Genomic DNA, 54,691 nt, shown 5'->3' with positions numbered 1-54,691 from the left:
AGCGGAGAGCCAAACCGCCGCGGCCCCTTCCGTCGGGACGGGGAAGGATGGGATCGACGAGGGGAAGACTGCTGCCATTGAGCCTACGCCCGAAGCCCCCAAGCCAGTCGAGGAGGCTCCAGTCAAGAAGAAGCCCAAAAAGCTCGATCTCTAAGACCGACATTCCGCGGATGGCAAGGCGGCTTTCGGGCCGCCTTTTCCATGGTCGCAGCCTTACTCTGTTCTCCCTATTTTGGAACAGTTGTGCCCGCTTTTGGAAACATGTTTCTGGCGTTTCACCATCTGGACCTCTTGTGTTCACGGTCAGACAGGCGCTCGCCATAGGCGCGCCCGGTGAATTGGGACTAGGGCCAGAAGATCGATAAAATTGCCCGGAATAGAAGCCTCGATAATTCACGAAAAGCCTTGAGATTCAATAGCAATTCATTGACATGGTGACCCAGTGGGTCCTATATTATAGGGAGCCAACAAGGAGTTCCTGCGTATGTCCGGCGGTAAGAAATTTAGTCACCTTTCATGGCTCCAGCGCCGCTGCCTGACGGACGCTTGTCAGCGCATGTTTTTCGCCGTGTCCGACTATCGGGTCGGGGAAGACACCACAATCGCAGCCGACCTTTTCAAGATGGGAGCAGACAGCGTGATCGAGCATGGCGGTGAGCGCTACGTTTATGTCGAGCAGACCGTGAAGACTATTCCGATCCTTTTTCCGACCCTCGTCATGCAGGGCCTCAAGCGTGAGAGCGATGGCCTGTGGGCTAGCGCCGAGATGATCCATAAAATGGTACTCTCAGATCGCAACCTGCCCCTGCCGCTATATCCGAAGTTCCATAAGCCGAGTTGGTTGTGGGGACCATGGTTTGTCGTCTTGGCGGTGCTGTCTCTGATCGGGGGGGTGGTTTTCTTTGCGCTCCTGGTGGCCGCGACGATCCTCGTGATCCTCTTTTCTGTGTTCATGGATCTGGTGTGGGATCGGGTGCGAGGAAGGGCTGATGAGTTCCGCATCCCTCGCAAGCCGCCCGTGGGTAGCCTGACGGACGAAGAGGCAATGCGTCTTGCCCGTAAGCGCGATTTCTAAGGAGGTGTTCATGCTGCTACGCAATTGGCTTGAAGCCCTCGCTTTCGGCAAGTTGGATTACGAGGGTGCGATCTGCCTGATTCCGCGATTGTTCGCCCTCCATCTCGAAGAGGTGGAAGAAAAGAACCACCTCGAAGAGCTGCGGATTGCTCGGCAGGAGGGAACCGCCTGATGACCAAAGGCTTTGCATTCGTCGAATACGATCCCCTCGCTCACTTCGCCACCGAGGATCGCCTTGAGCCAAAGGAGCCGTCATGAGCCAGCACGACAAGGCCCGTAAAGAGGCGATCCGCCAGCGCTTCATCGCCAAGCATCAGACCCGCAAGGCTGCCATGGTGGCAGAGTGGGAGGCCAATATCGCGGACGCAATCAAGGGTGGCCCAATCGAAACCCGGATGACGATCGAGCACGGCTTGGCCTTCCTCAGAGCTGGTGGCGAGCGCAAGTCCACCACCCATTGATCCCATTTCGTCCATGGAGAGTATCATGTCGAACATCCTGCAGTTTCCGATCTTCCAGCAGCCCACCTCGGATGTGGTCGATGTTGCCGAGCTCGTTCGAGAGATCAAAGCGGTAGTATATCCGCGCGCCGAAGATCAGTTGGCGGCAATGATCACCGGGCTGGGCGAGATCGAGTGCGGCAGCCTCATCGAGAAGCACTCCGACCTTCTTTTTGAGGCCATGCCCGGACGCGACGATCTGCCGAACGACGTGGAGCGTCCGTTTTGGGCCGAGCAGTACAATGCCGCGTACGAAGAGATCAGGCAGGCAGAGACGCTGATCCAGAGGGCAAGAAGCCGCCTGTCCTTAACGCTGTTGCATGCCTTCCCCGAGCAGAAGGCGGTCAATCCCGATTGGATGGATGCCTATGTCGGCGCAGCCCACAAGGCGGTCGACTTCCAGACCTTCGACAACCGGGACGGCACCACCGTCATTTCGGTAAGCTCTGCCGGGATTTGCCGCCACATCGAGTATAGCGACGCCGACATGGCGCTCCTCGCCTTGATCCTGCGCAGCCACGGCTTCCAACGCCACCGCTTGGACGGCGAGAACGGGCCGCAGTGGTTTATGCGCGGGCCGATCACCGACGACATCAAACTCAACATCGGGGCCGAGCTGGAGAAATTCGATTTCCTTGCCGTCGCTTGGGAAGACATCACACGCTAGGAGAGATCAATGCGTTATTGGGAAGCAATCGAAGCCACGGTAACGGCAGACGATGCGATTGCTGAATGCCAAAGACACGAGATCGCCGCCCATGTGAGGGAAGGGGATCGAGCACTCATCGAGACCGATACGGGCGACGCGTTTGCCCCCCTCGATGACGACGGCGAATACTCTGGCGACGATGTGATCGGTTTTTTGGGATACTGACATGGACACCTTGAAAGCAGCCGTCTTTTCCGACCTCCATCTACGATATAATCGGGCGCTCGACTTCGAATTCGAGCTGCCTGATGACGTCGGTGTGGTCATTGTCGCGGGCGATGTTTCCGCCCCTGTATCCGAGAGCCTACGTTGGCTTGACGAGAACCTTTCGGCCGAGGGTCGGGAGATTGTTTTCGTAGCCGGAAACCACGAACACTATAGTGAGGTCTACGAAGAGAGCATGGCGGGAGGCATGGCGGCAAGAGCCAAGTATCCGCACATCCACTTCCTCGAGAATGAGGCCGTGGTCATCCAGGGCGTCAGGTTCCTCGGCGCAAGCCTCTGGACGGACTTCGAGCTGTTCGGAGATCCGTCGGCTGCGATGATCCAGGCGTTCGAGCTGATGAACGACTACAAGGTCATCCAGACGACCAAGGACGGCAAGTTTTACCGCTTCCGTCCGACGCAGACCAAAGCGCTTCATGCCCAGAGCCGTGAGTGGCTGCACGGCGCACTAGCAATCCCTCATGATGGTCCGACGGTCGTGGTGACGCATACAGCACCGCATCGCATGTCAATCGCCGCGGAGTATGCCACAGACGGCCTCACGCCTGCCTTCGTATCGGACCTTTCGGCCGTGATCGAGGAGCTCCAGCCCGAGCTTTGGGTTCACGGTCATACACATACGGGGTTCGACTATGTGGTACCAGGCACCCGCACTCGTGTAGTCTGCAACCCACTCGGCTATGTCGAAGGCGGCTATATGGGTAGCCGTCGCTATGAGAACTTCAACTTCGACCGCGCGAAGATTGTCGAAATCCCGGTCACAAAGAGGGAAACATGATTACTTTTGCCGAGGTCAAAGCCTCCCATTCGTCCCTATTCCCCGAAACAGCCCGCGTTGATTGCGGGGAAGGGTGGGCCGGGATCGTCGAGAAGTTATTGGACCCGATCACTGCGGAACCCGGCCTTGCGGAGATGAGCCAGTTTCGTATCCTCTCTGTTCGGCAGGATATGGGAGCGCTGCGGATCGAGACTGGATATGTCGGTATTTACGCGGACACGTTCCGGCCGATGCTGATGCTTGCCGAGTTCCGCTCACGGGTAACCTGTGAAGAGTGCGGGCTGCCTGGCCACATGCGGTCGACGAACGGCTGGAAGCGTTGTCGTTGCGATGAGCATTCGACGCCTGAAGAACGCGAACAGCCACCCCGGCCAGCATGGACGCTCGGCCGAGAGACGACCAAGGGTTTCCTTTGGTATAATCAGGCGGCCGATGAGATGCAGATCGTTGACGACCTTGCATCGATCGGGACGCCCGCCTATGTCATCGAGCAGATCGCGAAGCACTCATAACCCAAAGACGTGGGAGCCTTCGCAGGAGGGTCGAAGCCAAGTTGGGCAAAAGGGTCTAGTCGCCCTTAGCTAGACGCAACGCCTCGGCTCTGTTTCTAATCTCCGCTTCCGTCAAGGGCAGGCCTCTTGCGGCTATCGCGTAAGCGTCGCCCGATAGTTCTCCCGTTGGCGATGGGATCACCACGACCGACGGCGGCTGTGGTAGATCTTCTTTGTTGCTACGGCGGGCTTCGCTCGGCCCTCTCCGATTCCGACTTTTGCGGCTCATTGGTTTGCACCCATTTGTACGGCGGCCCCTTTGCGCGGCGGTCCGATTCGGCGTGTGGGCTTCATGCGTCCCTCAGCCTGCAATGCCTTTTTGACCTTGGGTCCGAGCGATCGGGAGAACCCAGAACGATTTCCGATGACCTCGCCCTGGTCGCTTGGCCGAATGCGGTAGACCTCAGCATAGAACGGGTCGATTCCCTTGATCATGTATTTAATCGCACCACGAGGCGTGGGGGCCTTTCGAACGTGGATTGCGCCTTTTGGATCGATGATCTCGCCAGCCACGTTTGACAACCAAACGGGGAGCCGGGCTTTAAAATCTCCGACACGTCTGGCAGGAAGGAAAACGAGCCAGTGTGCGTTTAGACATCCGTTCGCATTCTCGAGCGTCCAAACGAATGTCGGGGGTCCTTCTTTCTTGCGGTCCTGCGAGCAACGTCGAAGCCACGGATTGAAATAGTTATCGCGCAGCTTCTCAAACCGTGCGCTCACCTCGTTGGGTGGACAGGCGGTGTGAAGAAAGTTCAGCGTCACAAAGTAGTTCAGGCTGCGCCCTTCGATTTCTGCAACGTTGACTGCGTGTAAGAGATTGGCTGCGGGCTTGCGGTTAATGAAGTGGGATCTTCTTGTTATTTTCTACGCCTTTCGAATTGTCCCCTCTGTTTCTAACTCGGCCATATATACTATAGATGTTTGGTCGCGTGCGAGCCGGGTAGTAGTGCTCTCCACTGGAAATGTTCTTGCATTGTTCGATTTTGAAGGGTTTTGGCGTTGAGCTTGGCTTGGAGTTGATGAAGTCCCAAGAAGTGATGCCCGCCGCATCGTGCAATCCACGAGGCATCGAACCATCATCGAATTTCGTTCGCACTCGTTCAGAAACGTTCGCAGACCTGCCGAGTCGTCAAAAGGCGCTCGCGATTAGCTTCCTGCGTTCGTCAGTTCCTTGGCGAAATCCTGCCAACGCTGGCAAAAGCCTTCGACCTTCATGGCTGTCTCGCCATCACAGAAGCTTCTGCTATCGCGGATCGCATCGAGTTCCTTGTGCGCCAAGTCCATGATTTCATCCATCGACCAACGAGGAGCGATATATGCCCACGTCTGGCCTTCCGTCCTTTGATTGAAGCCTTTGAGCGCTTGCATCAGGTGGAGCGCCTGCATGGCATTCCACTTCTGGCGCGCGACGCGCGGGGTGGCATATGCCTTCCAGACCTTGCCGTCACGACGGAAGCTGACATCGACCCAGGTCAGGCGACGATCTGCGGGTCTGAGATGGTTGAGTTCATCCATTGCCACGAAGAGATCGCGAACAAGCGGCGCGAGGTCATCGGGAAGGGCGGCGAATTCGTCGCGCCATATGTTTTCGAATTCGGCGGCCAGCGCGTTTGCGTCTTCCGCCTTCATCTGTCCAACCCACACACTCCCTATCGGCCGTCGTTGTAGATAGGCCCGTCCGACGGAGGCAGATCGATGATTTCTCCGTCATCATCGCGGAAAGGGGCCGCAAGATGGGCATGCCGATCACAAGTCGTCTTGCAGATAGAAACGCCCATTCGCAGGCGGCCGGGTTGCCCGCATTCCTCGCAGATCGTGACCGACTTCTTGCGCGCAGCTTCTTTCAGCACCTCGACGGCCTTCATCTGGGTTCGCTGGTAGGCAATACGAACGATGAGCGAGCCGAACTTCTCCTTGCCGCCAGTGATGCGAGGCGGCCCATCCAGCGCGCCAAGAGCCGTTGCCAGTTCGCGGACAATGCGTTCCCATCCCTTTCCGAAGGCAAAGCTTGCATCCTTGTCCAAGACGTAGCCATGTTGCACAAAGACGTGCTCGAAACGTCGCTCCCGGATTTCGGCCGCAAACACTTCGAGATCGGAATCCGAAAACAGAATTTCCGTTTCCTCCCGCCATAGCTCGCCGTCGTGTCGATTCACGGTCGTGGGCACCACATCGCCGACCTCGATGATTTTCATGAGGTACAGAATCGATACCCCGAGACGTTCGGCTGCTTCTTTGATTCCGATCATGATCACCAACCCTCCGGCGGATCGCACGGAACGAAAGCGTCCATGTCGAAGTCATAGCGCTGAAAGCCAGTGGAATTGGTTCTGATAATACTCGTGCGGCCAGTCTCCGGGATCGCCACACGACCGTTGACTTCCGCGTGTTCCTCGCAGACGGTCAGGATGTAGGTGCCCAATCTATGGGTGCTTCCGCGCTTTCCGCAGACCTCGCAGGTATGCTCGCTGCGAGCATCGGCTCGCACTAAAGCATCCCTGATTTCGTTCGAGACCGCGTCAGGAACAACGCCGTCGATGTGATAGTAGATCCGAAGGCCGCCGAACTTCTCCTTGACTTGTAGAAGCTGGAACGGGGCATCGGTCGGAAGCACGCGATCTACGACTGCAAAGAAGTCATCGAGCAGCCCCAGCCAGCCCCCATCCTCATGGAATTCAAAGCCGAACCGCTCAGGGATCAGGCGAGGATATTTCGCTCTCAGTACGCTCGCATCCATCATTGCTCCAATCCCTTAATCAGTTGCTTGAAGTGCGGATCGGCCATGTACGACTTCGCTGTGAAATCCATCCACTGACTCCTGGACACTTGGTGCTAGGGACAAGAAGTGCCGGGCTCGATTCCCCCCGTCAATAGCCAATTAGCCTAGCAACCCATGCGTTAACTACCCTGTTAACCACGCGATCGAAGATAGTCTCATGCGCATCCAAAACCGTTGATGAGGGAACCCAATGGGTCCTAAATTGGGGAGCGACGGGAAAGGTAAGGAGCTGAAGATGACCACACTTTACACGAAACTCGGTTGTGTGCAGTGCGATGCCCTCAAGCGTGCGCTGGACCGAGGCCGAGATCGCCGAATGGGAAGCCCAGCAGGCGGTGGAAATTCGAAAGACTTCCGAATGAACTTCGTCGAGCTTTCGTGGGTTGAGCAGGGCGGCGAGAAATACCTACTTTCTGTCACCTTCCCCGACGGAGTCTCGCGGGGCTACAGCGAGGAGATCGAGCGGCTCATTCATGAAAGCGGCTTCACCTCGGTAGGCCAAGGCAAATGGTTGACCCCGGACGATTTGTCCGCGCCCGTCATCATGTGGCAGCTATTGCAGGAGGCAGGCTTTCCACTGGAGGTGGACATGGCAGTGCTGCCACCGTCCCTGCTTCTCGCGCTCGCCACCACCCCGGAGTGGGTAACCGAGAGATCTCAAGAATTCACTTGCGGCCGACAAAGCCGATGAGCACAGTTTGATTGTGAGCAGGTTTTCTCGGACCATGTATCACATCCAGCTTGAGTGCATTGTACTCGCTGAAACCCGCCCTGTATTGATCTCCGGGGCGGGTTTTCTGTTTTGGGTAGCCGAGAATTCTTGGTAGGGATAAGGGGCGATTTGAGCGCTGGAGGACGTCAGGAACGCCTCAATTTTCACAAAAACCCTCGCTCATGGACTATATTGGACTGTTATAACGACTGTAGCAACTGGCATATATCCATTTGATTTAACTGTAGAATATCGGGTTTCTGGAAGGCTATATCCGAGTACGCATATCTAGATTATATCTTGTGGGCTGCGTAAAAAAATTCATCGGAAAAAAATCGATGGAGTTTTAAAAATGGCCAATCTTCTTACTACCGCTTTCAATCTTGTATTTGCCGCACCGCCCGATCGCATGCAGGGCGTCATTGCGCTTGCTGCAATTGGCCTTGCCGCCTTCGCGATTTATGTCGTCTACATTGCGACAAAGAGGGATCGGTGATGGTTCAACATAGATACTGGCCGTGGATCAAACTGCCGAGCGCATGGATCGAGAACAAAGGGCTTTCTCGATTCAGCTGGACGGCTGGGAAGTCGAACCACACCGCCGCGCTCCTGGCGTTCCTCGCTATCGCTCATAGGATCAATGAGGAGGGCGTCGCCAAAATCACTTACGACGAGCTGCAACGAGCAACATCGCTCAGTCGAACAAAGATTGCAGCTGGTATCGATGTTCTGGTGTCGTTCAAGCTGATCGAGCGAGATGCCACAAAACAAAGTGTCTACACTTTGGCTGATTTCGACCCGGAACGTGGCTGGGCTAAACTCCCAGCGAGGGGGTTATATGTCGACGGCGTGATGACAGCCTTCCGCGATTTCCATCTTCGACGGCCGACGGAGCTTCATGCACTAAAAATCTATCTATTGATCGTCTCACGCCGAGAAAAACGCGGCCGGACGTTTCTCAATTATGAGCAGATCGTGAACTACGCCAGAGTTCCCCGAACGCAAATCAAGAGCGCTATTCATATTCTTGTTTTGCATGGTCTCGTGCACACCGCGCCTACGCCTAGCACAAAGAGCGAGGGCTATATGGCGACCGCGTATTCGCTGGGACACCTTATGGACTTTCAAGGTTCGAACTCGCCCGATGCGATCGCTGAAGCCTTCGCTAAAGAATATAGATCATCATAAATGGAAAGGACTTACAGGCTGAACAAAGGCACTGCAATCATCAAGAGTATCAGCCAGAACATAAGACCAAAAAGCAATCCGAGGAATGCGGAAGCCGCGCTGGAGAGAACACCATCGCCTGCCGTTCGGGCTTTCCGCCATCCGTAGCTCGACAAAAAGAAGGGCGCTAGAGGCGACCGGATCAGCAGCGAAAGACCATATCGGAGCGTGGGGATTATGTTCGCCCGACGAGTGTGGAGAAAGGAAGCCGCAGCTGATAAGCCGCCCACAACCAGGATTCCGAGCCAGGTTCTTCCAACCCACGACTCCGTTACTACGCCGAGCGGATCGGGGACGCCATCGTACCACACTAGCAAGGCATAGCCGCAGACGATCGGAAGGAAACCCAACAGCACCAAGCCGAAAATCGTCATCACCAGTGTGTCGCGGCCTTGCCCCTTGGCCTCCTGAATTGCTTTCACGCTTTCCTTGAACAAATAGATCGCGAACGCGAGGGGAGCGAAGAGGAGCAGGAGAGACCCGCAGACGATGGCGACCCATTTCAGCGCGCCTGTAACCGCTGCGCTTCCAAACAGCAGGACCGCCGCGATGATTGCCAGCAGAATATTCGTAACTTGCCTGCCGCCCATTGCCGCCCCCGAAGCACTGCGCCCAGACTACCTCATGCGTGTCGGCGATCAAGCTACTACACTTACGGGGATAGCCTTGCGTAGCGTGCTTCTCTTGCGCCAACGCTACCGAGTGCGATCCGAAGCGGCCATGCCGAAAAGCAGGATGCCGTAGACCAGAGGGCAGACAAGGAGAATGCCCGCGGCGATGAGGCAGGAAAGCGACATATCGATTTCCACCATCAGGTAAGCCACAATCCTGTCCAACCCGATCCAATCCGTTGTTATCGAACACGTTGGGTGAGGAATGAAGATCTGAAGAGCGCTACACAAATTTTGCGGCCAGAGGCCCGTCTTCAAGAAATAGATGGACCTCGCAACAAAGGCGACGATGGCCACGAAGGTCAAAAGAACGCTACCCACCAGGCAGGCGATTAGGCCGCTACCCACGACGGTCCAAACGTCTTCCTTCATGGAATTCCAGCGCTGCCCCATGCGTTCCCCCCGTCGCTTGCGCCCGAGCATATGCGCAAATACCCTTGCGACTGTAAACTGGCATGACAGCCTATCGTGGCGTGTCCTTGGAGCTACCTCTGATCAAGTCCCTCTCGAAAATCTCACTTGCCGGAAGGTCGGATCTATGGCGATTGTGTCCGCAAACAACTTTGCCGCGTCATTCGCTACGCACACTACCGGGAACTTGAAGGCCAATGAAAACCGTTTATCTCGAATGGTCGGACAATGAAGGCATCGGTTTCCTATTGCCCACGATCGGCTTCCGGACCTCCGAAATCGGAGAAATCGGCAGAGCGTTCGCGAAAGCCGGATACACCGCTCGCACGTCGGACCATTTCGTCAGCGCCTTGCAGCCTCGTCCGGACGGTCGAGAGCGAATTGCGAAGGAGCTTGAAACGATCGGTTATGGTGTTCAACACGGCGGCCTTGCGCTGACGCCGCGAGGGAAGACTGAAATCACGGCCGAGCAGGTACTCGCTGCGGAAAACGCTGAACGCAAAAAGCGACGGCCACTGTCCGAAGTGGTTGATCGAACCCAGTCGTCCAAGGGTTTGCTCACTACGCCAGAGATTGCTGACATTCGCGTCCGTTGGATCATAGGCGAGATTTCGGCGGACGAGGCAATCGCCCTCATCAATGCCGAGATCAAGAAGACCATCGGACAATGAACCGTCGAATGCCTAAAGAAAAACCCGCCGTCGTCGGGCGGGTTCTTTCATTCTGCCTGTTCAGACGCTTAGATGCGGTTGAGGTAGTCCTTGCACCAGCTCTTGTTGCGGATCCGACTATCAAACCAGCGATCCCATGAAGAGGCGTCCCGATAGATCGGGCAGACCTCGGCATAGTTCGCCTCGTAGAAGTCCCTCAGCGTAGAACGCTGGAAGTCCTGATTCCATGCAATGCCACCCGCTACGGAGAGCGTGAGCGGGTTCAGGAGCAGGATGCCGAGGGCGGCGACGCTGGCGATGGTTCTCATGTCGATATCCTTACATCCGGTCCAGATAGTCGTCGCACCAGCCATCCTGCCAGCCGAGCGGCGTGGTCCAGCGCTGCCACGTCGTCATCCCCTTGTAGTAGGCGCAGGCGGTCGGATAGATCTGTTCTCGAACTTCCGCGACGGCGCGGTTCTGGAGATTACGATTTGCGATGTAGCCACCGCCGATAACCGGGCCGAGGACAACTACAAAGAAGCCAAGAACGAAAGTATTGCGAAATCCGGCCATGCATCGTCTCCTTCCAGTATGCTCCGCCAACCACCGGGATCAGGCGAGGGCAAGAGCCTATAAATGGGCTTCACCATGCCGGGCTCGATTCAACCTAGCAAGCGAATTTTACGTTCGGGATTCAATTTTGTGGGGTATCTGCAACTGGAGTTAATGAAGCCCTGATTTGTGATCTTTACCAGCCAGTTAGCCAGTATTCTCCGCCTTGACGGAGTAACCCTTTGGGTCCTATCTTGTTCGCGTTGACATAACGGAGTTTGTGATCCATGCAGAGCAACGTCATCGACTTAGCAGAGCGCAGGCTGGCTCGAATGGAAAGCGCACCGGATCGCAGTATCCCGCCTATCGATACCGAGATCGAATGCTTTCTTGCGGATGTTCGCAGAGGATCTCACGATTTTTATCTGTCAGCTGATGACATCAACATGTTCACCATCTTGCGGTGTGGCCACATGAAGCCCGATACGCTCCGACATATGACGAACGCGGTCGATAAGCTGCGCCAGGTCGCGACCTTGCTGTCTGAGGCTACCTGCGCCCTCGACCATGCCTCCTTCAACGAGGATCGCAGCTTCGACAACCTCGTGGTGCTCGGGCGTCCAGACTTACCCGCGTAGGAGCCCTGATGCCATGACAGAGAACATCATCGACATGGAGATTTGGAAGCACGGCGACAAGGGGCTTGCCCGATTGGATGGAGGCGAGCTTTCTTTGTTGCTTACTCAGCAGGCCGACGAAATCGCGCAACTGCTGGACAAGGCCAAGGAAGCGCAGGGACGTATGGATGCGATTAGAGCCGCCCTTGATGCCAAACACGCACTGACGGCCGAGCAGGGGCATGTCTACAGCTTGTTTGCAGATCCCCTCCAATCCCATCTGGTCGGCGCTCACGACTTCGCTTGGAATCTCGTTGTGCTCGGTCGTGAACTTTCCAAGTCGCAGGCGTAGGTGTTGGACCTCAAGGCCGCTTAACGCGCTTGCAAGTGAGCCTTATCTCTACGGTTTGACGCATTGAGCTTGAAAGAGTAGGCTTCTTTTGCTGAGATCGCGTCGATCTTTTATCCGCGAAGTTCACAATCTTTCATTGACAAATCAAATATTCGGTTGGATCAAAAATCTATCTGAAAGTAGAATCCATTGATTCGCATGGATTTAGACTTTTTGAGCAACCCTGCGCAGATTATATTTTGGCTTATCAACAAACGTCGTTGAGAGGCCCACATGGACATAACATCTGTAACAATTCTCACAACCGCGCTTGCCGCGCTCGCCGCCGTTATCGGCGCAGTGACGGCGTTACTCAGGGAGTTGCGTTCATGGAAAGAGCAACGTGATCGCGACGTGACTGATCGGAATTCCAAATGAGAATACCGATGGCCCGTGAGCTGGTTCACTGTCCCGATTGTGGCAGCGGCGATTGCGTGAAAAACGGGAAACCTCGCGGTGATCAGCGGTTCCGTTGCCATTGGTGTAAGGCGAACTTCACGCCCGTGCCAAAAAACCGCGCACACCGCGCTCACAAGTTTGAACAGGTCAGACGACGAATTTATGGAGACGTATTGTTACCGGGATCGTCTATTGCGTCAGTTGATCGGTGGGTGTCCGAAGCTCAGGAACATTTTGATTGGTTCTTGAAACATCTCGCGGCCGAGGGCGTTCGAGCCTACCATTATACCATCTATACTGCACGGGCGGACATAATGTCTGGAAAAATGAACCCGGGTAGAGCTATCATCGAGGGTGCTTACTCGGCTTACAAGCAGGCGCTGGGAAGAGACCCGACCTTCTATCTCAGCCTAGACGAATTTCTGAACCTGCACGAACATATAAGTAAAGCTGGGTGGCCGGAATTGCGTATCCATCTGCGCGACTATCTGCAGACAGACGACAACGAAAGCGGTTGGCATTTTGCTAAACCTGGCGACCAAGCGCCGACAAAGATTAGGCGTATCGTCGCTCGTTCGGCGTTGTTTTAGTGGGGTAGTAGGGCAAGGCCTCGGGGATTGGTGGAGGTTCTGCCCCTACGCATGCGCACGGGTTGCCGCCTTTCTTCCCTAATCTCAGCCGATCCGGCCGCGCCGGAGCCACAGGCCCAAGATCGGGGCCGCTTCCTTCGTTCGGCTAAAGCCTCACAATTTCGAAGCTAGGACGCGGGACCCCGCTCGCCGAGGGCTTCTCCCGTTCGGTATCATCTGCGTTCAATTTCTGAAGCCGAGCCCGGAGGTGGTCGAGACGTGCCCCCCCAGGACCGCTTGAATGAAAGTTTGTTTACAGACCTCAACAGGACCTCACCAAATCCTTCAAGTCTTTGATTACACAACATTGTTGACCACATTCATGTTGTGGCCGATTGGGCGGCGTGGGATACTAAAAATGTAAGGAAAACAAAGACCTGACTATCGAGGAGGCCGCAGTGAATACTATTCTTTTCCAGATGGAAATGATCCAGAGGGTCGCCGCTAATAGTGCATCGATCGCCGCCTACGAAGCGACCAAGAAGCCCAAGAGACTTCACACGCCACGTTCGGTTACCGTCGTTCCCAACGGTGAGAACCAGTGGTCCTTCAGCTCGAAGCTGGAAAACCAGAAGGCGCTTTACAATGCCGCCATGTCCGCCGAACCCGGAGCGGCGGACGTCCAAATCCGCCAGGCCGGAATCCTCATCTATCGCGTAACCCGCGTCGAGCATGAAGCCTTGAGGAACCCGGAAACGCAGAGAGCCGCCGCGCTCCAGATAAGGGCCAAGCTGGAACGCCAGTAGCCGCCGACACCCGGGGAGGACACCAACCCATCTCCGCCCCTGCCGAGAACAAAAATCCCAGAGAGGAAATCCACATGCCAATCAAAGCCCGCATCATCATTCGCAACCCAAAATTCATCGATCGTATGTTCGATCTGTCCGCCGAGAACCTTTGTGCGGCCGCCCTGAGCGCAACGACGACATCATTCGATTCCGTGATCATCATCACCGTTCACGCCCAGACGATTCGTACATTGACCGCCGAAGAGATAGCCACTCTTTCCAAGGGTGACATGACGACCGCCGCCAAAATCCGAAAGCGGACGGCTGCGATCGTTGACAACATTGCCAGCACGATAGGCTCTATGGAAGGCCGCCTGGACCGCAAGGGGAGGAAACCAGAGGACCGGGTCGGCGTGAGCGCAAGCTGGCCACTTGCGATCGAGGGCGACATGACCTTGTGGCTCGGCCTCAAAAGGGTTGACGGCGACTGGTGGCTGGACTGCGCGACGATCCATCGCCAAAATCCGGATACTGTGTTCGGTCAGATACTTTTCGCGTACCCACCGACCGCGTGGCTCGGCCTGAAAAAGACCGCGTGAGGGACTAGGGACCAAGGATTTCGAATATGAAAAACCCGCCGCCGAGCGGGTTTTTCTTTGTCCGCCGATCACTCTGACAACCGAGAAAAAAGTTTGTTTACAATGCTCAATTTGGTGGGGCTAACTCTTCTAAGTCTTTGATTATCAAAGATTGTTGACCAATTTTTTGTTGAGGCCGATCGAACGGCATGAGACACTAAGAACAGTTAAGGAGATCAACGACTTAACGCTGAGAAGAACAAAACACCGGGGAAAGAAATCACCATGGAAAATCTGATCAACGCCACCGTCCTAAGTGCCCTCGCCGCCGAAGTAGATGGCAAGTTTGCCACCTTCCTCGCGGACCTCGCCGAGATCGAGACGCGCACGGGAGCTGCCTATGAGGCGGCCGACAAGAATTGGAAGGCCGACTACAATTCATCTGCGATGTACGCCAACAGAGACCTTGCCTACGACGTTAACGACAGCATCGAATCTGTCCGCCGTCAGGTTGCGAGTTATCAGGAGCGCGTTGCACGGAGCATAAAGGGATACGACCAGGCATATGCAGACATCGAAGCGAAGCGCCTCACTAAGTTAAACATTGAGGCCGCGAAGACCACCGAAGCTATCGATTGCGGCGTTATCATCTTGGCCGCGCACATCACCCTTACTAAGGGCAAGGCAAGCAACACCGCCGCCGTCGTCTACATGCTGGACGGCACGGCTTACGAAGCCATGGTTTCGGCGAACGAAAAGACCCGCGAACTCCAGATCACTAGCGGATGGGCCGATTTCGAAAGCGCCCAGGTGCTTGGCGAGGGCAAAGAAAATCATCGAAAATGGTTCTTCTGGGCCGAGATGACCGTCGAGGAAATAGGCAAGGCCGTTGACCTCAAAGCGAAGATCATCAGGGCAGCGGAGGCACAGTTCGACGCTCTGCCGCGTAAGCGCCGCTGAGTGCTTACTCCGGGGAGGGCATTGCCCCCTCCCCCTAATCCATAAGAGAACCACCAGAAGGGATAGGAAAACGAACATGAAAGTCAGCCTCACCGACAAGAACCGGAAAAAGGTCGAAACGGAATTCTCTCAAGCGAACGGGAAAGCCCAGGCGAACACGCTTCGAGCTTTCGCCGCATACGAGGTGGCCAAGGAGGCCGAACAGATGCTTGAGGCCCGCGGCATTCCCAAGAACAAGAGAAAAGGAGCCGTAGCAGTCTACACACCCAGCGGTCCTGCCCGTGCCTACAAGTACGCGATGACGACCACATGGCTTCGTATTGAGCGTGGAGCGGGGGGATGGCACCTAGTAGCCGTCAGCCGTGTCAGTATTCGCGCCGGACACAGCGGCGGAACCCGTCTAATCGTCACAAAGCCGCAGGCCGAGATCATCACCAAGCGAGCTTTGCATGGCTTGATTGTCGCCGCCTAGTTGCCAGCAGTCGGACGAAGATCGGGAATTCCGCCAACCACGCGGGGTTCCTACCTTGATCGGCGACGAATTTGGGTCAGCGATCGGATTCGGCGGCGATCTTCCACGCACCGTCGTCGGCCATCTGTTCCGACAATCGCTGCATGACACACATCATCTCGACCAGGCGCACTCCGTCGATCGGGCGGCCGTGCATCGTCGGACGCCGTACCGCGACGAGCTTTTGCATGTCGTGATCGAACGCTGTGCGGTTGACAAATACGTCGCCGAAAACCTCTTCCCAGTTCGCCTTGCTGAGTATGACGTTGTTGAGATCTCCCAGATCGGTGAACTCGATCAAGGGGGCCAATTTCTCACCTCGCTGCATCGCGGCCTTCCGAGTTTCCTTCGCCTTACCCATCAGATGCGATGCTCGCTCTTTGAACCATTCGTCTCCCGATCGTTCTTCAAGCTTGCGGGTGATGTAGGCACGCATTTCCTGTTCGAATCGCTTGAGCGCTGCGTAAGCGTCCTTCTGCGTATCGCTCGAATGGATCGTCATGGACACTTCGCCGAGGATGAAGACCGCCACCGCGTTCGTGTCATCTCGCAATCCGGGCGTAAGACCGCTCTCGATCATGATTTCGAGCGCTACACTCGGTGTCGCTGTAATCAGCCCATCATCGACCTCGGCCTCACGATACATGCGCTCACGCACACGGTTGTCGCGGAAGAAGTTCTCGGGGAGGCCAGGGCGGCTACGCCACGCACCGAACAAAGAGCGATAGGCGTCCGCATTGAGCCTGCTGCGTGAATCGGACATCTCTCCGATCGCGGCCATCATCGACATCCTGAGCCGGGTGGTCTCAAGCTCGGGACCAAATCGGCTTTCGAGACCAAGTAACGCGGTCATCCTCACTTGATCGGCGACAATCGGTCCAGTGAGCGTACGCATGAGTGCCGAGCGAGCGTCGTCCACCGCAGGCGCGAGGCTTCGGCCAAACAACCCGGCAACATTGGTGCTGCTAATACCGTTTATTGCGCTGGCCCACTGTCCGACCTTCACAAGGTCGCCCATCGGGCCAACCAGTGACGCCAGTAACGACTTCCTCTCTGTGCTTTGTTGTGCCTCGATTTTTCCGATGGCCGACTGAATGCCGCTGAGCGGCTGAAGGGCGTCCTCCCACGACTTCCTTACCTCGAACCCCACATCGTACTTGAACGGTTGGATGCCCAGCATCGCCTTCGCCGCCAAGGACTCGATCGGAGACACGCTCGCGCCGAACGAGGGAACCTTGGTCAGCTCACTCGCCATGGGGTAGGTCGCTGTGAGATTAGGGGTCAGGCTCGCGAGTGGATGCAATGCGTTACGCATCATCTCGGAGTATGCGTTGTCGGCGGCAATCTGCTTGGTGATGACCTGGGGAAGGAATGACGATGTGACTGCGCCGAGCGGCGAAAGGTTAGCCGGATCAATTGCCGTCACACGGGTAGCGGCGAGGTTGGCTTTGAGGTCAGCGAGCGGCTTCAAGGCTAACCGCAGCGACTCCGAGTAAGCGATATCTGCGGTACCTTGTTTGATAGCCTGCAGTGTCGAAAAGTGGGCAGAGTCGCGGGCGAGCTTAGCTGCATCGAATTGACGCTGGACGTTTTCGAGGTCTGCAGCGGCAGGCAGGTCCTCATCACGCGCGGTCTTCGCGTGCTTATCGACCGGGAGCTCCCCGCTGTCCTTGTCGTCTTCGTCGTTCATTTTGTCACTGCCCAGGTGTAGAGGAGAATCGCTGATCGCAACTTCTCGTATTCTATATGATCAAATGGCTATCCATGCCGTGACGTCAAGACGACAAAGCTCGCGGTCGACCGTCCATCAACGAGAAAGTTCGTTTACAAAGCCTGATGGGGCGGTCAACAGTAGTTCAACTATATGATTATAAAAGGTTTTCGTCGCTTTTCCGTTTGCGGCCGATCATTCCTCATGGGACTATTAAAACAGGCAAGGAGATCAACGAGTTGCCTTCCAGAGAGGAACAAAATGACCAATACGACCAAAGCATTCACGCCGGAGAACATGGCAATAATTGCCGACCTTCGAAACCGAAAAATTCCTAACGCCGAGATCGCAAAAATCCTCGGTGTCAGCCCGTCAGCGCTGGCTCGCAATGTGCGAAAGAACGGCTTCCCCCGCCAGCAAAAGAAGACGAAAGGTTGCGCAGCGAAGTCCGCCCTGGTATCGGCAACTCTGCCTGCCGACAAGGTTATGGCAGCCAACGCCGAGACGCTTCGCACCGACCCAATTACGGGAGCGCGGGTTATCTCCTTAGTGCCGACCCCGCGGAATGTGGTCGAGGAGGCAACGCGGGCATGCAAGGAGGAACAGCGATGGAAGAACCCCCGAATGCGAGACCGCGCCGACAATCCCTTCCGTTTCAAGGCCCGTGTCGCAGAGATGAATAGAGACCGTCGGGCTATCATCCAAGAGATCGAGGGAGAGATCGACAAGGCATTCCGAAAGTTCCGCACCCTTGCTGGCCCGAATACTCGGATTCAGAACGATGAGGTTTTCAACCTCTTATCGGCAGAGGCGAAGGTTGCTCTCGATCACCTGCAGGCGTTGATCGATGCGGCTCGCCATCTTCGAGAGGCAAACGGGGCGATTACCGAGGCCGCTATCCATCTGCATAAGGCAGGCGCAGCGGCATCACTGCCGACAGCCTAGTCGTCAACACTAAATGGGGAGCGGTGAGAACCCCTCCCCGGAATTCAAAAGAGCGCGACACCATAGGGAAGGGTTGCGCCGGGGGGCTAACGCCGAACTTTGCAGGGTGCTCCCGACACAACCAGCGCTACAGCGTCTTGTTAGAGTTGCACTTAAAACATGGTCGTGGCAGGGTCCTGCCCTTGACACGCTTCCTATGCTCTGCTGCCTCACGACAGGAACAAGATTGGCCAGGCGATGACTGATAAGCCAAAGAAGCTTTACAAATATATTTCCTCGGAATTCATAGGTAATGTTTTCAATGTTACCGATAGAGCTACTATGAAATTCTCGCTTCCGAAGGATTTCAACGATCCATACGAGCTATTTCTTACCGTTGATTATGATAACAACGCGGAAGAATTGGCGTTTTACCTCGATATTATGGGCGAAAATACCCAATTTCCCGTTACATGCTTCTCATGATCGCCCATCGTTATCCCAATGTGGGCTCACTATGCGCAAAACCACCAAGGCTTCGTCATCGAATTTTCGGAAGAACAACTATTAGAGAGTTTCCCTGATGCGGTCTTTGGAGATGTAAAATACTCAGATACGCCGCGGCCTGAGCTTTCCGATTTCCTTACCCGGGCCTATCGCGTAGGAAAATATCGCCACACCCATTGGCTGCGTAATGCCGTTCTCCACTCCGCGTATTTTACTAAAATGACCTGCTGGAGCTACGAGCAGGAGAGACGGATGATCGTAGAGAAATCAGACACCCGCGCCGCTGGCTCGATGATGCTCTTGGATGTCCCGCGCAGTTCCATCACAAACATCATATGTGGCGCAAGGGCATCCGACGAGGCGAAGGCCAAACTAGCTGGATTGGCGGAAGAAGTCGGCTGTGACTACCATGAACTACGTGTTGGTAGGAGCTCAGCTACACCCTATTTAACCACCAAGGGTGGACAACCTTTCCTATTCGATGGCTCTGATATCGGTCTAAGCACCCACTATTGTGAGAAATGCCGAGAACCCACAGCTGGTGTTGACAGGTGTTCTTGGTGCGAGATTGATGATGAACTTAGACATCATGTCGCATCTCGAAATCCATTTCGAATTCTAGACCGTTATGGATTGCTCGAGTCATATATCGCGGGCATGGACGCTGTCCGGAGGAAGCACACAAAGAAGGAATGACGAGCTTGGCCAGCAAGGGGAACGGTCTGACAGCGTGGCAATCGCCACAGGACGACCCGGAAAAAAGTTTGTGTACGAAGCCTGATTCTACGGCCGATATTCCTTCAACTATCTGATTACATGTCGTTTTTTCACGTCGGCCCGTTGTGGCCGATCAGTTCCCGTGAGACTCTAAGAATAGGCAAGGAGATCAACGAGTTGCCTCAACGGGAGACAAACAAATTGGACCACATTGCAATCGAAATCGCTACCTATGACGGAAGCAAGAAGGATTTCGTCTACGCAGTTAGGCAACGGTTCCCTGATACCGCGAAGGGGCTCACTCTCGCAATCATCGCGGCCGAGCGCATGATGAAAATCGAGGCTCACCACATCGCCTTCTCAGAGATCGGCATCAAGTTCATGTCCGATGGGAAGAACGGAGAGCCACTGGGCGACCAGACGTTCTTCGACCTGGTCACCCGCCACAGAGCAGGCTCGTCCATCGTGGGCAATTGCCTAGAAATCATCAACCAACGCGTCGAAGGTGGCGCTCGGCCAAGACGAGCCGCCTAGATCCGATACCCCGGGAGGACCAGAAGCCCTCCCCTCATCCCTCGGGAGCCGATCGATGGTCCTCAATTTCACTCAACAGATGCTTATGGACTGCGGCGTTTGCACATCGAGGCCGCAGAATATCTCAGGCTACCTAAGGACCCTCCGGGGAGCATCGCGCTTCGAGGACTTTCCGAAGACGGTCGATCATCTCGTAGTCATCGAGCGAGACGGTGAAGCTCAACTGGAACGCCTCGGAATTCCGCCAGAACAACGCGTGAAGGCGATCCTCGAAACCCGCTGTGGCGGTCCTAATTGGCCTCGAGCTTCCTGGGCGACTTATGGTGTTGTCGCATTCTGGAAGCGGACAGAATCCTGTTGGCAGCTCGTGTCGGCCGAGCGCCGCAAGTTGGGTGGCGGCAAGGACAGGGGCTTTCTCACTCTCACCCCAGAACAGATTGAACTTCGAAATGATCAGGCCGCACGGAACGCCTACGCAATCCGGGCTCGGCTCACCGGAGATTGCTACGAATAACGAAGTATCGGTTTGGATTACCGACGCGGCCCGCCTTCGGCGGGCTTTTGTCGTTCTCCGCGTGGGACTAGGGCAACAGCTGAAAATGCCTGGTATTCGCAGGCACCTTTAGGTATGATATATAGAACGTAAAACATTGTCCTGTATCAGATACGAGACATGAGAAACATAGTGAAGACGACAAAGGGCGGTGCGGTAGTCCACCTGCAGATCGATCGTGTCATTGCGAAGATCGGAGCTGACATCTCCCTCGCCCGCCGTGTCCGAAGGATGACTGCCGACGACTTCGCCAAGCGGATCGGAGTATCCCGTGGGACGCTGCACCGTTTAGAGAACGGCGACCCGGGGATTTCGCTGAACACCTTTGCGATGGCTCTTCATGCCCTCGGCCGCCTGGATGCATTCGCGAATATCGCGGACCCAATCCACGACGCCGTAACCCTCTCCCAGATGATCGAGGACGTCCCGAAGCGGATCGCCAAACAGCGGCCCGTAAAGTCGGACTCGAGTGGCAGCCCTTCGGAGGCGAAGACCAAGTTCGTGGGCTTCTGAAAATTCTTTTGCTGACAGGGTTCGGTCACACCTGCGGATGTCAACTAAGTAGCTGAGTAGGCTCGATTTTTCCTTTGTTCCTGGTTCCGCCGACAAGCAGAATCTTGGAAACAGGAGGTCAAAATCATGTCAGCAGTTGCCGCTCGATCATACCAACCAATCAAGGAATACTACGATGCCGCACTGGCAGCTCGCCAAAACGCTATTTCCGGCAAATCCGGGCCAAGCGCGTGGTTCTCGGGCGAAGATCGTAAGGCCCACGAGGCCAAGCAGGCCGCCGCCCGGGCCGCAGCAAAGCCATATATGGCTCCGCAAATCGTCGGTATGAAAACTGAGCGCGGCATGGCTGCCGTCGGTGGAGCGACGTACAATCAAGTCGCCAAGGCACTCCCGACACACATTAGGTTGATTCCCGCTGAGCCGAACGGACGGAGCCTTACGAAATACCCGCATCTCGGATTTTCGAAGATCGGTACAATGCGCCGCACGAACGACGATGGCACGACGACGAGTTTCGCACTCTATACATCGAACTTTCGCGCTAATCCGTACTATGAAAACGGTAAGATGTCTTTCGACAAGATCCCGCCGCAGCCCGACGGCGTAACCAACTCGCCGATGTATTTCTGTTTCGCGCTCGATGAGAAAGGGCAGCTGGATAAGAGATATAGCGCCTCCCCTGATCTACCAGGCATGGCTTTCCGATTTGGACAAGTCGGCCAGATTGTCGAGGCTTGCAAGACCCTCATTCCGCCGCCTGCAAACACCAGGCGACAGAACGTTGAGCGTGCGTTGGCAGCAGGTCCGTCGACTGCAAACCGGGCGGCGGCGTATGCCTACTAACTCTTCTTCCCTACTCCCGGATCGCTTTGCGGCCGTCATCGCGGCGGCAGAAGTCGAGGCTTCGAAGGCCAAGCGGACCGACGCGTTCAGGTTCTTCACTGGATACCTAAATGGCGTCCGTGACGGAGCCGAGGCGTTCGGGAGCGCCCGGTTCAGTCTACTGGAAAGCGATGCTGAAGGGATCGATGGCGAATACGGAGAAGGCTACCGATACGGTCTCCTCAATATCGAGTTCGCATCGGCCTAGCCTTTGCTTTCTTGGCGTAGCCTAATCCAGTGTCACGTTTGTGGCAGTAAGCCCTCTCTGCATCATCACATCGCCAACCGTTCCGGTGATATTCACCGTGCAAGGCATTGTGCAGGATTTATAGAGCGCTCTACGTTGGTCGCGAGGCAGCTTTTCGATGTTCACGAGCATTGCTGCCATCCCGCCCCTGTCGTCTGTCAGCAGCGCGTTCTCTCCGAAAAATGTGAAGCTGCCCGTCGTAGTAACGGTTTGGCCGACGAGGTCTTGGTAATCTGTCTGAAGATCAGACCACTGCATTTTGGAGGCTTTCACCGCGTTTGCTCCGGTAGATGCTCCTGCGGTCATTCCGAACAAGCCATCGTAACATTGCAATCTTGCGGAATCGTTGGAAATCTTCCGGCAGGTAAAAACGTCGCCAGCCTGCGCAACAGCAACATTCGCTCCGAGGAGCGCGATTATGGTGAAGCCGACGGTCTTCATGTTTAGTCCTCGTTTCAACTACTGCGAGCCAGGACATCACAGAATGTTTGCCAATACGTTGCAGCTGATGGTCAATTTCTAATTTGGTGGCGAGGTGCCTCCCTAGCTGGCAGAAAAAGTTTGTTTACATGGCCAGATTTGGCGCGGAAGATCGCGCTAAGTATCGAAATACGCTTAATTTTCCTCCCGCGAAGTCATTGTGGCCGACAAACCCTCATGCGACTCTTAGATCAGGCAAAGAGATCAACTATTGCCTGCCGAGAGGACGAGATGACCAATGAGGCGTTGAAGCCAAGGGATCACGTTGAGATCGCCGTGAGAGCGGTGGAGATCAAATTGGAATCCAGTGTGGCCGAACTGCGGGGCCGGATGCAATCGGCCGACTTCGCGGGGGTGGAGGCTTTCGACCGAGCAGCCGCCGTGATGGAACGCAAGAGCGAGGCGGACAAGAGGAAGTTCGCGCTGGCCGGGATGGAATTCAAAGCGCACCAAGCAACCTATGACGGCTTGGATCGTATCGTGAGGGCCGCGGCCATTGCCCTTGAAGACATCAAGCTCGCCCGAGTTCGTTACCGGAAAACCCGGGAGAGAAGCGAGCTGGAGAGGCTACTCATCCTCTTTGAAGCTGAAGATGCCAAGTGAACCGTACAGGGAGATAAAACATGTTCACCAGCAGACCAATCGCGATCGAGAAGATCGCGTACTACGATGTAGACGGACAGGGATACCGCATCGTCGTTCCGGTTCCAGATTTCGATGCCCCAACCGTCGTCTTCGAGCCGCTATATGAGCATTTCGTGTCTCATGCCTTCATATGGGGAATGGCGAAGGCCGAAGCTCTGAAGCGAGCCGAGCCTTCGCTGCTCACGCACAACATCCTCTGTAATGTCGCCCCTCGCCCGCGCAATCCGACGACCCCGCTCGCAGGTACGGTTTTCGATCCAAGCCGCTACCGAAGGCCATAAAATCATCCAAACGCATCGAGTGAGGCCGCAGACGGCCCGCTGCAAAGAAAACCAGAGAGGAACACACCCCAATGCCCCACTACATGAATGGAATCGACCGTAAGGGCCGTCTCGCGGCCGCGATCGTTCGCGCTGCCAACGAGCTTTCCAATATCCCCTTTGTCCATGAATTGATCGAAGGGATGGACACCGCCGAGCTGCGCCTTATCGGCAACTTCGTCCCCCCGAGCCGTCGTGACGGAGCTATCGCGACTTGGCTGCTGCCCATCCGCAACACCATCTCCGATACTCGCATTCCGGGGGAGTTCGTCGCCATTACAGTCCGCCGCTTCGCCGATGCGGACGACAGCACCATCTCGGGCGAGAATTGGAAGCTGATCGACACCTGCCCCGTAAAGCGGATTCCGACCGAGAATGATGCCGACCTCGAACGTATCAGAGTTGGCCTGCCCCTTGCCGATCTCAAGGTGCTGCGCAACGGTGGACTGGACTGTGAAGGCATTTTCTTTCCCTACGAGGAAGTCATCCAGACCGATGAAAGGGGCCAGCAATACCGAGCAAACGGTTTCGATACGATCGGAATCGAGCTCCTTGAGGGCATTGATGTCGTCGGTGGCCTCAATGGCTACCTCGACGTATGGGAGCCGAAGAACCCAGAGCAAATGGACGAACTCGCTCTTGCCGATTGGGAGCGCGGCCTTTGGCTGAACTGGGAAACCCCTGAGGCTGGCCCCGCCCTCGCTTGCGGGTAATGGGGCAGCAAGGGATTTCAGTGACCGTATCAACCCCGCCGACGACGCGGGGTTTTTCTTAGTCCGTCGACAGAAGAAAGTTTGTTTACATCGTGCGGTACGGCGCGGACAACTTCTGCAAGTATCTGTTTACACAAGATAGTTGACGCATTTTTCGTTGAAGCCGACGAATCTGCGTGGGATCCTAAAGTCAGACGGTGAGATCAACGAGTTGCCGAGCAGAGGAGCCCACATGAACAAGAAATTCCCGATTAGCACTGCCAACGTCGGCTTACTTCAGGCGATCGTCGATACAGCCACGGAGACGGGCGAGATTGAGACGAAAGTTCTCACGTCGATGGCTGAAACTATCCAGCGCGAAAACCGGATGCGACGCTGTGTAACCTATCTTGCAAGCAAGGAAATCCAGCCGATCGAGAAGGCCCGGATTACCAAGCTGATGAGGTCCATGTCGCGCAACGACGAACGGTTGTTGGAAAGGATCGCTGCGCCATACAAGCACGGAGATATCCAGCAAATGGCGGACGCAATTCGCGACCTGCCACTTACACGATCCGAAGAGCGGGCACTCGATACGGCTGACAGCCTCCCCGCTCGCGTTCATTATGGCGAGAGCGTCGGCTTGATGTGGGATGACATGAGCGAGATCGTCGCAAAGCATGGCGTGAAGATCGGCTTGAAGACAAGGCGGATCGCACTGCTGCGGGAGTCTGAGCCAGTCAGCGATCGCACCAGCCTCGCTAGGTGGCTCCCGACGCCAGCCTAACGACCGACGAGAGGAGGCCAAGTGCTCCCTCCCCTATTCCCATTCATCGCGAGCAGCCAGCCATGGGAGGAACCGATGGCCTACAACACAAGTTCGGAAATCGACGTCGCCCGCGCCTGCCGTATGGCGTTCAACGAAGCTTTCCTCGCCACCGTTGAGCTTTCCGAGCATGAACAGGCGCAGGTGGCGAGGTGCATGGGCCGCAGGAGTGGCAACGACGAGATCGACCTCGCCCGGATCGCGGAGCCGTACTATCGCGGCCATCTTGTGCAGCTGCTCGAGATCCTCGATGGGCGCGGCCTGCCTGGGGACGAGATGGGAGCATACGACATCATGGTCGCCCGTGAGCGCGGGCAACTCCGAGACACCGATCGGCATGTCAAACGACTTACGGCCATCTTTCACCGCCACGGGATCGCATTGCCGACATTTGACGGCCGACGGATCGAGCGACCGACGCTGAAGATTGTCTGCAGCGGCGCGAGCGGGTGATGCGCCCGAGTACTGGGGACCAGGGAGGAATATGATTATGGACATGCTTATCAATCAAGTCGCCAAGACTGAAGGAATGTCGTTCGCCTTTCACATGACGGGCCAGTCGGATTTGGAGCATCCGGTTTCAACCGAGTGTGACGTCATCGTGCTCCCGATGTTCGAGAACAAGTTTCATGTGCTGCCCGGAGACGACCATCCGGAAGCACCGTCGTTCATGCGCTGGTACGCTGAGATCGTGCGAACCATAGCGCCTCCATGCGACCTGATCGGCGGCCCGAGAATCATGATCCACAAGGCGGGGAGACACTTCTCCTCTCGGCCATCGCATCTACACTATGCCCGCAGACAGGTGCCTGGATCTGACTATATCACCCGTAACCCGATCATCCTGATTTCAACGATGCTGACACCTAAAAGGTTGCCGTCGTCTGGTCAGCTCATCGACAGTCACAAGCGCCCGGTTACGAACCTTATTGGGGAAGAGCAGGTATTTCGGCAGAGCGCTTTCTGGACAATCGCGGAAGCCGACCGCATCTGGCCGGGTGACGACGAGTTCCCCTCTTGGAGCACCCGTGTCTATGCTTCCCTTCGAGAGGATCAGGACGTCAGCAGGCTTGAACCGGAACTGCCACCCGCCGAGCAGATCGCGGATGCATTCGTGCAGTTCGCCCTCTGCTTCTTCCAGAATTCCGCGCTGGCCCGCTTCGCGGTGATGGATGACGACGTCCCATTCCACACCCGGGAATTCGCGAGAATGGTAACTGGATTTCTGGGTCGCGAAATCGTGGGACATGCAAATCATCTGTGGTCGAGACGATAGGTCAGGCGCACGACCCCGGAACATTCATTTTCGTCGCCAATGCTACCGACATCATGGAATGCGGTCAGCGGTGTGATCTTTGCCATTTTGATGGAAGATCAATCGGTGGGCGTTCGTTAAGCCGCTTGTTTCGAATGTCAGGACAGAATCGAAAGCAGTTGTGAAGAATTCCCGGTCACTTTGTGGGAATAGCTCGTATTTCTCCTGCCCTGTTGCCTGCAAGAACAGGTTTCCACGCTCATTCGAAATATGAATGACCATGGTCCGGGTAAGCTGGTAATTTCCGACCAATCGATCCAAGAGCTTGGCTTCAATCGATGCCAAGTTTCGCTCTTTGTGCGGCCAGCTCGGCCATTGGTATTCGGCGGCGATGCTCTGCATGATTTCCGCAGCCAAGACATACCCCCGATCGCCATTTGTCATTACCACTGCGCCATCGCCCGTCTCATAGGTCACCATAGAGCTTACAAAACCAGCGTTCACGCCGTCATGGCTAAAGCGGCGGTATGGCGGCTTGCCATTGACGACTAGCCCCAAGCCATAATGCCCGCGCCCTGGGGTGAGCATCTGGAGCACGGTCGACTGGGAAAGCACAGGCGTTGCTCGACCTACCCACGCGCGAAACAGAGCTAGATCAAAGCGAGCCAGATCGCTGGGTGTCGTCCACAGTCCCGCCGCTGCCAATTCGGGATAGGTGTGTGGACCACCCGCCACCGGATCGCCGTCTGCGGTGTATGGCATTGCGGCGTTGAGAAGGTCGTTGGGAGGCAATGGTTGTTGATAGCTGCTACGGTTCATTCCCAACGGACGAAACACAATCTCGTCCAGCAGTTCCGCAAACGGCTTGCCAGTCACATCAATGAGCAGCTGCTGCAGAATCGTATAGCCGCCACCAGAATATCGAAAACGCTTACCTGGCTGTTGATTGACGACAATGGGAGGACTGTTCGCGGGTGGAGCGCCATCCAAAATATCGAGTAGAGACGGGACTGATGTTCCTGCCTGATATCCTGCAAACCCATGCACCGTTGTCCCGGCGGAGTGATTGAGCAATTCCCGAAGAGTGACCTTCGCTTTATCGGTGTACGAACTGGCCGGAATCTTCCAGCTTTTCAAGTACAGATTTACATCCGCGTCGAGGTCAAGTCGGCCTGCTTGAACCAATGCCAACACCGCTACGGCGGCAACTGGTTTGCTGATCGACCCTGCCTGAAAGAGTGTTTCTGACGAAACCGAAGCACCACGTTTCGTTGCAACACCGAAGCCGCGCGCCCATTCGATTGCACCGTTACGCACTACTGCGATGCTGACGCCGGGCACGTGGAGAGCATCCATCCGATCTTGCAGCATGGCGTGAGGTTGGCCAGCGATCGCAACAGGAGGCCGAAGCCCCCCGATGACCTTCTGAACGCGCGTCTCAATATCATTGTCAGGTGCGAGCATCGGGGATTGTCCATTGGGTTCGGAAAACGTACTTTGAGCCTTCGCGTAGGTAGCAATTGCGGACAATGCCAACCCAGCCAAAAGCACGCTGCGCCTCTTCGGTCCATCTTGCTCCGGGTCATGTGCCATTTCATCATTACCCGCAGTTCATCGGGGAGACCGCCCAGCATTACAAATAGGACGGCTGGCGCTCAATCATTTATCTAAGCGAGCGCGTTTTACGACGTCTGCAACGGTGTTTTTGCTGATGCCGAGATCATGCGCAATCCATCTATAGCTACGGCCGTCGGCAGTTAGCGCGAGTATTTTTGATGCGAGGCGGTCTGACTTGGGACGCTCGCCAGTTTGGCGACCCAGTTTTTTGCCGCGGGCCTTGGCGGCGGCCAAACCGGATTTCACACGCTCGCTGATCAGGTCGCGCTCGAACTCGGCAATGCCAGATAGGAAGGTAGCCAGCATCCGACCGTGAGGCGAAGACAGATCGAACGCCATTCCGTTCATCGCGATGACCGATACCTTCCAGCCTTCTAGCTCGCGGAGCGTATTGAGCAAGTCGATGGTCGAGCGGCCCCAGCGCGAAAGCTCCGTGACGACGACCACATCGATCTGTCGGGCTTGCGCAAGTGCCATGACTTTCTTTCGTTCAGCGCGATCGAGCTTTGTACCCGAGCCCGTTTCCTTGAATGTTGCCACAACCTCGTAGTCTGCACGGGTAGCAAAAGCGGTCAGATCCCGCTCCTGTCGTTCACAGGACTGGTCGGCTGTCGAAACGCGGCAATAGATGGCGGCGCGCTGTCCCAATTGAACCCTCGTGAATTTTGGTGCCGGAAGGCCCTGATTTGTAAGGGTCGATTGTTGTCCAAAATAGACTATACTTCAATAGGGACAATGCGGAGGTAGTGGCAAGGCGTGATCTTGGCCTGCGGCGTTACCGAAACTAACCAGGAGACTACCAGTTTTGTCTCGGCATAATGCGTTGTTTTTATGGTAAATAAATCCTGAATGGAAGTAATATGACTCATTGCTTCCGTCATCTAAACTGCTTGAAGCGATGGCCAACCCTTCGCCACCGCGATTGGGGGTGGCAAAGGGCTATTGGGGCATTCCTCACTACCCTCGTGTCAAAGAGCACTTGGACACGTTCCCGCGATACTGATCGACCCTGTCAAACTTTATAGAGGGATGGAAAACGTCAACTCTCGATACATCAAACGGTATCACGCAATCCTCTCTGATCCGGCCGCCGTCCGCAGATCGTACACGGACTCTATACGTGAAGATGTGTCGTCCTTCCGAGAGGTTCGCTGTGAGGGAATCCATCGGCTCGTTCAGATATTGCTTCGCCTGATATTCGTCATCAATGTAAAACTCGATGTTGTTCGTAGAACTTCGACCGAGAGGAAAACCTCTATCGTCGATCCAGAGGCCGTCTCCGGCTATCGTCACGTCGTAGGTTTTCGGCGCAGCTGGTTTGACGATTGGCAATTGATTTGGCTTGGGGGGCTGTTGATCAGGCGGCATGATTATTCCCTGCCCTACGTCCTTCAAGCGCAGTATGGCTTGGCGATACGGAGAACCTGCGCCAATATAGGTGAGGGCCACGCCCGGAGCTTTTGCCGAACGGTTTACCAGTGTTTCCTTGTCCCAGCTGATAGCCCATTGGCCATCTTCGGTGACGACGACGGTCGGCGTCGCAGAGGCGATTTTCTGGTATTTCTCCACCTGCTGCTTGGTGTCATCGACCCACTGCATTGCGTCAGCGCAGGTCTCGTTGACCTGGTCCATGCAGTACGAGTCAGCCTTTGCTTTCGCAGGGTCCAAATATTTCTTGGTTACGTAGGCTTGGCCCGATTGGACGATAACCGCACCGCCGCTCTGAGCGATAGAATCAAGAATCTCCTGCTGAGTTCCTCCGGAGGCCGCGACTGCGAGTCCTCGTACAGCCGCAACGGTCGCGGCCTTTTTTACTACTTCTTCGACGGTTCCGGTCGGCATTTTATTGGTGGCAGCGTTTCCGCTGCTCACCGCGTATGTGTACATCCCCGAGAGGAGCGCTTTCTGAACGTCCCCTTTGGAAGAATTGTAGGTGTACCAAGCAGCAAAGGCGGCGGCCCCTGCTGGCCCTCCGTATGCGGCGGCGGCTTGTTGCGCGATTTGATGAGCGGCCTCACTCTCCTGCATGAGCTTCGCGGAATTGTCGTTTTCGAGTCTCACCCGGTCTGTGCTGAGATGCCAAACCGCGTCAACGACCTTGCCTTCGCGGAGCCTCACCTGGGCTTCATCGAGGATATCTGCGTTTCCGCTAATCGTGCGCTCGCCGTAGCGTTCCGCAGCGTTTGCAGCGTCAATGGTATCGTTTGCCGCCTTGAGAGTTGTCTGTGCCAAATCGCGAACGCCCTTGGACGGGTTCGTCAAAGCGTTTGAGATAGCAGTCTGCGTTTCTTTATCCAACTTAGTCCCAATTGCAGCAACGTTTTGGGCTGCAGAGTTCAGGTATGGGATACTTGAATTGCCGACTGCCTGTATCATTGGTTCCGCGAGCGGGAATGCGACCCTGATCACGTCCATGGGCTTGATCAGCTTTCCGGCGTTCTGCGCGTCGTCAATCGCGCCTTGCAAGAAATCGTCCTTGTTTCGAAAGCAACCTCGCCCGAACACTCCTTCCAAGCAGTCGCTGTGAGCTTGTGTCGCAGACAAGGCTACGATCGCAAACAGAAAAGCTGATCGACGCATACACTTCTCCCCCATTGGTATAGTTGTAGCGCCAAGATAAATCGTTATGGTTTTATTGCAAAGCTATTCTTCTCGTCGAATTTCTTCTTCTCGTCTATCGCAGTTATCTTACGGGCAGCGTCGAGATAGGTGATCTTTACATCCCTGCCCTATCCATGATCTGGTTCGCCTTCTGCTGAGCCCTGATCTGGAAAAGTTCGTAAGACACCCGATTGCCTACGGCCGAGATCGTGAAGAACAAGGAGAACGACAGGATTGCGTGCGCAACGGTTGAATATGCCCAGTAGCCGAGTGCAGCTCCAATCAATGCGGTGGCAGTTGTGTTCAACACGTTGTCGCGGGTCCGCTTCTTCGCTTCTGCTTTCACGTCTGCCAGATGGTTATCTAGTTCTGGTGTCATGGCTCAGCCCCTCCCCCTGCGTCTATCGCCGCCCCACTGCAACATCGGGTCGATCCCTTGGGCCTTCCAATGGTCGACCGTGTCGCGCATAAGGTCATACGGACCCTCGATCGTGAACTCGAACATCGGATCGAAGTCCGGATTCCGGACAGCTTCCCATAGATGGCCGCCGAGTGCCTCAGCCGCGATCATGCCCGCCTTCGCGCGTGAGGCGTCGCCATCATTGAAATCAAATGAGCCGATCATCAGGGCCATCTCATAAAGAATGGCGCGGGCATCACGGTATGGGATGAAGCGTAAAACACTAAGGTTGAGATTCACTCTCGCCGCGCGTGCTTCCTCGGATTTGCCCCCTTGCGAAAGATAGGTGAACCCGGTGGTTACCTGAAGCTCCCCGACTTGGCAGGCATTGTACCAGACGTCGTACTTGCGACCGATCTCCGGCCCTTCGTAGCCACGTAAGCTCGTGTCATTTAGCTCTTCAATTGACCACGGATCTGGGAGGTGTTGGTTGAGGACTGCGGCAAACCACCTGAAGTCCTCGAATAGGATTTCGTGCTCTGGTCGTATCCAGGAGACGATTGCTCCGCCAGCAGCGAGGCTCTCTGGCTGATTATGTTCCGGCTTGTGCCGCTCGCCTTCGAGTCGAGCGATGACACCGGAGTAATCCTTGTGGGTCACCGTCCCTTCGACCTTTTGGAGGCGTGTCTCGAGGTTGAAGCTCGTCACAACACCAAAGATCGCTATCAAGCCAATCCACATCCAGAAATCTGGGATTCCGAATGTCTCTTTGGCGGCGTAAGCCAACCCCCACGCCGCCGCTATGGCGATGTAGATTCCGACACGTTTGATCATGCCCCTTCCCCCTACTACCCCTGCACTGCCCTGCGACAGTCGTAAGGTCAGTACGCGGAACTGTCTACGTGGAGAGTGGTGGCAGCAAAGGCGAGTAGGCTACCAAAGGTACTTCGGTCTCAACCTACTGCAGACACTGCAGAATTTCTACGTTTTGACGGCAGTCAATCATGATGTGAATAACCTGCCTTCCCTATTCCCCTGATCTGAGAATCGGCCTCTTGTAACAGTGAATAGCTGTTAACCTTTCGTTAACTCTCTTTTCCTTGCCAGAATGAGAGAATCGGCGATAATGACGGCATTTCGCTGATTTCGGCAATTCTATCGGCATAATGGCCCGAGGCACAATGAACGCGTTCAGTTCGCTACCGTCGTTTGAATTCGACGACAAGATTTTGATGCAGGGCGCGGAGATCTCGCGCAGGCTCAATCAATTGCGCCTAGAGAACTTCCCACCGAACGCCCGCAAGACACTTCGCGAGTTTTCCGTCGCTGAGGTTGCCCACTATCTCGGCGTCACGCCAAGCAATCTAAAGCGCCTCTACCTCGAGGACAAAGGACCGACTCCGACTACGAAGTCAGGCAATCGAAAATACTATACCGCCGAGCAGATGCTGGAACTCCGGCACTATCTCGATAGGACAGGAAAAACGGAAGCCAAGCGGTATGTCCCATACCGTAAGCCGGGCGACAAACTGCAAGTTATCGCCGTCGTCAATTTTAAAGGCGGTTCCGGCAAAACGACGACGGCCGCCCATCTCGCGCAGCATCTTGCGCTCACGGGACATCGCGTTCTAGCGATCGATCTTGATCCTCAGGCCTCGCTCTCGGCTCTCCATGGTTTTCAGCCAGAGCTCGACAAGAACCCGTCGCTCTATGACGCAATCCGTTATGAGGAAGATCGCACACCGATCTCGGATGTTATTCTGCCGACTAACTTTCCGGGCCTCGACATCATCCCTGCAAATCTTGAGCTGCAGGAATACGAATACGACACTCCACTGGCGATGCAGTCCGGGAGCGAGGGCAAAAGATTTTTTACGCGACTGGGCAAGGCCCTCGTGGATGTTGATAGCCGCTACGACGTGGTGGTTGTCGATTGCCCGCCCCAGCTCGGATATCTCACCCTGACGGCACTGACTGCCGCGACATCGGTGTTGATCACAGTCCATCCGCAGATGCTGGACCTTATGTCGATGTCGCAGTTTCTGCTTATGCTCGGCAACATCACGAAGACGATCAAGAAAGCTGGCGCTGATGTCCGGATGGACTGGCTTCGCTATTTGATTACGCGCTTCGAACCAACGGATGTCCCGCAGGTTCAAATGCTCGGATTCATGCAGAGCATGTTGGCCGAGGAGATCCTCAAGACACCGATGGTCAAGACCACAGCAATCTCCGACGCAGGCCTGACCAAGCGAACGCTCTATGAGCTGGATCGGTCAAACTTCACCCGGGAAACATATGATCGGGCCATCGACTGCATGGACGCAGTGAATTTCGAGATACAAGCCCTGATCCATCGCGCGTGGGGGAGGCTGTGATCAAGTTGACCGCCGTCAAAACTGACCGATACATCAAACAAATCAACTTTCTAACGTGGTCTCGAGGATAGCGATATGGCTCGAAAGAACCCCTTTATGAATGTCATGGGCGATGAAGCGCCAGACAGCGTCAAACCGATCCTTGATTACACGCTCAAGGGTGCTGGAAAGTCGATGATGAATTCCATCGACGAAGTTGCTGCCAGGGCGGATCGGCTATTGGAAGGGGAGGCGGTTGTCGAGCTCGATCCGGGCATCATCGACGCATCATTTATCAGGGACCGCCTAGAGGACGACGAAGGAGATTTCACAGAACTCCTGACGGCAATCCGAGATCGCGGCCAGGACAGCCCGATCTTGGTAAGGCCACACCCGACCGCCAGTGGGCGATATATGGTCGTCTTCGGACATCGCCGACTCCGAGCGGCCAGGACCCTCGAGCGGAAGGTCCGTGCGGTCGTCAAGGACTTGAAAGACAGCGACCACCTCGTTGCCCAAGGCCAAGAGAACTCAGCTCGCGCCAATCTATCGTTTCTTGAGAAGGCGATGTTCGCCAGCGAAATCTCACACCGCCAGTTCGATGGCGATAACTCGATCGTGCTGTCGGCGCTTTCAATTGATCGAGCAACACTGTCAAAAATGCTGGCAGTCGCAACGATACCAAGGGAGATTCTAGTCGCCATCGGCGCAGCCAAGGGCATCGGCCGGGATCGCTGGTATGATCTGAAGAACCTTCTGGAGAAGCCATCGAATCTCGAGAAGGCCTTCACATTCATCGACACCGACGATTTCAAGGCGAAGGTCGGTGACGAACGTTTCAATGTCCTGCTGGCTCATGTGAAATCGGTCGCGCGACAGACTAGGCCGAAAGCGTCGAAAGCTCAGAAGTGGATATCGGAAGATAAGTCGGTGTCCGCCGAGCTGAAGAACGACGGCAAAACTTACACGCTCGCTTTGAAGGCAAAGGACGCGACGGGCTTTGGCGATTTCATCGCTGGTAGCTTGGCCGACCTGTATCACGCCTATCGGAGCCTGAAAGATCAACGAGGAGAGTAGACCGCAAAAGAAAAAGGCCCCCAAACGACCAAGCGTGGAAGCCTTCCTCATATTCCGTGACAAGATAGAGAATCGCATTTCCACGAATCGCAGTCAAGAGTCTTTGGCATCGTTTTGGTGAGCGGATTTCTTTTGCCTTTTGAAAGGTGAAGGAAATGGAGAGTGGAAGTGTGACGACGCCCTTTGGGCGGCGGGCGATGACGCTTGCCCAACTCAGATGGCAGCGGAAAACGGCTGAAATCAAATCAGGCAAGTCGGTCGACAAGTGGAAGGTGTTTCGGGATGCCTGTATGGCGCGTGAAATCCTCGGCCTTCAGGATCGTGCGCTGGCCGTTCTGAATGCGCTGTTGACGTTCTATCCGGACAACGAGCTGTCGGAAGAGAACGGCCTCGTGGTCTTCCCGTCGAACGAACAGATTTCCATGCGTGCGAACGGGATCGCGGGTACGTCGTTGCGCCGCCACCTTGCCGCTCTCGTCGACGCCGGACTAATCCAGCGAAAGGACAGCGCGAACGGAAAGCGATACGCTCGCAAGAATGGTTCTGGCGCGATCGAGGATGCGTTCGGCTTCAACCTGGCTCCGTTGTTGGCCCGCGCAGACGAGCTAGCCATTACGGCGATGCAGGTCATTGAAGAGCGCAAGCGCCTCCGCGTAGCCAAGGAAGCTCTGACGATTTGCCGTCGCGACGTCCGCAAGCTGATAACGGCCGCCGTGGAAGAGGGCGCTCCCGGCAACTGGAGCTACATCGAAGGACTGTATGTGGGCTTGGTAGCTCAGATTCCTCGGTCGCCCGTCGAGGCAATCCTGCGATCAATCCTCGAAGAGATGGAGATGCTCCGCGAGGAAATCATCAACATGCTGGAAATTCAGGAAAATACCGAAAATATGGCTGGCAATGACGGCCAGAATGGATGCCACAAACAGAATTCAAATACCGAATCCACTTATGAATTTGAACCTAGCTCTGAAAAGGAGCAGGGGGCGAAATCGAGCCCAGCCATCAAACGGGGGAGGGAGCCGATAAAGGCATTCCCGATTGGCATGGTACTTCAGGCTTGCCCGGAGATCTCGAACTATGGTCCTGGAGGCGCTATCGGCAGCTGGCGGGACCTGATGTCGGCTGCGGTTGTCGTGCGATCGATGCTCGGCGTCAGTGCGAGCGCCTATCAGGATGCCTGCGATGCGCTTGGTCCTGAGAACGCCGCGGCAGTCATGGCCTGCATCCTCGAGAGGGCAGGGCACATCACTTCGCCTGGGGGTTATATCCGCGATCTCAGTCGGAAGGCCGAGCGAGGCGAGTTTTCAATGGGGCCGATGTTGATGGCGCTGATGCGTCTCAATGGTACTCCGATAGGCAAGGTCTCATAGGTGGATGCTGGAGCAGGAAAGTGGGAGGCAAGTTCACCGATCCGTGGCGCTTGGCTAATGCGTGTGATTTAAGATGAGGCCGACTAATGGCTGGCAGGACTAAGATGTCGATGCGAACAATTACAGTTTTCTATGCTTGGCAGAGCGACCGAGATCAGAAGGCAAATCGGAACCTCATCCGTCAGGCTCTCGACGAGGCAGCGAACCGCATAAATGACGATGGCACTCTTGGCGTCGAGATCAAAATCGATGCGGATACTGAGGGAGTTGTTGGGACCCCAGCAGTCACGGAAACGATTCTTGGGAAGATCCGCACGGCCGACATCTTCGTCCCCGATCTCACTTTCGTTGCGGAGACCGAAGGCGGGAAGCTCGTTCCCAACCCGAATGTCATGGTCGAATACGGCTACGCGCTTCGCTCGCTGACGTTCGAGGCAATGATGCCTGTGATGAATACATTCTACGGCGAACCGAAGGAGCTACCGTTTGACCTTGGGCACGTTCGGCATCCAACACAGTACAGCCTGTCGCCGAGTAGTCCGGACGGGACGCGTCGTCAAGCGAGGGCAGCATTATCTGTAAAGCTCGAAGGTATTCTCAGACTGATGGTCGAGCATATTCTCAGCAAACCGCGATCGGACAAGCCATTCCTGCCCGTGGGGGCGGTGAGGCCACCCGCATTTTTCTTTCAGCCCGACGATGTGCTTGTGAACTTCGGTAATCCAGGCGAGCAAGAAAAACGCTTCAAACGAAGTCAGGCAATCTTCCTTCGGCTCTACCCGACTTATGCCGACCAGCCTCGTGTAGGGTCAAGCGGCGCGGTCAAAGCTGCGCAGCGATTATTGCCAATGTTGCGAGTGTTCGACTCCCTTAACACTCGAAACAACTGGGGTGCAATTAGCCTAAGACCGCATGGCGACGGCATAACCAGCTTTACGCAGATTTTCGAGACGGGCGAGCTTTGGGGAGTTAGCGAGGAGCCATTCCGGACAGGGAACCCGCCATTCATACCATCGATTGGCGTTGAAAAGGCGTTCGCTATTACCTTGGAGAATTACCGTCTTATTTACGAGCAAGTACTCAAACTTCGCCCACCCTTTACGGTCGAATTTGGGGCGGTGGGCCTGAAGGATCAGCATCTCGGCATCCCCAGTATCCAATATCAAAACGGAGAGTATGTTGGTCCGATCCTCAAAGAGAGCATTTCTAGGACGTTCCAGCTGAACAGCCTCGCCTCAACTGAATGGACGTCGAGGCTGAGAGAATTTTTGATTGATTTCTATGATCTCGTGGCCCTCGACCGATCGGAAGTGCTTACGGATCATGATGTTGCTGCAAACGATATCCCCCCGCGGTAGTCAACTATACCCCCTATCCCCCAGACCAAACGCGAAGTACTCAACCTGTTCGCTCAACTGCTTACTTGTCCGCTTTGCCCTCAGAGCTTGCCGACTGGAGAGACAGGATGAGTGACAGCATTTCCCGATTGATTCCTTTCAACTCGCTCCGTTGCTGGATTAATGTTTGCTGGATTTTGTTGTCCGTCGTTGCAAGGCGCGTTCCTTCTTTCACCATGAATTGGCCGACAATCACAGCGATGTAGAGAAGGGTCAGGGCATTGATTACGTGCATCTCGTCGAAGTCAGAAGAGATGCCGTGGCAGACCTGGTGGCGGTTGGCTACTTTCGCGAACACCCTTCGACCCCGCGCGCTTTTTTCATATGAAGTCTTGTAAGCAAAGTCGATCGCAGACAGATTTACGAAGGTGAAGGTTTCGGTTGCAAGCAGTTCGGCTGTGACCCCTAACGACTCGTTTTGGAGTTCGCCGATGGCGACCCTCATCTCAACGAGGCTAGTAATCCCTGTTTTTACCTCTGCTTCATACATGTACCGTCGAGCGGCGGCTTCGATTTCGGGAAATATGACCCGGAGGGTATGCGTGGCATTCCCAAGCTCCGCCAACCTTGCGATCTCTCCGAACATTCTCGCGTCTTCAAAATGCTCATTGCGGCCCAGTGCCGTTGCGTACTCTTGAGCGACAACGGCGGCAGTAAGCACCCGTTTGTCTGAGCTCAATGCAACTATTGGATCCGAGGGCAGAATTCCACGGCGTAGGAACTTGCGTTGCGTCCTCACCCTGTGACCTATCGCGGCAGGTAATTCGACCATCAACGAAAGCGCTGCTTGGGTTTCGGGCTTCTTCAGCCAGGCGTCGGCCGCTTTGTAGAGCTGGCTAACGAGATCCCCTATCTTCACAAAGGTTGTAAACAGATCGCTTGGTTTTTCAGACTGCATTTCGTGGTTGCCCTGACTAAACAGCACAAGTTTCTATCGTTGGTTGGTAGAACAATAAGGGAACATTGTTGCTCCTTGGCTCCCATTTGGTCAAGGGATTCCGCGCGCGTTATCTCATTCGCTAAAGAGAATTTGTCCAACCTGGTGCGCCCGGGTGCGCGGGCCTGGAGCGCCGAGGTGATTGGTCAGCACAATGATTGTGCGCCCAGTATCGAGGAAGCGGACAATGTAGTTGTTATAGGCACCTAAGTTTCCCCCATGTGCGACATAGCGGAGACCAGGTCCGCCAAGCGTGGGAAGTTGTTCGGCTTCGGCTTCCGTCAAATATGACGAGACATCTGTCATCCAGCCGAAGCCGTAACCGACAGACTGACCGTCATGAGTTGCGCCGGAGGTGAAGGCTTCCTCCATTGTGGCTTTCGAGACGAGGCTTTCGGTATTCAATGCTCGGTCCCAAAGTGACAAATCGTCGAGCGTCGAGAAGAGGCCGCCGTCGCCTGTTGTGAGCAGAGGATAATCCCAGCGCTCGAACTGAGCGTTTTCTCCCCAATACCCATGAGCCAGCTTGTGGCGTGCAGGACGGGAGGCGTCGAAGACGAGAGTGCGCGCCATGCCGAGCGGGTCGAAAACATTGGCTTTCAGGAAGTCGGCGAAGGATTGTCCGGAGACCATCCCGACGATCAATGAGAGCATCACATAACCCGTGTTGGTGTAGGCGTGTTTTGTCCCCGCAGCGAAATCCAGTTCAGCCGTCACGAGCCGATCGAGCACGGCCTCGTTGGTAACGTCCCTCATGTCACGGGTCCATTCAGAGACTGTCGTACTAGAGCTGAACAGCTGAAAATAATCGGGCAGACCCGACGTGTGGTGCAGTAAATGGCGAAGCGAAATTTCCGAGCCCCATGAGGGAAGCTGTGGAAAATAGACAGGCAGGCGATCGTCGAAGCTCAATCTCTCTTGCTCCGCCAGCAACATGGCGGCCATTGCGGTGAATTGCTTGGAGAGCGAGGCCAGGTAGAACGAGGTATCCGTTGTAATCGGCCGCAAGCTCTCCAGATCGGCGATACCATAACACTTGCTGTAGACAATCTCGTCTCGGTCGATAACGAGCAGCGCCGCACCGGGATGCTGCGGCACGGCCATATCTGCGAACACGGCGTCAACCTCCCAGTCGAGCTTACCCAATCGACCTCTCCCTTTTAGCCTAAGATTGATACACGATCGTTTTGCGCCGCAGAACCCGAGTCTGACCAATAGTTCGCGTCCGATCTAGGGCGACCAAGGCTTCGCAACTCCGACCAGTTGCGCTGCGGTGGTCCCCACCTGCGGGTCTCTTCAAGAAGCCGGGCGGCCCTTCCGGAGGGTATAGCGGTGTTCAGCGGGAATCCGACGCTACACCCTCCTTAGGTGCATCGAACCGTGACAGACGAAGTTTCCGGTTGATCATCCGCACCACGGACTCGGCGTCGGAGGACATCGAGTCCCGCCGCAAACGAACGATACGGCGAGCCCTTCGGCTATCAGAGTCTGCCCGACATCTTTTCCGTCAACTCTGAGGATGCCGCAGCTTCGGCCATAGTTACATCTGTCGGTTCCTTCAGTCCCAGGTTTGCAGGAACATGCGACCTTGGTCACCGTCGTGGATCCAGTCGCAACGAGCTGCTTCACCCGCTCGGTCGCCCTGTTGCCCAGGGCGGCCTCACTCGAGCATCGTGGATGAAAAACCTCAGGCGCGTTGAAACCGACCAGCCGCACAGCTGTGCCATCGCTCATGCGTATGGTGTCGCCGTCAGTTATCGTGAAGTTCTGTGTGGTGAATTGCGAGGCCGTCGGTACCGCCGCGGTTTCCAAACCGGACGAAGGCCACAGGTAGCTTATGCCGCCATGAAAGGCGCGCGCGACGAGGACGACCAATAGAACGATCACGAAAATGGCTAGCCTCACTTGAAAGCGGCTATAGCGGTAGGATTTCCTACGCGTCGAATGCCGAGGGACCGAGAATTGGGTGCCCGCACGCCTGTCCGCAAGCTGGACGACTGAAGCGCCCGTGGATTGCGTCAACCGCTTCAGCGTCGCCAGCTGCTTTTCGGAAAGCCGAGTTCGGGTTCCATAGCGGGCGAACTTCTGCTGTACATCGTACAGGAACTGGCGCTGCCATGCAGTTGGCTGCCCATTCCGAAGGATGTCGTCTATCCGGTTTCTGAATTGTGTAATCTCGATCTCGTTCAGCAAGCTTGCCCCCAAATCTCGCATCGCCATCATACGCAAGGTGGGCTAAACGCGAGTAACGGGATCGGTTACAAGTTTAGCGAGATCGAATTTCATCTTTGTCATAGAGGGTCGGCAAGGTAGCCATGAACCTCCCGGCCTCCGTGAAGGCGTTCGGATGGCTGCTGATCTGGTCGACTTCTTCAACGCCAATCTTGAATACCTGATCGCGAAGTCGAACATAGAGTTCGCCGCTGCTGCCTTGCCCGACGGACGACTCACTATCGAGGTACCCGGCTTTGATCAGGGCATAAGCAATGGTCTTCCTCAGCTCGTTATAACTGGTCATCTGGGCTTTCCTTCCCGCACGTTCTTTTAGACTCGATCACTCGCTAGGTGGCCCGAAATCCCTTTGCATCCCTTCCCTTCGGTCACTGCCGGGGAAGGGGAGGGATAGGCCAGTTGCTGTTAGAAAATTTGCTTACATCTTCCGCAATTGCAAGCGCGCTCAATTCCACTTTCGAAATGCCGATCTCCGGCAGTCCGAAAACCCCTTGTTGCAGGCGTGGCCGACAGCAAGACTTGGGCTGCAACAGCCAGGTCGGGAGGTCAGAACATGGCTAAGAAGAACATCTTTTCACGGGCGATGTCTGCCCTGTTCAAAACACCAGGCGGCGAGCTGGATTCGGAACTCCAATTCGATCACGGCGACCTCGATCCCCAAATGCAGACACTCGTCAAAAGGGTCTCGGATTTCAACCGGGTGCCATTTTACGCCATGAGCGCGCAGGAGCGGAAACACGAGGCCGATTTCATGTCCGAAATCAAGCGTTGGGTCCGAAAGCTCTCCGATAACGATCGGGCGATTGTAATGCAGCGCCAGCCGTGGGAGATCGCCAATCACATTATGGGGATCGTCCCGATCGATGGCGTTGTCGCCGTCGGCCGAGGTGCAAGCTATGATCGCGCGCCGCAACCCGGATTTCGAATGCGCGGCTTCGAGGATCTCGGGCCGATGCCCAAGGCCGCGAACGAGAATACGCTGCGCTCCACCCCATCGATCGAGATGCCGATCGCCAGTACGGTATTCCAGGCGCGTGGTTTGAAGGCCGTGGCACAGGAGCTGCGCTCGCAGGAAGCACGCGCGATCCAGCAGGAACTCAGCGCAGCACCCAAGGCTGAACCCAAGTACACCTATGAACCGCCGCGGCCGTCAGCCGCCTTCAGGGCCAAGTTCGCTTAATAACGACAAGACAACGATTTTCGATTATCACGGGCGGTTACAGACCGCCCTTTTCTTTGGATGATCGAAGCATGACGCTGACAATGGACATCGAATATTTTGTCGCCTGGAGAAAGCGACAAGGCCTCACGCAAGAGCAGCTTGCCGAGCGAATATTCGTCAGCCTGCCAACGGTCAAGAAGTGGGAGCGTAAGGCCCGGAAGCTGCCACCTTACATCGGTTTCCTGATGGCTTGCGTGGAGAAGGGCATCGAACCTGTGGGTAAGGAAGCCATGATGCAGGTGGACGACTAAGCCTTTCTCGCTTCGCTTTGATCTCAGCAACTGAATAGGATGTTTTGGTGACGCTTCCGATCGTTGACCCGTTCAATCCGCCATACGAGGTATGGCAAAAAAGAAATCCCACACTCGAGGAAATGAATGCCAATGGAAATTGGCTCCCAGTTAAGGACCAGCTGCTCGGGACGGTTTTCAGCGCGCTCGGGGCCGCGAACTACACGGCGACCAACGCAGGAGAGATTACGCTCAAGAATCGGCTAGACGGTCACATCACTGACTTCCTGAAGAATAGCGCCGACTACAAGGCATGGCAGAACGCGATGCCTTCAAAAACACCGAATGCGATTGCTGAATATCAAAAGAATTCCGCGAAGAGTGACCCCGTTAAGGTCAACGGCGAAATCGCCCAGTACGGTAAGCCTCTCGGCGTCGGCCAATGCTTGTTTCACGGCGGACTGTGGTGGGGAGGCCCTGGTTCTGCAACGACGCAGACTCCGCTTTCGACGTCGCTGAGCCCAATCGCGGCCATTCAGAACGCACTGCACGGTGGCAAGGCATATAACGACGGTCGTCTTGACTTGATTGTATTGAAAACCACCACTTCGAAAACTAATGCCTTTGTGTTCAAGTCGAGTGGGACAAACCTTGGCCATGAGCTTGAGGTGTTACTGGCTGCGGGAACGCCGCTGACCTTCGTGTCCGAAGCCTGCCTATGTTCGGCGTTTGAGGTTGAAAAGGTCAACGATCCTATAAAGACGATTCCGATCTACGTCGTCCAGGTCGCCGTTGGTTGAGCAATCAAATTGGTGACCACTCTCAACCTGCTGACCGACGACCACGCGCGAAGTAGCCTGCCAGACCGCCTAGAGCGGCCATCAGGCCGTATCCGAGCCACCCGAGCTTGACAGCATACTCGTTCAGGGAAAGACGCACGTAGTCGGTCCCCTTGGAGGTGGCAACGGGCTGACTAGTGAAGAGGTCCATGGTGCAAGTTTTGCCTCCAGAGATAACCCGACCGTCAGCTGGTCCGCAGGACTGCGCCATCACTTTGTCGATGTCATTCCATCGAGCAAGGGAGAGCCAGGTCTTTCCCTGGGGGAGGGAGACCAGCGCCGACCATGCGGCGGCTTCGGAAGTGAGGACGGTCTTTCCGACGGCATAGCCGCCGCTGACCGCCAGAATTGTCAACATTGCCGCCCCAAGGCCGAGGCCCGCAATCCGGAACGTTTGACGACGCCGTGCTTCGTTCGTGATGGCTAGGTCGACGTTGGACACCAGATCACGAAGAGCGTTTTCCAGTGTCCCTTCGATTTGCTTCGAAAGGCTTTCGGGCACCGAGGCGAGCTGCGTTTTTAGCTCCTCAGCAGTTACCGATTTCAGCTTCGCGATGAGCGCCTTGCCATCATTGATGAAGTTCGTGTGGAGCTGGTTGACCACGCTTTCCATCTTCACGATGGCAACATAGTTTAGCGAAGTCGGATCGGTGAGGCTAACTTCCGCCTTGGCAAGCAATGCGAAGGCGACTTCCTTCTCTCTTTCCGTCAGTCCAAGGGCGGCGACCGCCGCAGAAAATTCAGTCAGGGATTTCAAATGGGACGTCATCGCCGCACCTCCTTTCGTGTGTGTGTTGTGGTTAGATGCCGTAGAGCTTGCGGAAAGGCTGGTTGTCCACGAGCGACTTAGTCATGTCCTGATACCAACGCTTGACCTGTGCGCGCTGCGCGACCGTCAACCGCTTGTCGTCGCCCGCCGCCTCGAAGGTCAGATTGTAGCGCTTGATACGCGACGCTGCACCGGAGGCCAGCTTCGGCATTACGATCTCGAAGCCGCCGTTGGCGAGAAGACGTTCCCGGGTGCGCCCGCCGACCTTCTCACCATTCTCGTCGGTGAAGCCGTACCACATTTCGAAGTCCGCCTTGCTGTCCGCATCCCGCATGTTGAGGATGGCGCAGTGGATGATTGGGAGGCCTTCCGTGGCATCGAGATAACGGGCGACCGATTCCGTGCTTTCGTCTTCGTGATGAATGACGTGATCGATGACTGCCGTGCGGCCCTCGTCGATTACCGCTTGGAAGACACCCTGCAGGCTCTCGCCGCCGCCGTCCGCAATTTCAGAAATCGCATCGAAGCCGCCGCCCGGCAGATCGAGCTGGACGATTGCAGCGGGGAGGGCCGCCGTGTTGAGGAATTCATCACGGGTGCGCTGCTTGCGGATGTTGAAGGACTTCACACCAATCAGGGGGTCCTGCTCTTCGGGAGGCAGAAGATAGCCGTTCTGATCACGCTGCCCGAGGATGCGGGCGACCGATCCAGTACCCCCGTCCGTATCGAAGGCTGCGACCTCCTTGCCGAGCTTCCGCAGAAACTCGATCTTGAAACGATCCCAAAATGACTTGCCTACGCCACCTTTGTCGGATGCCGTCGCTGCGTGAATGCAGACCTCTACGCGGGCTTCTTTCTTTGCTGCGCTCGTCGCTGCCATGATACGCATTACTCCTTCATAATTTCGTTTCAGAGAGACTTAGGGTCTCGATAAGCTGCGTTGACAGCGGGCTTTCCCGGTGCCTGATTTTCCTGCTTCGCACTACTGGTATCGGCAGGTTTACTTTCTGGGGATTTCGGCTTTCCGGCTATCTTCCCTTCCGGCGATCCTATGCTCGCAGTTGGGGCGTCCGCTTTCCGGTCCCTTTTCGACTTCGTGTCGTTCGCACCTTTGCTCTTCCGAAGAATACGACCGAATGTTGAGTTGAAAGAAGATGGAGTTGTTTCAATGCCATTCGCCCTTAGTACTTCAACTATCTCAACGGCCGTCATACCTCTGCGGCGCATATTGAGGATTGCCTCTTTCACATCGGGTTCCTCAAGGCTTGCCGCTAGGGTCCCCCGGCTCTTTGGCACGAAGTCTTCAGCTGCCTTATTCAAGGCCGCCGCCAGCTTCGACGCATTCAATCCTTGCGCCATGTGATCTCATCTCCAATCCACGATTTCATTCCAGTTATTTAAACGGTGCCCCATTGGGTCCCACGCTGTCAATCCGCCGACGGGATATTTGGTTTCTAATTCCTATCCGTGGATTTCCGCCATGCCTGCTCCGAGCGTCTTGCGACACTCTCCGCAGAAACAACGTTCAGAAATCCCAATTCATGTAACAACTGGATTCCCATTTAATGTAGCAAAAGATAGCCGAAGATAATTGCATGACGACACCCACGACGTTTGCATCATGCTTTCGTGTGGGCGTTAATCAGTTATCAAGCATGGATTTTCGAAGATTGCTCAAATCATGCAAATGGCGATCCGAGTTTCTTCCTCCCCATTGACCCTGGCTACGCCGATAGCCATCATCAATTCTTCTCGGGACACAATTGGCTCTGCGAGCGGCAATTAGTGTCCCCCATAAATGGCGGAATGCACTGCACCACAAGGGGTTTGCAGTCGGATAAATACAGGGATACCAGAGTGGCAGGCAGACCCAAGAAAATAATCAATCCAGCAGGCACGTCCGAGATTAAGATCACAGTGCCGAATGAGACAAGAGCTTTCTTGGAGGCGCAGGCATTGGCTACAAACATGCCTATCGGCCGTCTTGTCCGTCGCGCGGTGGAAACGCACCTGGCTATCGGTGATCGACTTGAGAAAGTCGAAGCCGACATGAAGGACGTTCGCGACCTTCACAAGGAAATCCTTTCGAGCATCGACGTGATCACCCTCTTTATCGCGCAGCAGTCCAGGGATTTGAAGACGGCTCTTGCCGACGGCAATCGAGACGTCGCGGAGGCAGTGTTCGGATCGACCAACGAAGCCGATGAGGATTTCAACGAGTTCGATGATCTACCGTTTGATGAGGATGCTCGCTAATGTGGGATCGTCGCCCGGTAGCTGTTACCACCCTCCAATATTTCCGTGATCAGGACGCCGACAGTCGGCGTGAGCTTGGCTATTACGGCGGCACTGACGTCGAGAAGCACAACGGCGAGAGCCGTGGCAAATACTTCATTCCGAACGTCTGCTCGTCGACAATCCACCAGTCTGTTGTCCATGGCGACTACGTGAATTTCGACACGGCCGACAAGCTGTCGCTGGCTCGCGATCCCGACACCGACGAGCTGTATTTCACGCGCAATGGCATGAATGCCTACGTCGCGTTCGACTGCACAAACTCGGCTCCCAAGCCGTTTTCTGTCGTCAAGGCCTTCGCAATGGCTGAGTACCATCGGACCGGAAATCCTCACGCTCTGGCGATCGCTAACGCCGTCGACGAGAGTCAGGAAGAGGCAAACGACTTCTCGCTCAACTGGCTCTGCGAACAGGGTGCGTTCGAAACTCGCAGCGGCACTGGCAGCAAGATTCGAGAAATTCCGGCCGCCATGGCCTTCATGAAGTTCGGCCACTTCACGAGCCGTAAGGGCGACATGCAGGTGCATACGCACAACGTTCTTATCAACCTCGCCGTCCGGCAGGATGACTCCTATGGCGCTATCGACTGTCATGGCTACACGCTTTGGCGCGCCCCCGCGTCTGCCCTCTATCGTGCAAAGCTGGCAAGCCTCTTCAAGCAGAAGATGGCGGCGCTTGGACACCAGGTCGAAATCTCCCGCGACGAGCGCAACATCAAGATCGAGGGCATCGGGGAAGCTACGACCGATACGTTCTGCAAGCGTCGTAAGGAAGTCCTTGAGTGGGTGAAGGAGCACTACGGGATCGAAGGCACTGCGAAGCACCGTGAGATCGCGCAGTGGGCTGCCTATGCAACCCGCGACGACAAGAAGGACTTGCCGCCGATCGAGGTCCTGTATCAGCTTTGGGAAACAGAGGGGCGCGCCATCGGCGTCGACTTCGCAAGCCTGATCGAAGGCATCGACATGACGGCCAGGGTCAACGAGCGAGAGCGTCAGAGGGAATATCGTCTGCAACTCGATGAAGCCGAGCGCAAGGGATTTGTGATCCCCGAAAAACGTCCAAAATACAATCTGGAGGAAATCAAAGAGAAAGCACTTCTTAGCGTGCTTGAAACGGAGAGTGCATTCGAAGAGCGCAGCTATCTGACAGCCTTCTTGGAAGAAGTTCAAATCCACATGGACGCGGAAGAAGCGCTCGAATTGTATGAGCAGGCGAAAGAGGAAAGCGCGCTCATTCAGATCGGCACCATCGGCCGCTCGAAGAGCCCGGTGTATTCGTCGCTCGAAATCCTCAAGGACGAATACGCGAGCCTCAACCTGACGCTCTCGATGCAAGGTAATAGGGAGCTAGACAAGCTCCATGTGATCGCAGAGCGGATCGCGGAGGGCATGGCGAAGAACGACGGATCGGGCGAGGCTTGGGAATTCACCGACGAGCAGAAAGACCTCATCTATTCGATCTTCGGTCGGAACCAGATGACGATTGGCAAGGGACTGGCCGGAACGGGCAAGACCACCGCCATGCGCGCCGTCAACGACATTGCCGAGCGCCTTGGCTACAACGTCTGGATCGCAGCGCCCACCAACCGAGCCGTCGATGTCCTTCGTCAGGAAATCGGGATCGACCCTTCGCGGGCGTTCTCCGTTCAGGGGATGGCGCTTGCAGTGGAGCAAGACAAGGCCAAGCTCGGTCCCAAGGACATCCTCATCGTCGACGAAAGCGGGATGGTCGGAAGCAAGGACTTCGTCCGCTTGCAGAAGGCAGCGCAGGCTACCCGCGCCCTCGCCTTCATCGGAGACGACGGACAGCTCCCTCCGGTAAACGCTGGCGCGCCCTTCAAGGCCAACCTGGCGCTAATCGGTGGCGTCCGCCTGGAGAAGATCAATCGTCAGAACTACGACTGGATGCTGGAAGCGTCCTTGAACTTCGCCAACATGAAGATCGAGGAAGGCATCAAGGCATACGACGAACACGGCGCGATCGATGTCGTGGGAGACTTCGACACGGCGGTCAACAGGACCGTTCAGAAATACTTTGAGCTCCGCAAGAAGTATGGCGTCGCACCTGTCATCGGAAACCCGCGTAACGCTATTGTGCGCAAGGTCAATGACATGATCACGGAAGAGCTTCGCGCTAGAGGTGAGATTGTCGGTGGTATCACTGAAATCCAAGCTATTGGGCGAGGGCAGAAAGCCAGCGTGAGCACGCTTGCGATCATGCAGGGGATGCGGATCATCACGGGCGAAAACGTGAAGTTCGGAAACGAGCGCTACGCGAACAACTCGTTCGGAACGATCACCAAGATCGAACCGTCGGATCACAAGGATCAGCCTTATATCACCGTCAAATGGGATGACGGCCGGACATGCCGTTTCATGCCGCACGAGTTCATCGGCTTCCGCAAAGATGACGAGAACAAGGTTACGCCAAAGTTCGCTGCGGCCTATGCCATGACCTACTACGCGACCCAAGGGATGACGTGCCATTCCTTCATCAACCTTGCTACGCACTCCATGTCGGCCGAAGAGACCTATGTCGCCGGAACTCGGCACAAGGAACACTTCGAGATGATCATTGATGGCTCGCGCATCGGCAGCTCGCTCGGCGTAAAGAAGGGCGTCATCCTGCAGATGTCTGGAAGCGGCAAAACCAAGCAGGAGGATCAGGAGCCCGAAGTCGTTACGTCGCGCGACGAGATCATGAAGCACTTCGTCAAGGAATGCTCGAAGATCGGCGGCAAGAGGAATGCTTGTGACTTTCTAGGCGGTCCCAAAGAATACCTTGAAAAGGTGGGGCAGGGACTGCTCGATAACAACGGAAAAGACATCATGGCATTTCAGGATCGCGTGGCCGAGCAAGCTAAGAACGAAACCGAAGACGCGGCCATTAAGAAGCCGTATATCCATCGCGGCGGAAGCGCAGGCGGAGCAGGATTGCGGGCGCATGCGGATAAAACCCGGAAGACGCTTCAGACTGTCTCGGCAACCGACAATCGCGCGGCTGTACAGGATAAGAAAGCCGCTGTGCAATCGGCTGTGAAAAAAGCCCCGCCTCTCGATGACAACGAGAAGAATATCATTATGCGGTCCAGCTTGCTGGATTTCATGACGAAGCACGGCTGTAACGTTGTCAGCAAAAAGGTAGAGAAGGCGAAAGACCCGAAGGGCGGTCAATCGCTTCAATACACTGTTACCAATGGCTCGTCGAAATTTCTCGTCTTCGCGAAGTCCAATGGTGGATGGGGCTATTGGACCATTGGAGACGACAGCAACAAGGGCGACATCCGCAACTTCGTGGACAGGAATGTCACGATGAGCGGCTTCCATAACGCCTGTATCTACCTGCGTGAATACTACGGCACTACAAAGGATCGGGCGGCAAACAACGGCGGCAAGGGCGTCGTTCGGAAAGCACCGGAGCTGCGCCCCGAGGAAACCAAGCAGGAGACTTACGAGCGCCTTTCGAGCACGCCGTATCAGCCGGAGAAGTTCACCGCGATCCGCGAGATCTGGGAGAAGGCTGGTCAGGTAGCGAGCGGCTACCTTATCCATCGCCGTGGCATCACCAAAGAGACGCAGGCCTGCTTCCGCAATGGTCTCCGCTGTGAATCCGCGAATCCTCACGACGGCCAGAATAAGGGCGGCCTCATGTTCAGGATGACGGATTATGCAGGCAATCTTTACGGCACTGTTCGCCGTGGCCCGACGACGATGATCGACAAGCATGGCGATGTTGTTCCCTACAACAAGATGGGCTATGGCTCTGAGCGCCATGCGGTCATCCTGGGCGATGCCAAGATGGCCAAGCGCATCTACGTTTGCGAAGCCCCGATCGACGGGCTTAGCGAAGCACAGATGGATGGAATTGTGCGTGGTGGTCCGAAGTCGGCTATTGTTGCCCTCGCAGGCAGCGCGTCGGAGAAGGCGCTATCGGTCATCTATGCGATCTCTAAGGATCGTCAGACTGAGGTTGAATGGGTCCATGTTCGCCAGAACGACACCCCGACCAACGAGGGGCTGATCATGGATGAAATTCACGGCGCAAAGATCGTTGAAGCGATCACGTTGGCATGTGCAGGGGCGAAGATCGAGGACCGTCGCCCCGAGGCGCAGTTCAAGGATTCGAACGACAAGTTACGAGGCATTTCTCGCCCTACTCCCAAAACTATGGAAGCACTCGGGAAGGCAAGGCTGGAAGGTTACGCTGGCGAACCACAGGTCCAGCCGCAGCGCCCAATCAATAGCCCCGAATTGGGACGCTGATCGAACAAAAGGGAATCCGCCATAGAGCCCAGCCACTAACCTCAATGTGAAAACGCATGCGGCGTGACGAACGTTTCTTTGCTGGACAAGCCGAGTGATGGGTGCGCTCTAAATCAGGGTTTCCACGAATTGCCAATGGCGGCAGCCCCATCGGTCACTTCCGGCAGATCTGTAAACCTTCTGGCATCCTCAGGCCTTCTGCCTGGCTTGCTTGGGTGACGCATTTCGCCGATTACATCGTCCGCGGAGGCGATGACGCCCATATCCTCCAAGCCACGGAGCAGTCCCACGGTTGAAATGAGATGGAGGTTTGGTGGTCTGTTGAAAACCCTCGGACCAGCGTCCTCGAACAAAATTGCTACAGGTTCTGAAGCCTGGAGGTAACGCTTAAGGCCTCCGTCGGAGGAGACAAAATCGACCATCGCCAGTTCCACGGCGTTCTTTTTGAGCTTTTGTCCGAGCCGTCGCTTTTCTCTTTCAATCTCGCCTATGTCGGTTCGCTGTATTACGAAAGGCGGAGAGTTACCGTCGATAAAATCCTTAACTTCGGCATCTTTGAGGTAGGACAGGTCGCTGGTCAGTTCGTCGTACACCGCATCAACAATTACAATCCGCATGTCCAGTTCAAGCAGGAGATCTAGCCGATCGGCCACCCACAGGCTGTTGAGCGGACCTACTTCTGGCAGGATGAGCGTACACCTTCTCACCCCATCCTCCAGAGCTTGGCAAAGATGGCCGCCTGGTTTTCGACCTCGTGTGCCGGGGGAAGCGGCATGGGAAGGTCGGCATCTCCTAGCGTGACGAGCAGGTCTGCATAGTCTCTCAAACCAAGGCGGTGAATTGTCTCTCGTCGCGAAAGCAACCCCTTCGAGTAAGCCAGGAGGGGGTCTTCGTCGGAAATTTCTCTCTCCGGCTCGGTAATCGCCTCAAAATGCTCACGCACAATCGCGGTCATAGTTGTTCGATTTTGCGCAGCGTACGCTCGTACTCTTGCAACCAGATCCTCTGGCAGATTCATGGTCGTGTTTTTCAACATGCCTCAGCCCTCTGTTCAATTCACATATATAGGTGAATACCGTGCAGGTAACGAGCGGTACTCGATAGGCCGCGATGGGGCTTGCTGCACCCAAAAAATCATCGGGAAACCGGGTGTCCGACATTAGCCTGATTAAATGGTTTCAGGTTCCCGAGTTCGCTTTGGATTCCACGCTTGGGTAGTGGCTGGACCACAGAGCGGGGTTTTCTTTGTTCCTTGCAGCCCTCGCCCCGACCCTTGGTTTCCATGCTCACGGGGGAGGAAACAGATGAGCGGACTTAGTAAGGTAGGCATCACGCAACTGGTCGCAATGGAGGCGCTGGTCATTTTGGGGCGGCAGGTTCCCGTGGGCATCGACCACGATCACATGGAGGCCCAGGTCGCGCTTCTGCGCCGAGAGGCGGTTCTTGAACGCCGCATGTTCAGGAACGCCGCCGGGGCCGAACGGCTCGAATGGAGGGCCGATCTGATGGAGTTCACCACTCTCGTCCGAAATGGCATCTCCAATCCGATCGCCAGGACCGGAATGGGCGATCGCACTCGGGAGCAGCTGCAGGTCATGTGCCAAGGGTTGATCGATAATTCCGAAGCCGGAATCGCGATCAGACAAGCCTTGAGGATGGCCCTTGCCAATCGCCGTGTCCGGCTTGCCGACATTGCCGATGTCGTGAACGGTTGGGTGCCGCCGAAGCAGCGCACGATCGAGGAACGCGGCGCTCGACGTCCGGTCTTGGAAATGATTGTGGGCGGGCGGTCCAACGGGCCACGGGTAGCGAAACTCTACTGATTTCTCCGCGACCGTCTATGGCGGTGGCGCTGATGGCTACACGGACTTTCACGTCTTTCCGTTCGCGCCCGCCGCAAGGTCGTGGATGGCTTCTTCTATCGTCTTTCGGATTCTATCGTATTTCGCAATGAAGAACTCCCGTTTTGGGTTTACGCGGAACGCAGCCAGCTTTTCATGAACCAGCGCCTCCACCCGACGAGGTGAGCGTACACTCCATTGCTGTACAACATTGAATTGATCAGATTGACCGGATGTTGAATAGAGCTGGTTAGCTCGCTCGTAGGCATCCTTGATGGTGAAGCCGATCTTGTATTGATCGCGCGGATGACTTGCCGATCGCATCACGTAGACCACGCCGACATCTGTTGTGTCGGTAGTGGTCTTGATGTGGAGCGCGTCGCCGTTCTCCGTTGGCTCGAAACCCAGCGACTCTACCCAGGTTTCGTTGACTGTTACCCAGGATCGACCATGAACTTTGTCACCGTTCTTGCCGACTCCAATTTTTCCGGGTTCGAGCGTCTTCCAATATCCGGTCTGCTCCACTTTGAAGGCCTCGGTTTCCCAGTTATAGGTTTTACTATGAGGCGCTGCTTTGATAATCGACTTTACATCAACATAATTGGGAGCTTCGTTAGAAGATAAAGATTTCCGTATCTTTCGAGTATTCGTACTGCTTTTTGATAAGTTCAGCTCGGTCGGATATCGATTGATGGTTAGGTCATCGTCATCCTCCACATCGAGAATGGAAAACGGGATATCCCGAAGCATAGTAAATACCTGAGAATATTTGATAAATTGCTCATTTGAACGCTCAAAAATTTCGGAAACAGATTCAATCGGTAAGTTTTGTTCTTTCGTCATGGACGTATAAATGTGGCGACTATCCGAATATACTGAAAAACTATCTTTTCTTTCCTCGAGAATGCATCGCACCATCGAAGTTTTTCGAAGTAGGTCGATACGAGTTAAGAATATTAGGGGATGTAGATTTTCATCACCGTAGAACTCCTCGTGATCTTGGTCGAATTTGTCTCGGCCAGAGCGTAGAAACTCCCGCTCTGGATCGAGAGGGTGATCCGTTAAGTCGATCGGTTGTAGGCCGATTTCCCGCCCGTCCTTCGCTGCAATACCTAAAATTGATAGCTCTTCGTCATGCCGCACGAAAGCCGCCCCGTAAAATGCCAAACGATCATTCCCGACGAACTGTAAGTCTTGGTATGAGCCGGGAATGTGCATGTGGTAAATCACGCCCTCGTGGAGCGTCATCAGCTTTTCCGATCCTAAGGTTCTATTGGGATCGGTTAGCTTTTCGAGTACGTAAGTCACATCGAGTGAATGGAATATTTCAGGCAATATTTTGAGCAACAACGCCCGCTCATCAGGCTCCACAAACGCCTGCAGGACGTCAAACGACTGAGGCTGGACATCGCCTCGACCCATCATTACTCGGTTGTTGTATTCTCTAACGAACTCTCGCAGTTTCTTGTCTACCGGAAATCCTGGCCCACTCATTGATTGGGCCAAGTCGATAATACCTGCAAATTCGGAGTATCGCTGAGCCGCTTGCTTTTGTTGTGGGCTCAATTCAGGCTTGGAACTCTCAAACCTTTGGCTAGTTGCAAGTCCGAAGATTGCGAATTTTTTTCTTCTGTCGACGTCGGTCATGCTGCCTTTTTCATCTACGGCAATATTCGATTGTAGGGAATTCGGTACCTATCGGGTTAAGTTATGGCGATCTTAATTCTATGTTTTTGCTGTGTCGACGTCTGAACGTGACAGGGGACGCGTTTAAGTGTTTACTGAAATTCGTAGCTTGTTGTCGTCAATTTCTCTGTTAAATAGGCCTTGCCACACCCATTGGCGTCATCGAAACTCGTCGGTAGCAGATCACTTTCGAAGAAAGGGGTGTATCGGTGTGAGCTGTCGCGTCATGCGACTGTAAACAAAAGCCGCTTCGGACCGACAGTGGACGAGTTCAGTGAAAATTCCGGCTCTTCACCTTGAGCGTGTCATCCGGAATGTAGATATCCCCCGACTTGACGGCACGCTTCGGACTTTCCCTCGGATCCGGCCCACCTCCATGTGTGAAATGGTCCGCCTTGGAAAAGGGCAGCGTGAAGGACTGGTCCCGGTCGGCCAGGCCGGATAGGTCCGCAGAAAGATCGAATAGCTGCTGGGCAACGAGATGCACGACCTCGCCCTCTCGCTGGATGCGACCATTGATAGCCATCAGCGAGGATCCGAGAAGAACCCGGCGACGCCGTTCGAACAATGTGGGCCAGACGACGACGTTTGCTGGACCGGACTCGTCTTCGATCGTAAGGAACATCACACCTTTGGCACTGCCGGGGCGCTGTCTCACCAGAACAAGCCCAGCCGTCATCAGCCAACGCCCATCACGGGATTTCATCGCCTCCGCACAGGTGACGATACTGCGTTCGGTCAGGTCCCTACGGAGGAAGGCAATGGGATGCTCACGCAGCGTCAGACCCGTGTGCCCGTAGTCCTCGACGACGTTGTGTCCCTCGGTCATCTGCCTTAGGGCGACTTCGGGCTCGTTCTGCTCGGCGATTGCTCTTGTCTCCCGCTCCGACGCAGCGGCGAAGAGCGGTAACGGCTCATCTCGGAGCGCCTTGATGGCCCATAGCGCATCACGCCGCTGGAGTTTGAACGACGGCAAGAAGGCGTCGGCTTCGGCAAGCTCGACCAGAGACGCGGCGGGTACTCCGGATCGACGCCACATGTCATCGACGCTTTCGAAGGACAGATCCATGCGAGCAGCGGTGACCCGTGCCACG

The 54,691-nt window shown here is 55.5% G+C and carries 67 protein-coding genes (1 of these 67 cut by a window edge); 41 read left to right on the top strand and 26 right to left on the bottom strand.

From position 1 onward, the window contains the following. The 8 genes from AC1RO0_RS29705 to AC1RO0_RS29670 form a co-directional block, all read left to right on the top strand. Positions 1–154: the end of a hypothetical protein gene (locus AC1RO0_RS29705; RefSeq protein WP_498596125.1), read on the top strand. The gene continues 1,268 nt to the left of window position 1, outside the view; only the last 154 of its 1,422 coding nucleotides appear in the window; the start codon falls outside the window, past its left edge; its stop codon occupies positions 152–154. Between the two features lie 330 nt (positions 155–484). Further along, complete coding sequence (locus AC1RO0_RS29700) at positions 485–1,075, top strand: hypothetical protein (protein WP_498596124.1); 591 nt, start codon at positions 485–487, stop codon at positions 1,073–1,075. Between the two features lie 10 nt (positions 1,076–1,085). Beyond that, positions 1,086–1,247: a hypothetical protein gene (locus AC1RO0_RS29695; RefSeq protein WP_498596123.1), complete on the top strand. Its 162-nt coding sequence runs from the start codon at positions 1,086–1,088 to the stop codon at positions 1,245–1,247. Positions 1,248–1,329: 82 nt separating this feature from the next. Continuing rightward, entirely contained in the window at positions 1,330–1,536 is a 207-nt protein-coding gene (locus tag AC1RO0_RS29690; protein ID WP_498596122.1) for a hypothetical protein, read from the top strand. Positions 1,537–1,561: 25 nt separating this feature from the next. After that, a complete protein-coding gene (locus tag AC1RO0_RS29685; RefSeq protein WP_498596121.1) occupies positions 1,562–2,242 on the top strand; it encodes a hypothetical protein in 681 nt (226 codons plus the stop codon). Positions 2,243–2,251: 9 nt separating this feature from the next. Then, positions 2,252–2,449, top strand: a complete 198-nt coding sequence (locus AC1RO0_RS29680) for a hypothetical protein (protein WP_498596120.1) — start codon at positions 2,252–2,254, stop codon at positions 2,447–2,449. 1 nt (position 2,450) lies between these two features. Next, entirely contained in the window at positions 2,451–3,287 is an 837-nt protein-coding gene (locus AC1RO0_RS29675; RefSeq protein WP_498596119.1) for a metallophosphoesterase, read from the top strand. Next, complete coding sequence (locus AC1RO0_RS29670) at positions 3,284–3,799, top strand: hypothetical protein (RefSeq protein WP_498596118.1); 516 nt, start codon at positions 3,284–3,286, stop codon at positions 3,797–3,799. The genes AC1RO0_RS29675 and AC1RO0_RS29670 overlap by 4 nt, the downstream gene beginning before the upstream one ends. A gap of 264 nt (positions 3,800–4,063) precedes the next feature. Here AC1RO0_RS29670 and AC1RO0_RS29665 read toward each other — a convergent pair whose 3' ends face one another. From AC1RO0_RS29665 to AC1RO0_RS29650, 4 genes are all read right to left on the bottom strand, one after another. Beyond that, on the bottom strand, positions 4,064–4,351 hold the full coding sequence (locus AC1RO0_RS29665; protein ID WP_498596117.1) for a hypothetical protein: 288 nt from the start codon (positions 4,349–4,351) through the stop codon (positions 4,064–4,066). Between the two features lie 633 nt (positions 4,352–4,984). Further along, on the bottom strand, positions 4,985–5,467 hold the full coding sequence (locus tag AC1RO0_RS29660) for a hypothetical protein (protein ID WP_498596116.1): 483 nt from the start codon (positions 5,465–5,467) through the stop codon (positions 4,985–4,987). A 20-nt stretch (positions 5,468–5,487) separates the two neighbouring features. Then, on the bottom strand, positions 5,488–6,087 hold the full coding sequence (locus AC1RO0_RS29655; RefSeq protein ID WP_498596115.1) for a hypothetical protein: 600 nt from the start codon (positions 6,085–6,087) through the stop codon (positions 5,488–5,490). 2 nt (positions 6,088–6,089) lie between these two features. Then, the gene (locus AC1RO0_RS29650) at positions 6,090–6,578 is read right to left on the bottom strand and encodes a hypothetical protein (RefSeq protein ID WP_498596114.1); all 489 of its coding nucleotides are present in this window, start codon (positions 6,576–6,578) and stop codon (positions 6,090–6,092) included. A gap of 274 nt (positions 6,579–6,852) precedes the next feature. Between AC1RO0_RS29650 and AC1RO0_RS29645 the strand changes: the two genes are divergently transcribed. The 3 genes from AC1RO0_RS29645 (at position 6,853) to AC1RO0_RS29635 (ending at position 8,517) form a co-directional block, all read left to right on the top strand. Further along, positions 6,853–7,308, top strand: a complete 456-nt coding sequence (locus tag AC1RO0_RS29645; RefSeq protein WP_498596113.1) for a hypothetical protein — start codon at positions 6,853–6,855, stop codon at positions 7,306–7,308. Positions 7,309–7,681: 373 nt separating this feature from the next. Further along, positions 7,682–7,825 (top strand): hypothetical protein, encoded by a 144-nt coding sequence (locus AC1RO0_RS29640; protein ID WP_498596112.1) that lies wholly within the window; start codon positions 7,682–7,684, stop codon positions 7,823–7,825. Next, on the top strand, positions 7,825–8,517 hold the full coding sequence (locus AC1RO0_RS29635; RefSeq protein WP_498596111.1) for a hypothetical protein: 693 nt from the start codon (positions 7,825–7,827) through the stop codon (positions 8,515–8,517). The genes AC1RO0_RS29640 and AC1RO0_RS29635 overlap by 1 nt, the downstream gene beginning before the upstream one ends. Positions 8,518–8,528: 11 nt before the next feature. On the opposite strand, the gene AC1RO0_RS29630 is transcribed toward AC1RO0_RS29635, so the two are convergent. Both AC1RO0_RS29630 and AC1RO0_RS29625 read right to left on the bottom strand, forming a co-directional pair. Further along, positions 8,529–9,146 carry a hypothetical protein gene (locus AC1RO0_RS29630; protein WP_498596110.1) on the bottom strand — a complete coding sequence of 206 codons (618 nt, stop codon included), beginning with the start codon at positions 9,144–9,146 and terminating at the stop codon, positions 8,529–8,531. A 105-nt stretch (positions 9,147–9,251) separates the two neighbouring features. Continuing rightward, on the bottom strand, positions 9,252–9,620 hold the full coding sequence (locus tag AC1RO0_RS29625) for a hypothetical protein (protein WP_498596109.1): 369 nt from the start codon (positions 9,618–9,620) through the stop codon (positions 9,252–9,254). Between the two features lie 266 nt (positions 9,621–9,886). Between AC1RO0_RS29625 and AC1RO0_RS29620 the strand changes: the two genes are divergently transcribed. Continuing rightward, complete coding sequence (locus AC1RO0_RS29620; protein WP_498596108.1) at positions 9,887–10,309, top strand: hypothetical protein; 423 nt, start codon at positions 9,887–9,889, stop codon at positions 10,307–10,309. 68 nt (positions 10,310–10,377) lie between these two features. Here AC1RO0_RS29620 and AC1RO0_RS29615 read toward each other — a convergent pair whose 3' ends face one another. Both AC1RO0_RS29615 and AC1RO0_RS29610 read right to left on the bottom strand, forming a co-directional pair. Continuing rightward, a complete protein-coding gene (locus AC1RO0_RS29615) occupies positions 10,378–10,617 on the bottom strand; it encodes a hypothetical protein (RefSeq protein WP_498596107.1) in 240 nt (79 codons plus the stop codon). Between the two features lie 10 nt (positions 10,618–10,627). Next, a complete protein-coding gene (locus tag AC1RO0_RS29610; RefSeq protein ID WP_498596106.1) occupies positions 10,628–10,864 on the bottom strand; it encodes a hypothetical protein in 237 nt (78 codons plus the stop codon). Between the two features lie 266 nt (positions 10,865–11,130). Here AC1RO0_RS29610 and AC1RO0_RS29605 point away from each other — a divergent pair, with 266 nt between their 5' ends. From AC1RO0_RS29605 to AC1RO0_RS29575, 7 genes are all read left to right on the top strand, one after another. Continuing rightward, positions 11,131–11,481 (top strand): hypothetical protein, encoded by a 351-nt coding sequence (locus AC1RO0_RS29605; RefSeq protein ID WP_498596105.1) that lies wholly within the window; start codon positions 11,131–11,133, stop codon positions 11,479–11,481. 13 nt (positions 11,482–11,494) lie between these two features. Further along, positions 11,495–11,812, top strand: a complete 318-nt coding sequence (locus tag AC1RO0_RS29600) for a hypothetical protein (protein WP_498596104.1) — start codon at positions 11,495–11,497, stop codon at positions 11,810–11,812. A 425-nt stretch (positions 11,813–12,237) separates the two neighbouring features. Further along, a complete protein-coding gene (locus tag AC1RO0_RS29595) occupies positions 12,238–12,840 on the top strand; it encodes an IS1/IS1595 family N-terminal zinc-binding domain-containing protein (RefSeq protein WP_498596103.1) in 603 nt (200 codons plus the stop codon). 437 nt (positions 12,841–13,277) lie between these two features. After that, complete coding sequence (locus AC1RO0_RS29590) at positions 13,278–13,625, top strand: hypothetical protein (protein ID WP_498596102.1); 348 nt, start codon at positions 13,278–13,280, stop codon at positions 13,623–13,625. A 74-nt stretch (positions 13,626–13,699) separates the two neighbouring features. Further along, positions 13,700–14,206 carry a hypothetical protein gene (locus AC1RO0_RS29585; protein WP_498596101.1) on the top strand — a complete coding sequence of 169 codons (507 nt, stop codon included), beginning with the start codon at positions 13,700–13,702 and terminating at the stop codon, positions 14,204–14,206. A 264-nt stretch (positions 14,207–14,470) separates the two neighbouring features. Then, positions 14,471–15,145 carry a hypothetical protein gene (locus AC1RO0_RS29580; protein ID WP_498596100.1) on the top strand — a complete coding sequence of 225 codons (675 nt, stop codon included), beginning with the start codon at positions 14,471–14,473 and terminating at the stop codon, positions 15,143–15,145. A gap of 76 nt (positions 15,146–15,221) precedes the next feature. Continuing rightward, entirely contained in the window at positions 15,222–15,617 is a 396-nt protein-coding gene (locus AC1RO0_RS29575) for a hypothetical protein (protein ID WP_498596099.1), read from the top strand. A 76-nt stretch (positions 15,618–15,693) separates the two neighbouring features. Here the strand turns inward: AC1RO0_RS29575 and AC1RO0_RS29570 are convergent, their stop codons facing one another. Further along, positions 15,694–17,346: a Swt1 family HEPN domain-containing protein gene (locus AC1RO0_RS29570; protein ID WP_498596098.1), complete on the bottom strand. Its 1,653-nt coding sequence runs from the start codon at positions 17,344–17,346 to the stop codon at positions 15,694–15,696. Between the two features lie 282 nt (positions 17,347–17,628). Between AC1RO0_RS29570 and AC1RO0_RS29565 the strand changes: the two genes are divergently transcribed. From AC1RO0_RS29565 to AC1RO0_RS29540, 6 genes are all read left to right on the top strand, one after another. Beyond that, entirely contained in the window at positions 17,629–18,312 is a 684-nt protein-coding gene (locus AC1RO0_RS29565) for a helix-turn-helix domain-containing protein (protein ID WP_498596097.1), read from the top strand. 483 nt (positions 18,313–18,795) lie between these two features. Further along, complete coding sequence (locus AC1RO0_RS29560; protein ID WP_498596096.1) at positions 18,796–19,494, top strand: DUF2971 domain-containing protein; 699 nt, start codon at positions 18,796–18,798, stop codon at positions 19,492–19,494. Between the two features lie 222 nt (positions 19,495–19,716). Then, on the top strand, positions 19,717–20,049 hold the full coding sequence (locus AC1RO0_RS29555) for a hypothetical protein (RefSeq protein ID WP_498596095.1): 333 nt from the start codon (positions 19,717–19,719) through the stop codon (positions 20,047–20,049). A 55-nt stretch (positions 20,050–20,104) separates the two neighbouring features. Beyond that, a complete protein-coding gene (locus AC1RO0_RS29550) occupies positions 20,105–20,563 on the top strand; it encodes a hypothetical protein (RefSeq protein ID WP_498596094.1) in 459 nt (152 codons plus the stop codon). A gap of 171 nt (positions 20,564–20,734) precedes the next feature. After that, positions 20,735–21,115, top strand: a complete 381-nt coding sequence (locus AC1RO0_RS29545; protein WP_498596093.1) for a helix-turn-helix domain-containing protein — start codon at positions 20,735–20,737, stop codon at positions 21,113–21,115. 126 nt (positions 21,116–21,241) lie between these two features. After that, positions 21,242–21,958, top strand: a complete 717-nt coding sequence (locus AC1RO0_RS29540) for a DUF6656 family protein (RefSeq protein ID WP_498596092.1) — start codon at positions 21,242–21,244, stop codon at positions 21,956–21,958. A 268-nt stretch (positions 21,959–22,226) separates the two neighbouring features. On the opposite strand, the gene AC1RO0_RS29535 is transcribed toward AC1RO0_RS29540, so the two are convergent. Further along, positions 22,227–22,685: a hypothetical protein gene (locus AC1RO0_RS29535; protein ID WP_498596091.1), complete on the bottom strand. Its 459-nt coding sequence runs from the start codon at positions 22,683–22,685 to the stop codon at positions 22,227–22,229. Between the two features lie 270 nt (positions 22,686–22,955). Between AC1RO0_RS29535 and AC1RO0_RS29530 the strand changes: the two genes are divergently transcribed. The 6 genes from AC1RO0_RS29530 (at position 22,956) to AC1RO0_RS29505 (ending at position 26,483) form a co-directional block, all read left to right on the top strand. After that, on the top strand, positions 22,956–23,327 hold the full coding sequence (locus AC1RO0_RS29530; RefSeq protein WP_498596090.1) for a hypothetical protein: 372 nt from the start codon (positions 22,956–22,958) through the stop codon (positions 23,325–23,327). Positions 23,328–23,347: 20 nt separating this feature from the next. Continuing rightward, complete coding sequence (locus tag AC1RO0_RS29525) at positions 23,348–23,650, top strand: hypothetical protein (RefSeq protein WP_498596089.1); 303 nt, start codon at positions 23,348–23,350, stop codon at positions 23,648–23,650. Between the two features lie 71 nt (positions 23,651–23,721). Next, positions 23,722–24,402 carry a hypothetical protein gene (locus AC1RO0_RS29520; RefSeq protein WP_498596088.1) on the top strand — a complete coding sequence of 227 codons (681 nt, stop codon included), beginning with the start codon at positions 23,722–23,724 and terminating at the stop codon, positions 24,400–24,402. Between the two features lie 232 nt (positions 24,403–24,634). Continuing rightward, positions 24,635–25,168 (top strand): hypothetical protein, encoded by a 534-nt coding sequence (locus AC1RO0_RS29515; RefSeq protein WP_498596087.1) that lies wholly within the window; start codon positions 24,635–24,637, stop codon positions 25,166–25,168. A gap of 75 nt (positions 25,169–25,243) precedes the next feature. After that, complete coding sequence (locus AC1RO0_RS29510) at positions 25,244–25,660, top strand: hypothetical protein (RefSeq protein ID WP_498596086.1); 417 nt, start codon at positions 25,244–25,246, stop codon at positions 25,658–25,660. A 37-nt stretch (positions 25,661–25,697) separates the two neighbouring features. Then, the gene (locus AC1RO0_RS29505; protein ID WP_498596085.1) at positions 25,698–26,483 is read left to right on the top strand and encodes a hypothetical protein; all 786 of its coding nucleotides are present in this window, start codon (positions 25,698–25,700) and stop codon (positions 26,481–26,483) included. 51 nt (positions 26,484–26,534) lie between these two features. Here AC1RO0_RS29505 and AC1RO0_RS29500 read toward each other — a convergent pair whose 3' ends face one another. The 5 genes from AC1RO0_RS29500 to AC1RO0_RS29480 form a co-directional block, all read right to left on the bottom strand. Beyond that, on the bottom strand, positions 26,535–28,055 hold the full coding sequence (locus tag AC1RO0_RS29500; protein ID WP_498596084.1) for a serine hydrolase: 1,521 nt from the start codon (positions 28,053–28,055) through the stop codon (positions 26,535–26,537). Between the two features lie 66 nt (positions 28,056–28,121). Continuing rightward, positions 28,122–28,727 carry a recombinase family protein gene (locus AC1RO0_RS29495; protein WP_498596083.1) on the bottom strand — a complete coding sequence of 202 codons (606 nt, stop codon included), beginning with the start codon at positions 28,725–28,727 and terminating at the stop codon, positions 28,122–28,124. A 309-nt stretch (positions 28,728–29,036) separates the two neighbouring features. After that, positions 29,037–30,659, bottom strand: coding sequence for a hypothetical protein (locus AC1RO0_RS29490; protein WP_498596082.1), 1,623 nt, complete (start codon positions 30,657–30,659; stop codon positions 29,037–29,039). Positions 30,660–30,795: 136 nt separating this feature from the next. Further along, positions 30,796–31,059 (bottom strand): hypothetical protein, encoded by a 264-nt coding sequence (locus AC1RO0_RS29485; protein WP_498596081.1) that lies wholly within the window; start codon positions 31,057–31,059, stop codon positions 30,796–30,798. Between the two features lie 3 nt (positions 31,060–31,062). Continuing rightward, complete coding sequence (locus AC1RO0_RS29480) at positions 31,063–31,914, bottom strand: hypothetical protein (protein WP_498596080.1); 852 nt, start codon at positions 31,912–31,914, stop codon at positions 31,063–31,065. A gap of 347 nt (positions 31,915–32,261) precedes the next feature. Between AC1RO0_RS29480 and repA the strand changes: the two genes are divergently transcribed. The 4 genes from repA to AC1RO0_RS29460 all read left to right on the top strand — a co-directional run bounded on the left by repA (position 32,262) and on the right by AC1RO0_RS29460 (position 37,242). After that, entirely contained in the window at positions 32,262–33,458 is a 1,197-nt protein-coding gene (gene repA / locus AC1RO0_RS29475; RefSeq protein WP_498596079.1) for a plasmid partitioning protein RepA, read from the top strand. 75 nt (positions 33,459–33,533) lie between these two features. After that, entirely contained in the window at positions 33,534–34,514 is a 981-nt protein-coding gene (gene repB, locus AC1RO0_RS29470; RefSeq protein ID WP_498596078.1) for a plasmid partitioning protein RepB, read from the top strand. 155 nt (positions 34,515–34,669) lie between these two features. Next, positions 34,670–35,884, top strand: a complete 1,215-nt coding sequence (repC, locus tag AC1RO0_RS29465) for a plasmid replication protein RepC (RefSeq protein ID WP_498596077.1) — start codon at positions 34,670–34,672, stop codon at positions 35,882–35,884. 86 nt (positions 35,885–35,970) lie between these two features. Continuing rightward, positions 35,971–37,242 (top strand): hypothetical protein, encoded by a 1,272-nt coding sequence (locus tag AC1RO0_RS29460; RefSeq protein WP_498596076.1) that lies wholly within the window; start codon positions 35,971–35,973, stop codon positions 37,240–37,242. Between the two features lie 61 nt (positions 37,243–37,303). Here AC1RO0_RS29460 and AC1RO0_RS29455 read toward each other — a convergent pair whose 3' ends face one another. The 4 genes from AC1RO0_RS29455 to AC1RO0_RS29440 form a co-directional block, all read right to left on the bottom strand. Further along, positions 37,304–38,179, bottom strand: coding sequence for a hypothetical protein (locus AC1RO0_RS29455; protein WP_498596075.1), 876 nt, complete (start codon positions 38,177–38,179; stop codon positions 37,304–37,306). A 114-nt stretch (positions 38,180–38,293) separates the two neighbouring features. After that, positions 38,294–39,364: a serine hydrolase domain-containing protein gene (locus AC1RO0_RS29450; RefSeq protein ID WP_498596074.1), complete on the bottom strand. Its 1,071-nt coding sequence runs from the start codon at positions 39,362–39,364 to the stop codon at positions 38,294–38,296. A gap of 258 nt (positions 39,365–39,622) precedes the next feature. After that, positions 39,623–40,411 (bottom strand): thermonuclease family protein, encoded by a 789-nt coding sequence (locus AC1RO0_RS29445; RefSeq protein ID WP_498596073.1) that lies wholly within the window; start codon positions 40,409–40,411, stop codon positions 39,623–39,625. 73 nt (positions 40,412–40,484) lie between these two features. Continuing rightward, positions 40,485–40,736, bottom strand: coding sequence for a hypothetical protein (locus tag AC1RO0_RS29440; protein ID WP_498596072.1), 252 nt, complete (start codon positions 40,734–40,736; stop codon positions 40,485–40,487). 267 nt (positions 40,737–41,003) lie between these two features. On the opposite strand from AC1RO0_RS29440, the gene AC1RO0_RS29435 reads away from it, so the two are divergent. From AC1RO0_RS29435 to AC1RO0_RS29425, 3 genes are all read left to right on the top strand, one after another. Further along, entirely contained in the window at positions 41,004–41,630 is a 627-nt protein-coding gene (locus AC1RO0_RS29435) for a hypothetical protein (RefSeq protein ID WP_498596071.1), read from the top strand. Between the two features lie 71 nt (positions 41,631–41,701). Further along, on the top strand, positions 41,702–41,923 hold the full coding sequence (locus AC1RO0_RS29430) for a helix-turn-helix domain-containing protein (RefSeq protein ID WP_498596070.1): 222 nt from the start codon (positions 41,702–41,704) through the stop codon (positions 41,921–41,923). 47 nt (positions 41,924–41,970) lie between these two features. Then, complete coding sequence (locus AC1RO0_RS29425) at positions 41,971–42,702, top strand: hypothetical protein (RefSeq protein ID WP_498596069.1); 732 nt, start codon at positions 41,971–41,973, stop codon at positions 42,700–42,702. 22 nt (positions 42,703–42,724) lie between these two features. On the opposite strand, the gene AC1RO0_RS29420 is transcribed toward AC1RO0_RS29425, so the two are convergent. From AC1RO0_RS29420 to AC1RO0_RS29410, 3 genes are read right to left on the bottom strand one after another with little or no spacing between them, the layout of a single operon-like run. Further along, a complete protein-coding gene (locus AC1RO0_RS29420) occupies positions 42,725–43,510 on the bottom strand; it encodes a hypothetical protein (protein WP_498596068.1) in 786 nt (261 codons plus the stop codon). A 31-nt stretch (positions 43,511–43,541) separates the two neighbouring features. Then, a complete protein-coding gene (locus tag AC1RO0_RS29415) occupies positions 43,542–44,390 on the bottom strand; it encodes a hypothetical protein (RefSeq protein ID WP_498596067.1) in 849 nt (282 codons plus the stop codon). Positions 44,391–44,419: 29 nt separating this feature from the next. Further along, the gene (locus tag AC1RO0_RS29410) at positions 44,420–44,869 is read right to left on the bottom strand and encodes a hypothetical protein (RefSeq protein ID WP_498596066.1); all 450 of its coding nucleotides are present in this window, start codon (positions 44,867–44,869) and stop codon (positions 44,420–44,422) included. Positions 44,870–45,367: 498 nt separating this feature from the next. Here AC1RO0_RS29410 and AC1RO0_RS29405 point away from each other — a divergent pair, with 498 nt between their 5' ends. After that, entirely contained in the window at positions 45,368–45,766 is a 399-nt protein-coding gene (locus tag AC1RO0_RS29405; RefSeq protein ID WP_498596065.1) for a hypothetical protein, read from the top strand. Next, positions 45,766–50,070, top strand: a complete 4,305-nt coding sequence (gene mobF / locus AC1RO0_RS29400; RefSeq protein WP_498596064.1) for a MobF family relaxase — start codon at positions 45,766–45,768, stop codon at positions 50,068–50,070. Before AC1RO0_RS29405 ends, mobF begins: the two co-directional genes overlap by 1 nt. 113 nt (positions 50,071–50,183) lie before the next feature. Here the strand turns inward: mobF and AC1RO0_RS29395 are convergent, their stop codons facing one another. Both AC1RO0_RS29395 and AC1RO0_RS29390 read right to left on the bottom strand, forming a co-directional pair. Then, on the bottom strand, positions 50,184–50,777 hold the full coding sequence (locus AC1RO0_RS29395; RefSeq protein WP_498596063.1) for a hypothetical protein: 594 nt from the start codon (positions 50,775–50,777) through the stop codon (positions 50,184–50,186). Beyond that, complete coding sequence (locus tag AC1RO0_RS29390; RefSeq protein ID WP_498596062.1) at positions 50,774–51,106, bottom strand: hypothetical protein; 333 nt, start codon at positions 51,104–51,106, stop codon at positions 50,774–50,776. The genes AC1RO0_RS29395 and AC1RO0_RS29390 overlap by 4 nt, the downstream gene beginning before the upstream one ends. A gap of 268 nt (positions 51,107–51,374) precedes the next feature. Between AC1RO0_RS29390 and AC1RO0_RS29385 the strand changes: the two genes are divergently transcribed. Continuing rightward, the gene (locus AC1RO0_RS29385; protein WP_498596061.1) at positions 51,375–51,893 is read left to right on the top strand and encodes a hypothetical protein; all 519 of its coding nucleotides are present in this window, start codon (positions 51,375–51,377) and stop codon (positions 51,891–51,893) included. Between the two features lie 48 nt (positions 51,894–51,941). Here the strand turns inward: AC1RO0_RS29385 and AC1RO0_RS29380 are convergent, their stop codons facing one another. Both AC1RO0_RS29380 and AC1RO0_RS29375 read right to left on the bottom strand, forming a co-directional pair. After that, on the bottom strand, positions 51,942–53,558 hold the full coding sequence (locus tag AC1RO0_RS29380; protein ID WP_498596060.1) for a GIY-YIG nuclease family protein: 1,617 nt from the start codon (positions 53,556–53,558) through the stop codon (positions 51,942–51,944). Positions 53,559–53,868: 310 nt separating this feature from the next. Further along, on the bottom strand, positions 53,869–54,691 hold an 823-nt coding region (locus AC1RO0_RS29375), incomplete at its 5' end, for an OB-fold nucleic acid binding domain-containing protein (RefSeq protein ID WP_498596059.1).

Source organism: Rhizobium sp. GW821-FHT14E12, assembly GCF_058803745.1.
This window is presented reverse-complemented; position numbering and strand designations above follow the sequence as displayed.

Excerpts from the sequence above, each read along its gene's own strand:
- AC1RO0_RS29585 (WP_498596101.1), top strand. The coding sequence starts at position 13,700 with ATGCCAATCAAAGCCCGCATCATCATTCGCAACCCAAAATTCATCGAT.
- AC1RO0_RS29515 (WP_498596087.1), top strand. The coding sequence starts at position 24,635 with ATGAACAAGAAATTCCCGATTAGCACTGCCAACGTCGGCTTACTTCAG.
- AC1RO0_RS29565 (WP_498596097.1), top strand. The coding sequence starts at position 17,629 with ATGACCAATACGACCAAAGCATTCACGCCGGAGAACATGGCAATAATT.
- AC1RO0_RS29650 (WP_498596114.1), bottom strand. The coding sequence starts at position 6,578 with ATGATGGATGCGAGCGTACTGAGAGCGAAATATCCTCGCCTGATCCCT.
- AC1RO0_RS29490 (WP_498596082.1), bottom strand. The coding sequence starts at position 30,659 with ATGCGTCGATCAGCTTTTCTGTTTGCGATCGTAGCCTTGTCTGCGACA.
- AC1RO0_RS29645 (WP_498596113.1), top strand. The coding sequence starts at position 6,853 with ATGACCACACTTTACACGAAACTCGGTTGTGTGCAGTGCGATGCCCTC.
- AC1RO0_RS29535 (WP_498596091.1), bottom strand. The coding sequence starts at position 22,685 with ATGAAGACCGTCGGCTTCACCATAATCGCGCTCCTCGGAGCGAATGTT.
- AC1RO0_RS29655 (WP_498596115.1), bottom strand. The coding sequence starts at position 6,087 with ATGATCGGAATCAAAGAAGCAGCCGAACGTCTCGGGGTATCGATTCTG.
- AC1RO0_RS29570 (WP_498596098.1), bottom strand. The coding sequence starts at position 17,346 with ATGAACGACGAAGACGACAAGGACAGCGGGGAGCTCCCGGTCGATAAG.
- AC1RO0_RS29635 (WP_498596111.1), top strand. The coding sequence starts at position 7,825 with ATGGTTCAACATAGATACTGGCCGTGGATCAAACTGCCGAGCGCATGG.
- AC1RO0_RS29550 (WP_498596094.1), top strand. The coding sequence starts at position 20,105 with ATGGTCCTCAATTTCACTCAACAGATGCTTATGGACTGCGGCGTTTGC.
- AC1RO0_RS29695 (WP_498596123.1), top strand. The coding sequence starts at position 1,086 with ATGCTGCTACGCAATTGGCTTGAAGCCCTCGCTTTCGGCAAGTTGGAT.
- AC1RO0_RS29615 (WP_498596107.1), bottom strand. The coding sequence starts at position 10,617 with ATGAGAACCATCGCCAGCGTCGCCGCCCTCGGCATCCTGCTCCTGAAC.
- AC1RO0_RS29385 (WP_498596061.1), top strand. The coding sequence starts at position 51,375 with ATGAGCGGACTTAGTAAGGTAGGCATCACGCAACTGGTCGCAATGGAG.
- AC1RO0_RS29610 (WP_498596106.1), bottom strand. The coding sequence starts at position 10,864 with ATGGCCGGATTTCGCAATACTTTCGTTCTTGGCTTCTTTGTAGTTGTC.
- AC1RO0_RS29510 (WP_498596086.1), top strand. The coding sequence starts at position 25,244 with ATGGCCTACAACACAAGTTCGGAAATCGACGTCGCCCGCGCCTGCCGT.
- AC1RO0_RS29440 (WP_498596072.1), bottom strand. The coding sequence starts at position 40,736 with ATGACCAGTTATAACGAGCTGAGGAAGACCATTGCTTATGCCCTGATC.
- AC1RO0_RS29690 (WP_498596122.1), top strand. The coding sequence starts at position 1,330 with ATGAGCCAGCACGACAAGGCCCGTAAAGAGGCGATCCGCCAGCGCTTC.
- AC1RO0_RS29530 (WP_498596090.1), top strand. The coding sequence starts at position 22,956 with ATGACCAATGAGGCGTTGAAGCCAAGGGATCACGTTGAGATCGCCGTG.
- AC1RO0_RS29420 (WP_498596068.1), bottom strand. The coding sequence starts at position 43,510 with ATGACGTCCCATTTGAAATCCCTGACTGAATTTTCTGCGGCGGTCGCC.
- AC1RO0_RS29595 (WP_498596103.1), top strand. The coding sequence starts at position 12,238 with ATGGCCCGTGAGCTGGTTCACTGTCCCGATTGTGGCAGCGGCGATTGC.
- AC1RO0_RS29525 (WP_498596089.1), top strand. The coding sequence starts at position 23,348 with ATGTTCACCAGCAGACCAATCGCGATCGAGAAGATCGCGTACTACGAT.
- AC1RO0_RS29455 (WP_498596075.1), bottom strand. The coding sequence starts at position 38,179 with ATGCAGTCTGAAAAACCAAGCGATCTGTTTACAACCTTTGTGAAGATA.
- AC1RO0_RS29390 (WP_498596062.1), bottom strand. The coding sequence starts at position 51,106 with ATGTTGAAAAACACGACCATGAATCTGCCAGAGGATCTGGTTGCAAGA.
- AC1RO0_RS29505 (WP_498596085.1), top strand. The coding sequence starts at position 25,698 with ATGGACATGCTTATCAATCAAGTCGCCAAGACTGAAGGAATGTCGTTC.
- AC1RO0_RS29675 (WP_498596119.1), top strand. The coding sequence starts at position 2,451 with ATGGACACCTTGAAAGCAGCCGTCTTTTCCGACCTCCATCTACGATAT.
- AC1RO0_RS29625 (WP_498596109.1), bottom strand. The coding sequence starts at position 9,620 with ATGGGGCAGCGCTGGAATTCCATGAAGGAAGACGTTTGGACCGTCGTG.
- AC1RO0_RS29560 (WP_498596096.1), top strand. The coding sequence starts at position 18,796 with ATGTGGGCTCACTATGCGCAAAACCACCAAGGCTTCGTCATCGAATTT.
- AC1RO0_RS29660 (WP_498596116.1), bottom strand. The coding sequence starts at position 5,467 with ATGAAGGCGGAAGACGCAAACGCGCTGGCCGCCGAATTCGAAAACATA.
- AC1RO0_RS29410 (WP_498596066.1), bottom strand. The coding sequence starts at position 44,869 with ATGGCGCAAGGATTGAATGCGTCGAAGCTGGCGGCGGCCTTGAATAAG.
- AC1RO0_RS29380 (WP_498596060.1), bottom strand. The coding sequence starts at position 53,558 with ATGACCGACGTCGACAGAAGAAAAAAATTCGCAATCTTCGGACTTGCA.
- AC1RO0_RS29600 (WP_498596104.1), top strand. The coding sequence starts at position 11,495 with ATGACAGAGAACATCATCGACATGGAGATTTGGAAGCACGGCGACAAG.
- AC1RO0_RS29700 (WP_498596124.1), top strand. The coding sequence starts at position 485 with ATGTCCGGCGGTAAGAAATTTAGTCACCTTTCATGGCTCCAGCGCCGC.
- AC1RO0_RS29575 (WP_498596099.1), top strand. The coding sequence starts at position 15,222 with ATGAAAGTCAGCCTCACCGACAAGAACCGGAAAAAGGTCGAAACGGAA.
- AC1RO0_RS29680 (WP_498596120.1), top strand. The coding sequence starts at position 2,252 with ATGCGTTATTGGGAAGCAATCGAAGCCACGGTAACGGCAGACGATGCG.
- AC1RO0_RS29500 (WP_498596084.1), bottom strand. The coding sequence starts at position 28,055 with ATGGCACATGACCCGGAGCAAGATGGACCGAAGAGGCGCAGCGTGCTT.
- AC1RO0_RS29415 (WP_498596067.1), bottom strand. The coding sequence starts at position 44,390 with ATGGCAGCGACGAGCGCAGCAAAGAAAGAAGCCCGCGTAGAGGTCTGC.
- repA (WP_498596079.1), top strand. The coding sequence starts at position 32,262 with ATGAACGCGTTCAGTTCGCTACCGTCGTTTGAATTCGACGACAAGATT.
- AC1RO0_RS29520 (WP_498596088.1), top strand. The coding sequence starts at position 23,722 with ATGCCCCACTACATGAATGGAATCGACCGTAAGGGCCGTCTCGCGGCC.
- repC (WP_498596077.1), top strand. The coding sequence starts at position 34,670 with ATGGAGAGTGGAAGTGTGACGACGCCCTTTGGGCGGCGGGCGATGACG.
- AC1RO0_RS29580 (WP_498596100.1), top strand. The coding sequence starts at position 14,471 with ATGGAAAATCTGATCAACGCCACCGTCCTAAGTGCCCTCGCCGCCGAA.
- AC1RO0_RS29630 (WP_498596110.1), bottom strand. The coding sequence starts at position 9,146 with ATGGGCGGCAGGCAAGTTACGAATATTCTGCTGGCAATCATCGCGGCG.
- AC1RO0_RS29480 (WP_498596080.1), bottom strand. The coding sequence starts at position 31,914 with ATGATCAAACGTGTCGGAATCTACATCGCCATAGCGGCGGCGTGGGGG.
- repB (WP_498596078.1), top strand. The coding sequence starts at position 33,534 with ATGGCTCGAAAGAACCCCTTTATGAATGTCATGGGCGATGAAGCGCCA.
- AC1RO0_RS29685 (WP_498596121.1), top strand. The coding sequence starts at position 1,562 with ATGTCGAACATCCTGCAGTTTCCGATCTTCCAGCAGCCCACCTCGGAT.
- AC1RO0_RS29460 (WP_498596076.1), top strand. The coding sequence starts at position 35,971 with ATGGCTGGCAGGACTAAGATGTCGATGCGAACAATTACAGTTTTCTAT.
- mobF (WP_498596064.1), top strand. The coding sequence starts at position 45,766 with ATGTGGGATCGTCGCCCGGTAGCTGTTACCACCCTCCAATATTTCCGT.
- AC1RO0_RS29435 (WP_498596071.1), top strand. The coding sequence starts at position 41,004 with ATGGCTAAGAAGAACATCTTTTCACGGGCGATGTCTGCCCTGTTCAAA.
- AC1RO0_RS29670 (WP_498596118.1), top strand. The coding sequence starts at position 3,284 with ATGATTACTTTTGCCGAGGTCAAAGCCTCCCATTCGTCCCTATTCCCC.
- AC1RO0_RS29640 (WP_498596112.1), top strand. The coding sequence starts at position 7,682 with ATGGCCAATCTTCTTACTACCGCTTTCAATCTTGTATTTGCCGCACCG.
- AC1RO0_RS29485 (WP_498596081.1), bottom strand. The coding sequence starts at position 31,059 with ATGACACCAGAACTAGATAACCATCTGGCAGACGTGAAAGCAGAAGCG.
- AC1RO0_RS29430 (WP_498596070.1), top strand. The coding sequence starts at position 41,702 with ATGACGCTGACAATGGACATCGAATATTTTGTCGCCTGGAGAAAGCGA.
- AC1RO0_RS29540 (WP_498596092.1), top strand. The coding sequence starts at position 21,242 with ATGTCAGCAGTTGCCGCTCGATCATACCAACCAATCAAGGAATACTAC.
- AC1RO0_RS29605 (WP_498596105.1), top strand. The coding sequence starts at position 11,131 with ATGCAGAGCAACGTCATCGACTTAGCAGAGCGCAGGCTGGCTCGAATG.